At 71.9% G+C, this 57,671-nt stretch carries 45 protein-coding genes (2 of these 45 only partly in view); 24 read left to right on the forward strand and 21 right to left on the reverse strand.

The genetic code is table 11. From position 1 onward, the window contains the following. The 11 genes from RKD23_RS08605 to RKD23_RS08655 all read left to right on the forward strand — a co-directional run. Positions 1–966 carry the 3' portion of an MCE family protein gene (locus RKD23_RS08605; RefSeq protein WP_424853129.1) on the forward strand. The gene continues 267 nt to the left of window position 1, outside the view, so 966 of the gene's 1,233 nt are visible here — the last part of the coding sequence; its start codon lies beyond the left edge, outside the window; its stop codon occupies positions 964–966. Beyond that, positions 963–1,994: an MCE family protein gene (locus tag RKD23_RS08610; RefSeq protein ID WP_424853130.1), complete on the forward strand. Its 1,032-nt coding sequence runs from the start codon at positions 963–965 to the stop codon at positions 1,992–1,994. The genes RKD23_RS08605 and RKD23_RS08610 overlap by 4 nt, the downstream gene beginning before the upstream one ends. Beyond that, complete coding sequence (locus RKD23_RS08615; RefSeq protein ID WP_424853131.1) at positions 1,991–2,986, forward strand: MCE family protein; 996 nt, start codon at positions 1,991–1,993, stop codon at positions 2,984–2,986. The genes RKD23_RS08610 and RKD23_RS08615 overlap by 4 nt, the downstream gene beginning before the upstream one ends. A gap of 35 nt (positions 2,987–3,021) precedes the next feature. After that, positions 3,022–4,089: an MCE family protein gene (locus tag RKD23_RS08620; protein ID WP_424858198.1), complete on the forward strand. Its 1,068-nt coding sequence runs from the start codon at positions 3,022–3,024 to the stop codon at positions 4,087–4,089. Continuing rightward, complete coding sequence (locus RKD23_RS08625) at positions 4,086–5,357, forward strand: MCE family protein (protein WP_424853132.1); 1,272 nt, start codon at positions 4,086–4,088, stop codon at positions 5,355–5,357. The genes RKD23_RS08620 and RKD23_RS08625 overlap by 4 nt, the downstream gene beginning before the upstream one ends. Continuing rightward, a complete protein-coding gene (locus RKD23_RS08630) occupies positions 5,354–6,550 on the forward strand; it encodes an MCE family protein (protein WP_424853133.1) in 1,197 nt (398 codons plus the stop codon). The genes RKD23_RS08625 and RKD23_RS08630 overlap by 4 nt, the downstream gene beginning before the upstream one ends. Then, positions 6,523–7,029 carry a hypothetical protein gene (locus tag RKD23_RS08635; RefSeq protein ID WP_424853134.1) on the forward strand — a complete coding sequence of 169 codons (507 nt, stop codon included), beginning with the start codon at positions 6,523–6,525 and terminating at the stop codon, positions 7,027–7,029. The genes RKD23_RS08630 and RKD23_RS08635 overlap by 28 nt, the downstream gene beginning before the upstream one ends. A gap of 54 nt (positions 7,030–7,083) precedes the next feature. Then, positions 7,084–7,791, forward strand: a complete 708-nt coding sequence (locus tag RKD23_RS08640; RefSeq protein ID WP_424853135.1) for a hypothetical protein — start codon at positions 7,084–7,086, stop codon at positions 7,789–7,791. Positions 7,792–7,945: 154 nt separating this feature from the next. Continuing rightward, positions 7,946–8,785 (forward strand): TIM barrel protein, encoded by an 840-nt coding sequence (locus RKD23_RS08645; protein WP_424853136.1) that lies wholly within the window; start codon positions 7,946–7,948, stop codon positions 8,783–8,785. 31 nt (positions 8,786–8,816) lie between these two features. Further along, the gene (locus RKD23_RS08650) at positions 8,817–9,707 is read left to right on the forward strand and encodes a 2-hydroxy-3-oxopropionate reductase (protein WP_424853137.1); all 891 of its coding nucleotides are present in this window, start codon (positions 8,817–8,819) and stop codon (positions 9,705–9,707) included. Between the two features lie 169 nt (positions 9,708–9,876). Continuing rightward, positions 9,877–11,334: a catalase gene (locus RKD23_RS08655; RefSeq protein ID WP_424853138.1), complete on the forward strand. Its 1,458-nt coding sequence runs from the start codon at positions 9,877–9,879 to the stop codon at positions 11,332–11,334. A 722-nt stretch (positions 11,335–12,056) separates the two neighbouring features. Here the strand turns inward: RKD23_RS08655 and gcl are convergent. Next, on the reverse strand, positions 12,057–13,841 hold the full coding sequence (gene gcl, locus RKD23_RS08660; protein ID WP_424853139.1) for a glyoxylate carboligase: 1,785 nt from the start codon (positions 13,839–13,841) through the stop codon (positions 12,057–12,059). A 195-nt stretch (positions 13,842–14,036) separates the two neighbouring features. Between gcl and RKD23_RS08665 the strand changes: the two genes are divergently transcribed. Further along, positions 14,037–14,729: a hypothetical protein gene (locus RKD23_RS08665; protein WP_424853140.1), complete on the forward strand. Its 693-nt coding sequence runs from the start codon at positions 14,037–14,039 to the stop codon at positions 14,727–14,729. Between the two features lie 52 nt (positions 14,730–14,781). Here the strand turns inward: RKD23_RS08665 and RKD23_RS08670 are convergent, their stop codons facing one another. From RKD23_RS08670 to RKD23_RS08710, 9 genes are all read right to left on the reverse strand, one after another. Next, positions 14,782–15,906 carry a lytic polysaccharide monooxygenase gene (locus RKD23_RS08670; RefSeq protein WP_424853141.1) on the reverse strand — a complete coding sequence of 375 codons (1,125 nt, stop codon included), beginning with the start codon at positions 15,904–15,906 and terminating at the stop codon, positions 14,782–14,784. A gap of 62 nt (positions 15,907–15,968) precedes the next feature. Beyond that, on the reverse strand, positions 15,969–18,191 hold the full coding sequence (locus RKD23_RS08675; RefSeq protein WP_424853142.1) for a glycoside hydrolase family 6 protein: 2,223 nt from the start codon (positions 18,189–18,191) through the stop codon (positions 15,969–15,971). 99 nt (positions 18,192–18,290) lie between these two features. After that, a complete protein-coding gene (locus RKD23_RS08680) occupies positions 18,291–20,549 on the reverse strand; it encodes a glycoside hydrolase family 3 N-terminal domain-containing protein (protein WP_424853143.1) in 2,259 nt (752 codons plus the stop codon). 128 nt (positions 20,550–20,677) lie between these two features. After that, positions 20,678–21,808, reverse strand: coding sequence for a GH12 family glycosyl hydrolase domain-containing protein (locus tag RKD23_RS08685; RefSeq protein ID WP_424853144.1), 1,131 nt, complete (start codon positions 21,806–21,808; stop codon positions 20,678–20,680). Between the two features lie 285 nt (positions 21,809–22,093). Further along, positions 22,094–24,463 (reverse strand): glycoside hydrolase family 9 protein, encoded by a 2,370-nt coding sequence (locus tag RKD23_RS08690; RefSeq protein WP_424853145.1) that lies wholly within the window; start codon positions 24,461–24,463, stop codon positions 22,094–22,096. A gap of 198 nt (positions 24,464–24,661) precedes the next feature. Then, positions 24,662–25,135 carry an ester cyclase gene (locus RKD23_RS08695; RefSeq protein ID WP_424853146.1) on the reverse strand — a complete coding sequence of 158 codons (474 nt, stop codon included), beginning with the start codon at positions 25,133–25,135 and terminating at the stop codon, positions 24,662–24,664. A gap of 85 nt (positions 25,136–25,220) precedes the next feature. Next, a complete protein-coding gene (locus tag RKD23_RS08700; RefSeq protein ID WP_424853147.1) occupies positions 25,221–26,246 on the reverse strand; it encodes a LacI family DNA-binding transcriptional regulator in 1,026 nt (341 codons plus the stop codon). A 65-nt stretch (positions 26,247–26,311) separates the two neighbouring features. Further along, the gene (locus RKD23_RS08705) at positions 26,312–27,931 is read right to left on the reverse strand and encodes an AMP-binding protein (protein WP_424853148.1); all 1,620 of its coding nucleotides are present in this window, start codon (positions 27,929–27,931) and stop codon (positions 26,312–26,314) included. Then, positions 27,928–29,598 (reverse strand): AMP-binding protein, encoded by a 1,671-nt coding sequence (locus RKD23_RS08710; protein WP_424853149.1) that lies wholly within the window; start codon positions 29,596–29,598, stop codon positions 27,928–27,930. Before RKD23_RS08710 ends, RKD23_RS08705 begins: the two co-directional genes overlap by 4 nt. A 331-nt stretch (positions 29,599–29,929) precedes the next feature. Here RKD23_RS08710 and RKD23_RS08715 point away from each other — a divergent pair, with 331 nt between their 5' ends. From RKD23_RS08715 to RKD23_RS08725, 3 genes are all read left to right on the forward strand, one after another. Then, the gene (locus RKD23_RS08715; protein WP_424858199.1) at positions 29,930–30,787 is read left to right on the forward strand and encodes a helix-turn-helix transcriptional regulator; all 858 of its coding nucleotides are present in this window, start codon (positions 29,930–29,932) and stop codon (positions 30,785–30,787) included. 289 nt (positions 30,788–31,076) lie between these two features. Beyond that, a complete protein-coding gene (locus RKD23_RS08720) occupies positions 31,077–33,890 on the forward strand; it encodes an AAA family ATPase (protein ID WP_424853150.1) in 2,814 nt (937 codons plus the stop codon). Positions 33,891–34,078: 188 nt separating this feature from the next. Further along, on the forward strand, positions 34,079–34,870 hold the full coding sequence (locus RKD23_RS08725; RefSeq protein ID WP_424853151.1) for a S1 family peptidase: 792 nt from the start codon (positions 34,079–34,081) through the stop codon (positions 34,868–34,870). A gap of 93 nt (positions 34,871–34,963) precedes the next feature. On the opposite strand, the gene RKD23_RS08730 is transcribed toward RKD23_RS08725, so the two are convergent. Further along, positions 34,964–36,067, reverse strand: coding sequence for a winged helix DNA-binding domain-containing protein (locus RKD23_RS08730; RefSeq protein WP_424853152.1), 1,104 nt, complete (start codon positions 36,065–36,067; stop codon positions 34,964–34,966). Between the two features lie 86 nt (positions 36,068–36,153). Between RKD23_RS08730 and RKD23_RS08735 the strand changes: the two genes are divergently transcribed. Together RKD23_RS08735 and RKD23_RS08740 are read left to right on the forward strand one after the other, a co-directional pair. Next, the gene (locus RKD23_RS08735) at positions 36,154–37,296 is read left to right on the forward strand and encodes a magnesium and cobalt transport protein CorA (RefSeq protein ID WP_424853153.1); all 1,143 of its coding nucleotides are present in this window, start codon (positions 36,154–36,156) and stop codon (positions 37,294–37,296) included. 67 nt (positions 37,297–37,363) lie between these two features. After that, positions 37,364–38,251 carry an RNA polymerase sigma-70 factor gene (locus RKD23_RS08740; protein WP_424853154.1) on the forward strand — a complete coding sequence of 296 codons (888 nt, stop codon included), beginning with the start codon at positions 37,364–37,366 and terminating at the stop codon, positions 38,249–38,251. A 13-nt stretch (positions 38,252–38,264) separates the two neighbouring features. On the opposite strand, the gene RKD23_RS08745 is transcribed toward RKD23_RS08740, so the two are convergent. Together RKD23_RS08745 and RKD23_RS08750 are read right to left on the reverse strand one after the other, a co-directional pair. Then, a complete protein-coding gene (locus tag RKD23_RS08745; RefSeq protein ID WP_424853155.1) occupies positions 38,265–39,035 on the reverse strand; it encodes an SDR family oxidoreductase in 771 nt (256 codons plus the stop codon). A gap of 180 nt (positions 39,036–39,215) precedes the next feature. Continuing rightward, positions 39,216–40,067, reverse strand: a complete 852-nt coding sequence (locus tag RKD23_RS08750; protein WP_424853156.1) for a LysR family transcriptional regulator — start codon at positions 40,065–40,067, stop codon at positions 39,216–39,218. Positions 40,068–40,135: 68 nt separating this feature from the next. Here RKD23_RS08750 and RKD23_RS08755 point away from each other — a divergent pair, with 68 nt between their 5' ends. Genes RKD23_RS08755 through RKD23_RS08765 form a run of 3 tightly spaced genes read left to right on the forward strand, consistent with a single transcriptional unit; the run spans position 40,136 to position 42,384 of the window. Continuing rightward, the gene (locus RKD23_RS08755; RefSeq protein WP_424853157.1) at positions 40,136–41,065 is read left to right on the forward strand and encodes an EamA family transporter; all 930 of its coding nucleotides are present in this window, start codon (positions 40,136–40,138) and stop codon (positions 41,063–41,065) included. Between the two features lie 58 nt (positions 41,066–41,123). Further along, entirely contained in the window at positions 41,124–41,924 is an 801-nt protein-coding gene (locus RKD23_RS08760) for a polysaccharide deacetylase family protein (protein ID WP_424853158.1), read from the forward strand. Positions 41,925–41,943: 19 nt separating this feature from the next. Continuing rightward, entirely contained in the window at positions 41,944–42,384 is a 441-nt protein-coding gene (locus tag RKD23_RS08765) for an SRPBCC family protein (protein WP_424853159.1), read from the forward strand. A gap of 7 nt (positions 42,385–42,391) precedes the next feature. Here RKD23_RS08765 and RKD23_RS08770 read toward each other — a convergent pair whose 3' ends face one another. The 5 genes from RKD23_RS08770 to RKD23_RS08790 form a co-directional block, all read right to left on the reverse strand. Next, positions 42,392–43,543, reverse strand: coding sequence for an XdhC family protein (locus RKD23_RS08770; RefSeq protein WP_424853160.1), 1,152 nt, complete (start codon positions 43,541–43,543; stop codon positions 42,392–42,394). 77 nt (positions 43,544–43,620) lie between these two features. Further along, positions 43,621–45,087, reverse strand: a complete 1,467-nt coding sequence (locus tag RKD23_RS08775; protein ID WP_424853161.1) for an NCS2 family permease — start codon at positions 45,085–45,087, stop codon at positions 43,621–43,623. Between the two features lie 211 nt (positions 45,088–45,298). Then, complete coding sequence (locus tag RKD23_RS08780) at positions 45,299–47,686, reverse strand: xanthine dehydrogenase family protein molybdopterin-binding subunit (RefSeq protein WP_424853162.1); 2,388 nt, start codon at positions 47,684–47,686, stop codon at positions 45,299–45,301. A 2-nt stretch (positions 47,687–47,688) separates the two neighbouring features. Then, a complete protein-coding gene (locus RKD23_RS08785; protein WP_424853163.1) occupies positions 47,689–48,264 on the reverse strand; it encodes a (2Fe-2S)-binding protein in 576 nt (191 codons plus the stop codon). Then, a complete protein-coding gene (locus RKD23_RS08790) occupies positions 48,264–49,157 on the reverse strand; it encodes an FAD binding domain-containing protein (RefSeq protein ID WP_424853164.1) in 894 nt (297 codons plus the stop codon). Before RKD23_RS08790 ends, RKD23_RS08785 begins: the two co-directional genes overlap by 1 nt. Before the next feature lie 382 nt (positions 49,158–49,539). On the opposite strand from RKD23_RS08790, the gene RKD23_RS08795 reads away from it, so the two are divergent. Both RKD23_RS08795 and RKD23_RS08800 read left to right on the forward strand, forming a co-directional pair. Further along, positions 49,540–51,240, forward strand: a complete 1,701-nt coding sequence (locus RKD23_RS08795; RefSeq protein WP_424853165.1) for a PucR family transcriptional regulator — start codon at positions 49,540–49,542, stop codon at positions 51,238–51,240. Positions 51,241–51,366: 126 nt separating this feature from the next. Next, complete coding sequence (locus RKD23_RS08800; RefSeq protein ID WP_404032770.1) at positions 51,367–52,143, forward strand: hypothetical protein; 777 nt, start codon at positions 51,367–51,369, stop codon at positions 52,141–52,143. 137 nt (positions 52,144–52,280) lie between these two features. On the opposite strand, the gene RKD23_RS08805 is transcribed toward RKD23_RS08800, so the two are convergent. Then, positions 52,281–53,063: a GntR family transcriptional regulator gene (locus RKD23_RS08805; protein WP_424853166.1), complete on the reverse strand. Its 783-nt coding sequence runs from the start codon at positions 53,061–53,063 to the stop codon at positions 52,281–52,283. Between the two features lie 168 nt (positions 53,064–53,231). Here RKD23_RS08805 and RKD23_RS08810 point away from each other — a divergent pair, with 168 nt between their 5' ends. Then, positions 53,232–54,065, forward strand: coding sequence for a (2Fe-2S)-binding protein (locus tag RKD23_RS08810; protein ID WP_424853167.1), 834 nt, complete (start codon positions 53,232–53,234; stop codon positions 54,063–54,065). A gap of 253 nt (positions 54,066–54,318) precedes the next feature. Then, entirely contained in the window at positions 54,319–55,365 is a 1,047-nt protein-coding gene (locus RKD23_RS08815) for a DUF2637 domain-containing protein (protein WP_424853168.1), read from the forward strand. A 64-nt stretch (positions 55,366–55,429) separates the two neighbouring features. On the opposite strand, the gene RKD23_RS08820 is transcribed toward RKD23_RS08815, so the two are convergent. Together RKD23_RS08820 and RKD23_RS08825 are read right to left on the reverse strand one after the other, a co-directional pair. Next, positions 55,430–55,861, reverse strand: coding sequence for an ATP-binding protein (locus tag RKD23_RS08820; protein ID WP_424853169.1), 432 nt, complete (start codon positions 55,859–55,861; stop codon positions 55,430–55,432). Between the two features lie 130 nt (positions 55,862–55,991). Continuing rightward, positions 55,992–57,671, reverse strand: the 3' portion of a protein-coding gene (locus RKD23_RS08825; protein ID WP_424853170.1) for a pyruvate dehydrogenase. Its footprint extends 63 nt past the window's final position; only the last 1,680 of its 1,743 coding nucleotides appear in the window; the start codon falls outside the window, past its right edge; its stop codon occupies positions 55,992–55,994.

Below are 57,671 nucleotides of genomic sequence, written 5' to 3' on the forward strand. Positions count from 1 at the left end.
GTGCGGGCGCGGCTGCTGCCGAAGACGCTGTTCGGCGAGAAGTACGTCGACCTGGTGGTGCCGCCCGGTTCGTCGGCCCGGCCGATCCGCGCGGGCGATGTGATCGGCCAGGACCGCACCCGGGTCGGCATGGAGCTGCAGCGGCTGATGGACGACCTGCTGCCGCTGCTGCGCACGGTCCGGCCGGGTGAACTCAACGCCACGCTCTCGGCGTTCGCGACCGCGCTGGAGGGGCGCGGCGACCGCATCGGCGACAACCTCACGCGCGTGGAGGGCTATCTGCGGCGGATCAACCCCCATCTGCCGTCGCTGCGGGAGGACATCGCGCGGTTCGCGGACGTGGCCGAGCTGTACGGGGACGCGGCGCCGGATCTGCTGGCGATCCTGCGCAACACGGTCACGACCAGCACGACGGTCGTGGAGAAGCAGGACCAGTTGGCCGCGGCCCTGACCTCGACGACCGGGGTGGCCCGTACCGCTGAGGACTTCCTCGACACCCACGGGGACCGGCTGATCACGCTCGGCCGGGTCTCGCGGCCCACCCTTCAGCTCTTCGCCCGCTACTCGCCCGAGTACCCGTGCCTGCTGGAGGGCCTGGTGCGGCAGGACGCCGCGTCCCAGGAGGCGTTCCGGGGCGGGCGGATGCGGATCACCCTGGAAGTCGTACGGCAGCGGCCCGGCTATGTGCCGGGCGAGGAGCCGGTCTACGGCGAGCGGTCCGGGCCGGACTGCCGGGGCCTGCCGCATCCGCCGGTGCCGGGACCGCACCCCCATCTGAACGACGGTACGAAGGCAGGGATCTCCAGCAGTGCGCTTCCCCCAGGCGTGTCCGCCACCCGGTCGGAACAGCGGGCGGTCTCCTCGCTCGTGGCACCCGTCCTCGGTGTGCCGGCGGACGAGGTACCGGCCGTGGCGACCCTGCTGTTCGGGCCCCTGGCCCGTGGGACGGCGGTGAGTGTCGCATGAGGTCCTCGCAGAGTACGGCCGCGCCGCTGGTCAAGTTCGCGCTCTTCGCGGTGGTGACCCTGGCGGCGACCGCGCTGCTGGCCGCCACCATCGGCGGGTTCAGCCTGACGCCGAAGCACACCTATCACGCGGTGTTCAGCGATGTGACCGGCGTGGCGGAGGGCGACGACGTCCGGGTCGCCGGGGTGCGCGTCGGTGAGGTCGAGGGTGTCCGGGTCAAGGACCGGACGCTGGCCGAGGTCACCTTCACGGTGAGCGAGCGGCGGCCGCTGCTGACCAGCACCCGGGCGGTGATCCGGTACCGCAACCTGGTCGGGCAGCGGTACATCGCGCTGACCGAGGGCGCGGGCGACGGCACCCGGCTGGCGCCCGGCGCCACGATCCCGCTGTCCCGGACCCAGCCCGCGCTGGACCTGAACGCGCTGCTCAACGGCTTCAAGCCGCTGTTCGCCGCGCTGAGCCCCGAGGACGTCAACCAGCTGGCCACGGAGATCGTCAGGACGCTCCAGGGCGAGGGCGGCACCGTGCGCAGCCTGCTCACGCACACGGCCTCGCTCACCACGACGCTCGCCGGGCGGGACAAGCTGATCGGGTCGGTGATCGACAACCTCAACTCGGTGCTGGAGACGCTCGACAAGCGCGGCGGACGGTTCTCCGGCCTGCTCAAGGAGCTGCGCCGGCTGATCTCCGGGCTGTCGGCCGACCGCAAGCCGATCGGTGAGTCCCTGGTGAGCATCGGCGATCTGACCGAGGCCACGTCGGGGCTGCTGGCGGACGCCCGGCCGCCGCTGAAGGACGACATCGCGGAGCTGACCGAGCTGACGGGGACGCTCAACGCCAACGAGAAGACCGTGGAGGGTGTGCTGAAGCGGCTGCCGAACAAGCTGAACGAGCTGACGGGGACGGCGTCCTACGGCTCGTGGTTCAACTTCTACCTGTGCGACTTCGACGGCCGGATCGTGCTGCCGAGGACCGAGCGGGTGATCCGGCCGGAGCTGCATGTGGCGCGGGCGAGGTGTGCGGAATGAGGTTCGCACGGCTCAAGCCGTTCCGTGAGCGCAACCCCGTCGTCATCGGGGCGGCCGGGCTCACCACCCTCACCCTGCTGACCGTCGTCGCGTTCAACGCCGACAGCCTGCCGGTGATCGGCGGCGGCGAGACGTACAGCGCGGCCTTCGCGGAGGCCGGCGGGCTCAAGCCGGGCGACGAGGTGCGGATCGCCGGGGTGAAGGTCGGCAAGGTGGAGGAGGTCGACCTGGACGGCGACCACGTCAAGGTCACCTTCAAGATCAAGGGTGACCCGGACTTCGGCACCGCCACCGGCGCGTCGATCCGGGTGAAGACGATCCTCGGCGCGAAGTACCTGGCCCTGCACCCGAAGGGGCCGGGGCAGCTCGCACCGGGCAGCGAGATCCCGCTGCGGCGGACCGTACCGGCGTACGACGTGGTGCAGGCGTTCAGCGATCTGACCACCACCACGGAGGAGGTCGACACCGCACGCCTGGCCAAGGCCCTGGACACGATCTCGACCACCTTCGAGGACTCCCCCGCCGAGGTGCGCGCCTCGATCAAGGGCCTGTCGAAGATCTCCCGGACGGTCGCCCAGCGGGACGAGGAGCTGCGCGGGCTGCTGGATCACGCGAACGGCGTGACCGGTGTGCTCGCCGAACGGTCGGAGGACTTCAGCGGTCTGGTGAAGGACGGCAGTGACCTGTTCGCCGAGATCAGCAAGCGGCGCAAGGCCATTCACAAACTGCTGGTCACCTCGGCCGCGCTCGGCGTGCAGCTGTCCGGGCTCGTCGAGGACGACGAGAAGGAGATCGGGCCCGCGCTCAAGGGCCTGAACCAGGTGGTGGGGATGCTCGAACGCAATCAGTCGAGCCTGGACCGGAGCGTGAAGCTGCTCGCGCCGTACATCCGGGTCTTCACCAACACCCTCGGCAACGGCCGCTGGTTCGACAGCTACATCCAGAACATGGTGGCCGCCCCGGTGGTGCCGAGGACGGGAGGCGAGCGGTGAAACGGCTCTGGAGGCACGCCCGTTGGGCCGTCCCCGTGGTGGTCCTCGCGGTGCTGGCCGTGACGCTGTGGCCGCGTGAGGAGCCGGTGCGCGTCACGGCGTACTTCCCGCGCACGGTCGGCATCTACCCCGGCTCCGACGTCCGCGTCCTCGGCGTACGGATCGGTGAGGTGAAGGAGATCGAGCCCGAGGGGGCGCGGGTGCGGGTGGTGCTGGAGTACGACGCCGGCCGCAAGGTCCCCGCCGGCGCGCAGGCGGCGATCATCAACTCCTCGGTGGTCAGCGACCGTTATGTGCAGCTGCTGCCGGTTTACCGCAAGGGGCCGGTGCTGCGGGACGGCGCGGTGATCCCCGAGTCGCGCACGGCCGTGCCGGTGGAGCTGGACCGGGTCTTCGACAGTCTGCACACCACCTCCGAGGCGCTCGGCCCGAACGGCGCCGACAAGGACGGCTCCCTCGCCCGGCTCCTCGGCGTGAGCGCGGAGAACCTCGACGGTCAGGGCGAGAACATCCATCAGACGGTCGAGGACCTGTCGTCGGCGGTGACCACGCTGTCCGACGGCCGGGGCGACCTGTTCGGCACGGTCCGCAACCTCCAGGTGTTCACGGCGGCACTGGCGGCCGACGACAAGAGCGTGCGCTCCTTCGACACCACGCTCGCCGAGGTGGCGAAGCAACTCGCGGGCGAGCGCAAGGACCTGGCGGAGGCACTGAAGCATCTGGCGACCGCGCTGGGCGATGTGACCGGGTTCGTGAAGAAGAACAAGAAGTCCCTCACCGCGAACGTGAAGGGGCTCGGCAAAGTGACCGAGGTGCTGGTCACCCAGCGCAAGGCCCTGGAGGAGCTGCTGGAGGTCGCCCCGACCGGACTGTCGAACCTCCAGAACGCCTACAACCCGTCCTCCGGCACCCTCGACACCCGCAACAACCCCCAGCAGCCGCAGGACCCGGCCGCGCTGCTGTGCTCGATCCTGCGCACGACCGAGGGAAAGACCGCCGACTGCGCCGAGCTTCGAGAGCTGTTCGACTCCCTGCCCGAGGTGCCGAAGGCGTCCGGCTCGGTCGACCGCACCCTCGGCGGAATCCTGGAGGCCCGCACATGAGAAGAGTGCGCCACGGGCTCGCCTGGGCGGCGGCCGGCTCGCTGCTGCTGACCGGCTGCGAGTTCCACGGCTGGTACGACGTCCCGCTGCCCGGAGGCGCGGCCGCGGGCGGGGACGCGTACCGGATCACTGTCGAGTTCCGGGACGTCCTGGATCTGGTGCCGCAGTCCGCGGTGAAGGTGAACGACGTCACGGTCGGTGCGGTCGAGAAGGTCGAACTGGCCGGCTGGCGGGCCCGGGTGCGGCTGCGGATCGCCGGCTCGGTGAAGCTGCCCGGCAACGCGGTCGCCGAGCTGCGGCAGACCAGCATGCTCGGCGAGAAGTACGTGGCGCTGTCCGCCCCGGCCGGCACCCCGCCGGCCGGGCGGCTCGCCGACGGCGACCGCATCCCGCTCGCCCGCAGCGGCCGCAACCCGGAGATCGAGGAGGTGCTGTCCGCCCTGTCCGCGCTGCTCAACGGCGGCGGCGTGGCCCAGCTCAAGACGATCACCGTGGAGCTGAACAAGGCACTGGACGGCCGGGAGAACCGGCTGAAGTCGCTGCTGAAGGAGCTGAACACCTTCCTCGGCGGCCTCGACGACCAGCGCGAGGACATCGTGCGGGCCCTGAAGGGCATCGACCGGCTCGCGGGACGGCTGCGCAAGGAGAAGAAGACGATCGCCCGCGCGGTCGACACGCTGCCGCCCGCGCTGAAGGTGCTCGCCGACCAGCGCAAGGACCTCACCACGATGCTCACCGCGCTGGCGCAGCTCGGAAAGAAGGGCACCGAGGTCGTCGACGCCTCGCACGACGACACCGTCGCGAACCTCCGCGCTCTGCGGCCGATCCTGCAACGGCTGAACCAGGCGGGCGCGAACCTGCCCAACGCGCTGGAGCTGCTCACCACATACCCGTTCCCGCGCAACGCCGTGGACGCCGTCCGGGGCGACTACGTCAACCTGGAGATCACCGCCGACCTGGATCTGGCGAGCATCTACGGCAACCTCGACGAGGAGCCCCCCGAGGACACGCCCGAGCTGCCGAAGACGCCAGGGCTGCCGGAGGTGCCGGGCCTGCCCGAGGTGCCGGGGCTTCCCGAGGTGCCAGGTGTGCCCGGTGTGCCCGAGCCGGTGCCGAGCGCACCCGAACCGCCGGACGGCGAGGCCCCGTTGTGCCCGCCCGTGTGCACCGGCCTCGGCGTCGCCCACCGCACCCACGGCACCCGGCCGGACGGCGACGGCATCGACTACGCCCTCGCCGAGCTGCTCCTGAAGGGAATCCTGCCGTGATCACTCGTACGGTCAAGGCCCAGCTGCTGGCGTTCGCCACGGTCACCGCGGTGGGTGTGTCGTACGTCGGTGCCGAGTACACCGGCCTGGTGGACGGGCTGCTCGGCTCCGGCTACACCGTGCACGCCGACTTCGCCGACTCCGGCGGCATCTTCACCGGCGCCGAGGTCACCTATCGCGGGGTGCCCGTGGGCCGGGTGGGCGAGCTGCGGCTGAGCGGGGACGACGGGGTGTCGTTGGCGCTGGAGATCGACGACGGGGCGCCGCGCATCCCGGCGGACGCGCTGGCGGTGGTGGCGAACCGGTCGGCGGTGGGCGAGCAGTACGTCGACCTCCAGCCGCGCCGCTCGACGGGGCCGTATCTGCTGGACGGCAGCACGATCCCGCGCGGCCGCACCCGGGTGCCGCTGCCGACGACCGAGCTGGTGGTGAGCCTGGACCGGCTGGTGAACTCGGTCGACAAGGGCGATCTGCGGGTCACGGTCGCGGAGTTGGGCGACGCGTTCGCCGGGACCGGCCCCTCCTTGAGCCGGCTGGTCGACTCCGGGAACGAGCTCGTCGAAGCCGCCTCCGCGTCGCTGCCGGAGACGATTCGCCTGATCGAGGACTCGCGCACGGTCCTGAAGACCCAGTCCGACCAGGGCTCGGCGATCCGGTCCTTCGCCCGCGATCTGAAGCTGCTCACCGCGCAGGTGAAGAGCAGCGACGGGGATCTGCGCAAGCTGATCGGCAGCGCGCGCCCGGCGGCGTACGAGGTGAACTCGCTGCTGAAGTCCCTGGACCCGCATCTGTCGGTGCTGCTGGCGAATCTGATCAGCGGCGGCCAGGTCACGCTCGCCCGGCTGCCCGGGGTCGAACAGGCGCTGGTCACCTTCCCGGTGGTGGTCTCGGGCAGCTACACGGTCCTGCCCGGCGACGGCACGACCCACTTCGGCCTGGTCGTGAACGCCGACGACCCGCCGGCCTGCACCCAGGGCTACGGCACCCGGTGGCGCGACCCGGCCGACACCACCACCCGCCCCGCGAACACCGGGGCGCGCTGCACGCTGCCGCGCGGCAGTTCCAGCTCGGTGCGGGGCGCGCAGAACGCGCCCGGCGCCCAAGGGCCCGTCGAGATCGGCTCGGCGGGCGGCCAGCAGGCCGTGTTCGGAAAGGAGTCCTGGCAATGGCTGCTCGTCGGACCGATGGCGTGAAGAGACTGCTGCACCACCCCCTCACGCTGATCGTGGCGACCGTCCTCACGACCGCGTCGGCTCTCTGGCTGGGCTTTCGGGTGTACGAGCACCGGGAGGCCGAGCAGCGCCGCCAGGACATCCTCGCGGCCGCCCGGCAGTCGGCGCTCAACTTCACCTCGCTGGACTACCGGCACTACGACCGGGACAGCGCGCAGGTGCTCAAGGGCGCCACGGGCGACTTCAAGGAGCAGTTCGCCGGGCAGGCCGAGGAGCTGACGAAGCTCGTCGCGCAGAACAGGTCGGTGTCCGAGGGGCAGGTCCTGGAGGCGGGTGTCGTCCGATCCGACGAGGACTCCGCGCGGGTCCTGGTGGTCGCCGACAGCAAGGTCACCAATGTCGCCGTGCCCGAGGGCGAGGCCCGTACCTACCGCCTGCAGCTGGACCTGGTGCTGGAGGACGGCCGCTGGCTGACCTCCGCCGTGGAGTTCGTCGGCTGACCGTCCGTTCGGCCGACCATCGGTTTCGGCTGATCATCAGTAAGGAGAACGACCGTGGCACAAGCGACCCGGCGCACGCTCACGGCGGCGGCCCGCGCGGCCGCCAGGCGCGCGGAACGCGCGGAGACACGGGAGGTGCCGGCCTCGCCGCCGGAGCCGGGGGCGTCCGGCCGGACCGTGCTCATCGAGAAGCCGGACGGCTGGGACGACCCGCCCGAGCCGCGCCCGAAGGACGACGAACCCGCCCTGCCCGGCCCCCGGCGCGGCAGGCTCCGTACCGCTCTCCTCGGGGTGCTGCTGTCGGCCGCGCTGGTCGCGGTGGGCGTCCTCGCCTGGCAGGACCGCGAGGCGCGGACGACCGAGCGGGCCCGCGTCGAGGCGCTCGCGGCGGCACAGAAGGCGGCGCCTGTCGTACTTTCCTACGACCATCGCCACCTGGACCGCGACTTCGCGCGCGCCCGTGCGCTGTTGACGGGGAAGTTCCGCGAGGAGTACGGCCGGACGACGAAGACGGTTGTCGGGCCGACGGCGAGGAAGTACCGCGGCGTGGTGCGGGCGACGGTCGTGAGGCCGGCCGGGGGCGGCCTGCCTGCCGCGTCGGTGGTGTCGGCGTCGCCGGACCGGGCCGTCGTACTGCTCTTCGTCGACCAGGTCACCGAGAGCACCCAGGTCACCGGCTCCCGTGTCGACCTCAACCGGGTCCGGATGACCCTGGACCGCACCTACGACGGCTGGAAGGTGAGCGCCGTGGACGCGCTCTGACCTGCACGACCCTGAGCCCCCGCGCGGCCTCGCGCGGGGGCTCTTTGCGTTTTCGCCTCTTGACAGTCGTCCCCGACCACAGGCAATCTTCCGTTAAGCAGAAACGTACTTCCGCAATACGAAATTCCTAGCACGGAAGGGAGCGCGGCCCCCGATGGGATTCGCAGACCAGCGCTTCAACGTCAACCTGTCGATCCTCTTCACGGAACTCCCGCTCCTGGAGCGCCCCGCGGCCGCCGCCGCGGCCGGCTTCACCGCGGTCGAGCTGTGGTGGCCCTGGATCGACTCCCCGACCCCGGAGCAGTCCGAGCTCGACGCCCTGAAGAAGGCGATCGAGGACGCCGGCGTCCAGCTCACGGGCCTGAACTTCTACGCCGGTCAGCTCCCCGGCCCGGACCGCGGCGCCCTGTCGGTGCCCGGCGAGGAGTCGGAGCGGTTCCGCGCCAACATCGACGTGGCGGCCGCCTTCGCCCGGTCCCTGGGCTGCAAGGCGCTCAACGCCCTGTACGGCAACCGCGTCGAGGGCGTGGACGCGGCCGAGCAGGACGCGCTGGCCCTGGAGAACCTGGTCCGCGCGGCCCGCGCGGCCGACCGGGTCGGCGCGATCCTGCTGATCGAGACGCTGAACAAGCCCGAGTCGCCGCTGTACCCGCTGGTCAGCGCCCCGGCCGCGATCGAGGTCGTCGACAAGGTCAACGAGGCGACCGGACTCGGCAACGCCAAGTTCCTCATGGACCTGTACCACCTGTCCATGAACGGCGAGGACCTGCCGCAGGTGATCGAGAGTTACGCCGCCAAGACCGGCCACGTCCAGATCGCCGACAACCCCGGCCGCGGCGCCCCGGGCACCGGTTCCCTCCCGCTGGAGGAGCTGCTCGACCAGCTGAAGAAGGCCGGTTACGACGGCTGGGTCGGCCTCGAGTACAAGCCGGGCGACCGCCCGAGCGCCGAGGCCTTCGACTGGCTGCCGACCGAGGCCCGCGCGGCCCGCTGACCACCCTCGTTCTTCCCGAAAGGCCCCCATCATGAGCAACCTCCCCAAGATCGCATGGATCGGCCTCGGCATCATGGGCTCCCCCATGTCCGAGAACCTGATCAAGGCGGGTTACCAGGTCACCGGCTTCACCCTGGAGCAGGACAAGCTGGACCGTCTGTCCGCCGCCGGCGGTACGGCCGCGGGCTCGATCGCCGAGGCCGTCACGGACGCCGACGTGATCATCACGATGGTCCCCGCCTCCCCGCAGGTCGAGGCGATCTCCTACGGCCCCGAGGGCATCCTGGAGAACGCGAAGTCCGGCGCGCTGCTGATCGACATGTCCTCGATCACCCCGCAGACCTCGGTCGACCTGGCCGCCGCCGCCCGCGACAAGGGCATCCGCGTCCTGGACGCCCCGGTCTCCGGCGGCGAGGCCGGTGCCATCGAGGCCGTGCTGTCCATCATGGTCGGCGGCACGCAGGCCGACTTCGACGAGGCCAAGCCGCTCCTGGAGGCCCTCGGCAAGACCATCGTGCTGTGCGGTCCGCACGGCTCGGGCCAGACCGTGAAGGCCGCCAACCAGCTGATCGTCGCCGTGAACATCCAGGCGTGCGCCGAGGCCGTGGTCTTCCTGGAGAAGTCCGGCGTGGACCTCGCGGCCGCCCTGGACGTCCTCAACGGCGGCCTGGCGGGCTCGACCGTGCTGACGCGGAAGAAGGACAACTTCCTCAACCGCGACTTCAAGCCGGGCTTCCGCATCGACCTGCACCACAAGGACATGGGCATCGTCACCGACGCCGCCCGCAACGTCGGCGCGGCCCTGCCGGTCGGCGCGGTCGTGGCCCAGCTGGTCGCGTCGCTGCGCGCCCAGGGCGACGGCGGCCTGGACCACTCGGCCCTGCTGCGGGCCGTGGAGCGCCTCTCCGGCGCCCAGGTCTGACCCTTTGAGACTTCCGGGCCGCGGCGCCGCCGACACCTGTCCTGTCGCGCCCAGGCGGTGCCGCGGCCCGGAATTACGTTTCAACAAACTGTTGACGCTCAGATCCCCCACTTCTAGGCTCCACAAAGCGGAAACAGGTTTCCGCTGACACCCGCACGGAAGGTCCACGATGTCGAAGCGCGTGCTCACGACCGAGTCCGGCGCCCCGGTCGCCGACAACCAGAATTCCGCCTCCGCCGGCGTCGGCGGCCCGCTCCTGATCCAGGACCAGCAGCTCCTGGAGAAGCTCGCCCGGTTCAACCGTGAGCGCATCCCGGAGCGCGTGGTGCACGCCCGCGGTTCCGGCGCGTACGGCTACTTCGAGGTGACCGACGACGTCACCGGCTTCACCCACGCCGACTTCCTGAGCGAGATCGGCCGCCGCACCGAGGTCTTCCTGCGCTTCTCCACCGTCGCCGACTCGCTCGGCGGCGCGGACGCGGTGCGCGACCCGCGCGGCTTCGCCGTGAAGTTCTACACCCGTGAGGGCAACTACGACCTCGTCGGCAACAACACCCCGGTGTTCTTCATCAAGGACCCGATCAAGTTCCCCGACTTCATCCACTCGCAGAAGCGCGACCCGTTCACGGGCAAGCAGGAGCCGGACAACGTCTGGGACTTCTGGGCGCACGCCCCCGAGGCCACGCACCAGGTGACCTGGCTGATGGGCGACCGCGGCATCCCGGCGTCGTACCGCCACATGAACGGCTACGGCTCGCACACCTACCAGTGGACGAACGAGCAGGGCGAGGCCTTCTTCGTCAAGTACCACTTCAAGACCAACCAGGGCATCCGCTGCCTGAGCAGCGAGCAGGCCGCGGAGCTGGCGGGCAAGGACGCCAACTCCCACCAGACGGACCTGCTGCAGGCCATCGAGCGCGGTGTGAACCCGTCCTGGACGCTGTACGTGCAGCTCATGCCGGCGGCCGAGGCGGCCGACTACCGCTTCAACCCCTTCGACCTCACCAAGGTGTGGCCGCACAAGGACTACCCGCTGCAGCGCGTGGGCCGGCTGGTCCTCGACCGCAACCCGGACAACGTGTTCGCCGAGGTCGAGCAGGCCGCGTTCTCCCCGAACAACTTCGTGCCCGGCATCGGTCCGTCCCCGGACAAGATGCTCCAGGGCCGTCTGTTCGCCTACGCCGACGCGCAGCGCTACCGCCTGGGCGTCAACCACACCCTGCTCCCGGTGAACGCCCCCAAGGCGACCGAGGCGAACAACTACGGCCGCGACGGCTTCATGGCGCTCAACCCGCAGGGCCGCGGCGCCAAGAACTACGAGCCGAACTCCTACGACGGCCCGGCCGAGACCGGCCGCCCGCTGTCGGCCCCGCTCGCGGTGAACGGCCACACCGGCAACCACGTGGCGCCGCTGCACACCAAGGACGACGACTTCTTCCAGGCGGGCGAGCTGTACCGGCTCATGTCCGCGGAGGAGAAGTCCCGCCTGGTCGCGAACATCGCCGGCGGCCTCTCGCAGGTCTCCCGCGACGACGTGATCGAGAAGAACCTGGCTCACTTCCACGCCGCCGACCCCGAGTACGGCAAGCGCGTGGAGGAGGCGGTCCGCGCCCTGCGCGAGGACTGACCTCCACCGAGGCGGCCCGCGCCCGCCGATCGGCCCGGATGAGGGGTGGCCGATCGGCGGTGCGCGGGCAGGCCGAGGACCGCGGCGGTGTGCGAGCCAGTGCGGTGGTGAAGGTACGGGGCCCTCTTCTCGACCTGAGGGAAGAGGCTTCCGGAACCGTCGCGACCGTCGCGGTCCCTGCCAATGGACTCCGTCCGGCGGCGCGAATGTTCTGTCGCGCCCAGCCTCGTGCCGTCGGACGGTCACCAATTGAATACCTCACCGGGCTGAAGAGCGCCGGATGCGGACGGTCCCGCATCCGGCGCTCTTCGGTTTGCGCGGCCGAGGAGGTGCCACTTGCTGCCGCCTTCCGGGTGCGGGCCGTACGTGGCCGGCCGCTGCTGCCGCCTTCCGGGTGCGGGCCGTACGTGGCCGGCCGCGCAGTTCCCCGCGCCCCTGGGGGACGTCCTGCCGTCGTCCGGGCGCGGGTTGTGTCTGGTTGCTCGCGCAGTTCCCCGCGCCCCTGGCGGCGACGCCCTCAGCGGCGCGGGGAACTGCGCGACCAGTCCACCGCGGCCCGCAGTCGGACGACGGCAGGAAGGGGGCAGCTCCCAGGGGCGCGGGGAACTGCGCGAACGGCCACGACGTGCCCGCAGCCGGAGGACGGCAGGAGAGGGCAGATGCGGGCATGACGAAGGGGCCCGCACCGTACGGTGCGGGCCCCTCTGCGGGTGGCTGTGGACTCAGACCTTGAGGGTCTTCACGGCCGTGGGCGCGTGCCCCGGCTCCGTGGCCAGGTCCTCGAACTCGACCACGTTGCTGATGTCGTTCGTGCCGGACATGGAGATGTTGGTGACGCGCTCCAGGATGGCCTCGACGACGACCGGGACCTGGAACTCGGCGGCGAGCTTCTTGGCCTGCTCGAAGGCGGCGCCCAGCTCGGCCGGGTCCGTCACGCGGATCGCCTTGCAGCCGAGGCCCTCGGCGACCTTGACGTGGTCGACGCCGTAGACGCCCAGCTCGGGCGAGTTGATGTTCTCGAACTCCAGCTTGACCTGGAAGTCGATGTCGAACGCCCGCTGCGCCTGACGGATCAGACCGAGGTAGGAGTTGTTGACCAGGACATGGACGTACGGGATCTTGTGCTGCGCGCCGACGGCCAGTTCCTCGATCATGAACTGGAAGTCGTAGTCGCCGGACAGGGCGACGACCTGCGCCTCGGGGTCGGCCTTCGCCACGCCCAGGGCCGCGGGGATGGTCCAGCCGAGCGGGCCGGCCTGGCCGCAGTTGATCCAGTGGCGCGGCCGGTAGACGTGCAGCATCTGCGCGCCGGCGATCTGGGAGAGGCCGATCGTGGTGACGTAGCGCGTCTCGGGGCCGAAGGCCTTGTTCATCTCCTCGTAGACACGCTGCGGCTTGATCGGGATGTTGTCGAAGTGCGTACGGCGCAGGAGGGTGGCCTTCTTCTCCTGGGCGGACGCGGCCCAGTCGCCGCGGTCGGGCAGCTTGCCGGCCGCCTTCAGCTCGCGGGCGACCTCCACGAACAGCTCCAGCGCGGCCTTCGCGTCGGAGGCGATGCCGTAGTCCGGGGCGAAGATCTTGCCGATCTGGGTGGGCTCGATGTCGACGTGGACGAACTTCCGCCCGGCCGTGTAGACGTCCAGCTTGCCGGTGTGGCGGTTGGCCCAGCGGTTGCCGATGCCGAGGACGAAGTCGGACTCCAGGAAGGTCGCGTTGCCGTAGCGGTGCGAGGTCTGCAGGCCGACCATGCCGGCGTTCAGCTCGTGGTCGTCGGCGATGGCGCCCCAGCCCATCAGGGTCGGGACGACCGGAGTGCCCGTCAGCTCGGCGAATTCGACGAGGAGTTCACTGGCGTCGGCGCTGATGACACCGCCGCCCGCGACGATCAGGGGGCGCTCGGACGCGTTCAGCATCCCGATCGCCTTCTCGATCTGCGCGCGGGTCGCGGCCGGCTTGTAGACCGGCAGCGGCTCGTAGGTGTCGATGTCGAACTCGATCTCGGTGAGCTGGACGTCGATCGGCAGGTCGATGAGGACCGGGCCGGGACGGCCGGAGCGCATCAGGTGGAAGGCCTGCTGGAACACGCCGGGGACCTGAGCGGCCTCCAGGACGGTGACGGCCATCTTGGTCACCGGCTTGGCGATGGAGGCGATGTCGACGGCCTGGAAGTCCTCCTTGTGGATCACCGCGGTCGGCGCCTGGCCGGTGATGCACAGGATCGGGATCGAGTCACCGATGGCGGAGTACAGACCGGTGATCATGTCGGTGCCGGCCGGGCCGGACGTACCGATGCACACACCGATGTTGCCCGGGTGGGTACGGGTGAAGCCCTCGGCCATGTGCGAGGCACCCTCGACGTGCCGGGCGAGGGTGTGGTTGACGCCCCCGGAGGCTTTCAGCGCCGCGTAGAACGGGTTGATCGCCGCGCCCGGGACACCGAACGCGTTGGTGACGCCCTCGCGCTTGAGGATCTCGACTGCCGCGCGGGCAGCGGTCATACGAGCCATGGAGTACTCCTGCTTCGGCTGTCGGATGGGCTCGACCGTCGCGCCCCGCGGTGAGACCTTTCCGCGTTGTTCACTTCCCGCAAGTTTCCGTATTGCGGAAATGAGTTTCTACTATCTGGAAGCAATGTATTTGGAGTGGTGAAGCCCGTCAAGGGACGGACAAAGCGCGGACAACAGGGGGCGGGCAGGAGGACCATGGGGGCCATGTCCGAGGGCGTCCCGGTGCGCTGTCCCGCCTGCCGTCGCGAGCATCTCTACGCGGCGCCGTCCTACCCGTGCGCCTGCGGAGCCCCGGTCGTCCCGCCGGTCGACCGGTACGCGCAGGCCGTCCCGGTCACCCACCGCGCCTGGGACGAGGAGTGGCTCACCCTGCGCTGCGGAGCCTGCGGGCGCGGCACACCCTGGCCGCGGCCCGAGCTGGGCTGTCCCTGCGGGACGGTCCTGCGGGTCCCCGTGGCGGTGGAGCCCGTGAAGACGGCCCCGGCCCTGACCCCTCCCCCGGCCCGCCCCGCCTTCCAGCCGGTCACCATCCGCACCGCGCGCGACGCGGTCACCGCGGCCGCCCTGTATCTGCGCTGGCTCGGCTACCGGGACATACGCCGCGCCGACCAGCGCCCGCCGTCCGGCATCGGCCTCGCGGCGCGCGGCATCCTCGCCCAGGTCGACCCGACCGTGCGCCCGGCCTCGCTGCGGGACGTCGAGTGTCTGTGGCTCACCGCGATGACGGAGTCCGCGGAGTGTGTCTACTTCTCCCTCGCCGGTTACGCCGACGAGGCCCGAGTGGGCGCCGACACGCTGGGCGTGCCTCTGTTCGTCCTCGACCTGACCGGCACCCCGCAGCCGGTCAACGACCACGCCGACGCGCTCTCGGCCCTCCCCCGCACATGAGGGCGCCGGCCCCCGCGAAGGAGCGGGAGCCGGCGCCGGTGGACGGGCGGTGTTACGGGGTGACGCAGCCGATCGAGCCGACCGGGACGTTGTTGCCGGTCGAGGTGGCGGTGAAGCCGAACGTGACACTGCCGTCCGGCGCGATGGTGCGGTTGTAGTCGACGTTCCTGACCGTGACCGTGCCGTCGGTGCCGGTGCTGAGCGAGCCGTTCCAGACGCTGCTGATCCGGGTGCCGGTGCCCGGCTGCCAGCGCACCGCCCAGCCGTCCCGCGGTGCCGTGCCGTGGTTCATGACCTCGACCGAACCCTGGAAGCCGCCGTTCCAGGCGTTCGTCACCGAGTAGACGACCATGCACCCGGTGTGCGGGTCCGTGGGAGTCGGCGTCGGGGTCGGGGTGGGTGTGGGCGTCGGAGTCGGCGTGGGCGTCGGGGTCGGGGTCGGGGTCGGTGTGCCACCCGAGTCGCGGATGCCGGTCACCTCGCCGTTGCCGCCGTCGAAGACGATGTCGGAGCAGGAGAAGAAGTTCTCCTGGCTGTCCGAGCGCACCCACTGGATGAACATCATCGCGTTCCCCGAGCGGCCAGAGGGCAGCTTCAGGTCCCAGTAGTAGTGGCCGCCCTCGGTCCCCACCGAGCCGGACTGCGGCGGGTTGGTGACCGTCTGGATCAGCTCCAGGTCGCCCCAGCCCAGCGGGGAGGTCGGCGAGTAGCCGGGCTTGGAGACGTACACCCGGAAGCTGCCCGGGTGCGCGGCCCAGTTGCTGTGCTTGATCTGGATCGTCGCCCCGGAGGTCAGGTGCGTACGGGGCCAGTCGGCGCGGGCCGCGTTGTAGCCGGTGAAGTTGTAGGGCGAGCGGTCGCCCGCGCTGCACAGCTTGCCGTCAGGTACGTACCCGGCGCCGCGGCCGCCCGCGTTGGAGTCGAGCACGGCGAACCAGTTGTACAGCGAGGTCGCGCCGCTCTCGGCGAGGGCCGCCTTGCACGCCGGGTTGGTCGGGTCGAGGGCGCCGTTGCTGGTCTTGGCGTCCAGATAGCAGAGGTAGGTCCGCGATCCGGGCGTCATCGTCACGCCGTGCGCCTCGGCGCTGCCCTGGCCGATCAGGGCCAGGCCAAGACCGCTGAGCAGGGTGGCGAGCACCGCCAGTAAGGACAGTGATCGTCGTTTGGGTCGAGCCATGGGTCTCTCTCCTGTGGGGTCGGGGTCCTTCTCCCTCGGGGTCCTTCTCCTTCGGGTCCGTCTCAGGCGGGCGGCGCGCCCCAGGCGAGCTCGGCGCCGCGGTAGGCGGGGATGCGCGGGGCGTCGGCGTAGGCGGTGGCCGTCGTACGGCTGTAGTCGCCGGTCTCGTCGAACGCGGACCAGTCGGACTTGCTCATCCGCAGCTGGATGTCGCCGGTGTCGCGGCCTGCCGCCAGGGTGCCGCTCGCGAAGCCGACCTCCAGATAGGCGTCGGCGCCCGCGACCGGGGTGCTCAGCGGGACCACCCGCAGCTTGAGGCCGGAGCAGCCGACGACCGCCCAGTCGCACCAGACGCTGACGGTGGACGAGCCGCCGTCACGGGTGAAGTAGTAGCGGGCCGTGACCTGGCTCAGGTCCAGCGACGCGCTGCCGGTGTTGGCGATCCGCAGACTGGGCCGGATGGCGTTGTCCGTGGCGGAGCTGTCGTTGTTCCTGTACGTCACCTTCAGGCCGCCGACCGGGTCGGGAGTGCCGCCGCCCGCCTCGGTGGTCACGCTCAGCGCGGCCGAGGCCGGGGAGAGGTTCCCGGCGGCGTCACGGGCGCGCACGGTGTAGGCGTACGCCGTGGCGGCGCTCAGCCCGGTGTCGGTGTAGGTGGTCGCGGTGACGGGCGCGGCCGTGACGCGGGTGCCGTCGCGGTAGACGTCGTACCCGGTCACGCCCACGTCGTCGGTGGCCGCCGTCCAGGACAGGGAGACACTGCTCGCGGTCCTCGCGGTGGCGGTCAGGCCGGCCGGCGCGGTCGGCGCGGTGGTGTCACCGGGGTCGCCCGGGCCGCCGCCGTCGACGGGCACGGGCGGGTAGGCGTTGCGCACCAGCATCGCGAACTGGTCGTGGAACCAGTGTCCGGCCAGCGGGGCGCCCGGCAGCGCGCCGGTCTTGTTGCCGCCCGCGTTGGGCGCCGAGTACGTCGGGTCGCACATGCGGTCCAGGCGCTTGCCCTCGTCGTTCGGGATCTCCTCACTCGCCCCGTCCGACTCCCCCGGCGGCTTCACCCACAAAAACGCGTCGAGGTGCGAGTCGGGATGGCCGGAGGGCGCGGACTGCGGGGGCTGTCCGATGCCGGCACCGCTCACGTTGCACCACAGACCGCGGTGGGTACGGCGGTCCGTCTTGGACTCGGTGACATAGGTGTCCAGGGCGGTGCCGGTGCTCTCGGCGGCCGGCCGGGCGGAGCCGCCCCAGCCGTTGCGGGAGGTGTCGACCACCATGCCCGTCGAGGCGGGCCAGCCCGCCGTGACCAGCGCCCGGTGCACGTTCTTGGTGAAGTCCGACTCGTCGAAGTTGGGGTTCCACTCGTAGAACTTCGCCGACTTGAGCATGGTGCCGCCGACCGTCTTGTTCGGGTCGGGCAGGAACGGCTCTTCCAGCGGCGTGTAGTTGGCGACGTTGGTGACCAGGCCGTCGACGCTGGTCAGCCCGGCCCGGGTGCCCTTGGCGACGTCCGTGTACAACTGCACCGTCTGCGCGAGGTTGTTGTCCCAGCCGAGCCAGCCCGAGTGGGCGAAGTCCAGGTACGTGTAGACGTTCGGGACGGCGTGCAGCTGGTCCAGGGCGTACCGGATGGCCTGGACGTAGATGCCGCTGCTCTTGGCCTGGGCGCACTCCGGGTCGGAGGTGTTGGTCACCAGGTTGGGCAGGCTGTCGGGCTCTATGACGGTCGTGATGCGGATGTCCTGGTACTTGGGGTTCTTCAGGACGGCCGCGATCGCGTCGATGTACTCGGTCTTGTAGCGCTGCAACCCCGCTTCGGTGAGCGGGAGTTCGCCGTTGGAGGCGAGCGCGGCGCAGTCGCGGCCCGGCAGGTCGTACACCACGAACGTGGCGGTGATCGGCTGCCCGGGCTTCTTCTGCGCCAGCGCCAGGTCGAGGTGGTCGGCGAGGCTCTTGCGGCCGTCGTTGACCGTGCCGCCGTGGATGGCGGCGATCCGGTCGAGCCAGACGGCGGTCGGATAGCTCTTGACCGTCTCCATCCGCGCCCGGAGGGTGGCGTCGGAGGTCTGGGCGACGGAGGTCTGGACGCGCTCGGCGTAGTCGGGGTTGACGTACGCGGTGGCTCCGGCGAACGGGTTGTCGACATGGGCCTCGGCGGCGGACGCCTGCGGCGCGGTCAGCTGCGCCGCCGCCCCCAGCAACAGGGTGGTCAGCGCGGTGGCCAGCGCCGCCGACCGCCTGCCGTGCGGCCGGGGCGGGCGGGCGCCCGCGCGTCTGGTCCGGTCGGACATGTGCTCTCCTCGGATACGGGGGTGCGGGATGCGGGTGCCGGTGGTGGGGCACCCGCGACGACAACCGGGGGACGAGCGTGGGTCGTGCGTGGGGGTCTCTCAGGCCGGGGTGCAGCGCGGGGCGGGGGTGCCCGCGGTGCCGCTCGCGGTGTAGCCGAACGAGGTGGTGGCGGAGGCGGCCAGGGAGCCGTTGGAGGCGGTGTTGCGGACGGTGACATGGCCGTCGGTGACGGTGTGGGTGCCGTTCCAGAGGCTGGTGACGGACGTGCCGCCCAGGTCCCAGTCCACGCTCCAGCCGGTGATCGGGCCGGTCCCGCTGTTCTTGACGGTGACCTCGGCCTGGTGGCCACCCGGCCAGGAGTTGACCAGCTTGTACGTGGCCGTGCAGGCCTTCGCGGGCGAGGGCTCGGGGTCGGGGTCGGGGTCGGGGTCCGGGCCCGGGTCGCTGTCGTAGGTCAGGCCGTACCCGTAGCGGAAGAGCGGGGTCTTGCCGTCGGCGTCGTTGACCGGCTGCTGGGAGGCGTCGCGCATCCAGGTCATGGGCAGCCTGCCGAACGGGGAGAAGTCGCCGAACAGCACGTCGGCCACTCCGGCACCCTCGGTGCCGGGCAGCCAGGCCGCCAGCAGCGCCTTCCAGTCGGGCAGTTGGGCGGCGATGTCCAGCGGCCGGCCGGAGACCAGCACCACCACGACGGGCACGCCGCTCGCCTTCAGCCGGGCCAGGGTCTGCAGGTCCTCCTGGTCCAGGCCCATGCTGCCGGGGCGGTCGCCGCGCATCTCGGCGTAGGGGGTCTCCCCGACGACGGCCACGGCCGCGCCGTAGCTGCCGTCGATGCCGTTGCCGTAGCGGTCGTACGTGACCCGGGAGGGGTCGGCGACGGCGGCACGGATGCCCTGCAGGACGGTGGTGCCCTCGGTGACGGCGCCGCTGCGGCCCTGCCAGCCGACGGTCCAGCCGCCGCTCTGGTTGCCGATGTCGTCGGCGGACTTGCCCGCGACGAACAGCTTGCCGTTCTTCGGCAGCGGCAGGATGCCGCCGTCGTTCTTCAGCAGCACCTGCGAGGCCCGCACCGCCTGCCGGGCGAGGGTGCGATGGGCGGCCGAGCCGACCGTGGAGGTGTACGAGCGGTCGGTCAAGGGCCGCTCGAACAGGCCGAGTTGGAACTTCTTGGTGAGGATGCGGCGGTTGGCGTCGTCGATCCGGGCGAGCGGGACCCGGCCCGCGGAGACCTCGCCGCGCAGCAGCGTGAGGAACTTCTTGTAGTCGTGCGGGACCATCACCATGTCGACGCCCGCGTTGACGGCCGTCGCGATCTCGGCGCCGGTGAAGCCGGTCTGCCCGTCGAGCTGGTCGACGGCGGCCCAGTCGGACACGACGAACCCGGTGAAGCCCAGCTCACCCTTGAGCACGTCGGTGACCAGGTACCTGTTGGCGTGCGAGCGCACTCCGTTCCAACTGCTGTACGACAGCATCACCGAGCCCACGCCCCGCCGTACCGCCTCCTTGAAGGGCGGCAGGTGGACCGCGCGCAGCTCGGCCTCGGAGATCTGGGTGTTGCCCTGGTCGACGCCGCCGGTGGTGCCGCCGTCGCCGAGGTAGTGCTTGGCGGTGGTGAGCACGGAGGCCGGGTCGGCGCCCAGGGTGTCGCCCTGCATGCCGGTGATGAACGAGGTCATGGCGCTGGGCAGTTCGGGGGTCTCGCCGAACGACTCGTACGTACGCCCCCAGCGGTCGTTGCGGGCCACGCACAGACAGGGCGCGAACGACCAGTCGATGCCGGTGCCCGCCACCTCCTCGGCGACCGCCCGCCCGACGCGCTGCACCAGAGCGGGGTCGCGGGTGGCACCGAGGCCGATGTTGTGCGGGAAGAGCGTGGCGCCGCGGACCGCGTTGTGGCCGTGCACCGCGTCGATGCCGTAGATCATCGGGATGCCGAGCGGGGTGGTCAGGGCGGTGCGCTGGAGCGTGTCGTAGGTGTCGGCCCAGGTCTGGGCGTTGTTGGGGCTGACCGTGGAGTCGCCGCCGGAGAGCACCGAGCCGATGCGGTAGGCGGCGAGGTCGGACTGCGGGACCAGCGCGTCCTTCTCGACCTGGGTCATCTGCCCCAGCTTGTCGTCGAGCGTCATCCGGCCCAGCAGGTCCTCGACCCGCTGCGGCACCGGCAACGCCGGGTCCTGGTACGGCAGTACGGCGGCGGAAACCGCGGCGGGCGCGGGCGGCGCGGCCGCGGTCAGCCCCGTCACGGCGAGGGCCCCGGCGCACAGGGCGGCGAGGAGCGCGGGACGGCGTACGGAACGCGAGGGCCGCGAGGAGCGGGAGGAGGGGGAAGGAAGAAGGAGAGCGGGGCGCGAGCTCATGGCGGGCCTTTCCGGGTGCGGGCCGGAGGGGCGGGGCACGTGCGGGCCAAAGGTGCGGGGCTGGAACGCTCCGGGGTCCGCCCTGGTCGGCGCAGGGCGGAGCCCGGAGCGGGTCGGTGTGCCGCCGGTCAGACGACCGAGCAGGCGGTGCCGTTCAGCGTGAAGGCGCTCGGCTCGGCGAAGGTGCCGCTGTAGGTGCCCTGGAAGCCGAAGCTCTGGGTGCCGCCGGCCGGGATGCGCGCGTTGTAGGCGACGGGGGCCGCGGTGACGGCGCCCGACGAACCGGTCAGGGTCGCGTTCCAGGAGCTGGTGATCCGCTGCCCGGACGGCAGGGTGAAGCCGAGGCGCCAGCCGTCGATCGGCGCCGAACCGGTGTTCTTCACCGTCAGGTTGGCGGTGAAGCCGCCCTGCCAGACATTGGTGTCGTACGCCACCTGGCAGGCGCCCGCCGGGTCGCCCGGGTCACCGGGGTCGGTGCCGCCGGTGTTCACGGTCGAGGAGAAGGAGTTCACCGCGAGCCCGGCACCGTTCTGCCACGGCTCGAATCCGGCCTGAACACTCGTCAGATACCAGTTGTTCTGGGCCATTCCACGGGCGACGGTCGCGTCGACGAAGTCCATGACGTCGAAGCTCCAGCTCGCGAGCGCCGACGGGGCGACGAAGGAGATCACGTCGTTGGAGCCGTTGCTGCCGGTCCACACCTCCCAGGTGCGGCCGCCGACGGTGGCGGTGGCGACCCGCGAGCCGATCGGCTGGATCGAGCCGACTCGGTTGAACCAGATCATGATCTCGGTCCGGTTGACGCCGTCGGTACGGGGCGTCGGGTCCAGCCAGATGTCGTACGACGCATTGAACACGGCGTCGGAGACGAAGCCGTACGAGATGCTGCTGGGCGCGCTGGAGATGGTGCTCACCTGGGCGGGCAGCTTGGTCCCGGGCGAACAGTTCGTGTAGTGGCAGCCGTTGAAGACCGACGGGTAGGACTTCGGCGCCCCGTTGGTCGGCACCGAGCCGTCGGCCTGGGTGACCCGGAAGCCGGTGTCGGTGGCGGTGACACACTGGGTGGCGCTGGTGCCCCAGCGGTTGTTCTGGACGACGTAGCGGCCCTGGATCACGGTCGATCCGTACGTCTCACAGATCAGCGTGTCGGCCTGGGCCGGGGCGCCGGCGGTGACCAGCGCGGCGACGGTGGCGAGGGCGGTGAGCAGCGCGCCGAACAGGGCGCGCACGGTGCGGAGGCGGTGCGGTGACGATCGCATGCGGGGGCCTCTCTGGCGGGGGGTTCGACAGGGCCGTGCTGCGGGGGCGGGTAGGCGGGAGCGATGCGGGAGCGCTCCCATCTCCCCACTGATGGGAGCGCTCCCATCCCACCGGTTTCGGTGGCGACTGTAGGAGTCGCCCCGTGTCCCTGACAACCCTGCGGGCACGATTCCGTCGAACGGATTTCGAAGTCGCAGGTCAGTCGGGATGATCGGGAGGGCCCCTCAACTGGTCCCGCCAGTAGGGAAGTTGGGAGCGCTCCCGAATGCGGGGCGTTCGGCGGGTCAGCCGGTGCAGGCGCGGCCGTTCAGGGTGAAGGCCGCCGGGGTCCCGGCCGGGGTGCCGCTCGCCTGGAGGCCGAAGGTCGCCGTGGCGCCCGCCGGGAGGGCCGCGTTGTAGCCCGCGTCGGAGGCCGTGACCTCGGCTCCTGACTGGGTGACCGTGGCGTTCCAGGCGTTGGTGACCTTCTCGCCGCCCTTGAAGGAGAAGGCGAGCCGCCACCCGTTCACGGCCGTCGTGCCGGTGTTGCGGACCCGGACCTCGGCGGTGAACCCGCCGTTCCAGGAGGACCCGACGGCGTAGGCGACCGCGCAGCCGTCGGCGGGGGTGGGAGTCGGGGTCGGGGTGGGGGTAGGTGTCGGAGTGGGTGTGGGCGTGGGCGTGGGTGTCGGCGTCGGGTCCGGGGTCGGGGTGCTGCCGTCGGGCAGGGCGCCCCACTGCCGGGCCGCGCCCTCCAGCAGGACGATGTTCGGGGCGTCCACCGGGGTGCTGCCCGGGGTGGTGGCGATGCGCTGGTACGACCAGTCGTCGCCCGGGTTCCAGGCGCCTGCCGAACTGATCCGGAACTGCACCTCCTTGCGGTATGCCGACTGCCCCGCCGGGGCGATGTCGGTGGCCGAGCAGTCGACGGTGACGTAGTAGACGTCCCCCGCGTGACGCGTCGGGCCGGAGACCGGGCCGCACTGGTTGTAGTTGGTGCTGACGCTGATCTGCTGGGGCTGGACGCCGGGTTCGAGCGTGAAGTAGTAGCGCAGGGAGCTGTCGGTGAGCGTGCGGGCGGGCCAGGCCGACTTGTTGATCACGTAGGCCTTGATCTCGGTGAAGTTGGTGCCGGAGGCGTTCACCGAGGCCTGCACGGACATCTCGGGTCCGTCGGGGGTCTCCGCGCGGGGGAAGTCGGCCTGGGGTGCTCCGCCGTACTCGGCGTACAGGCGGGCGAGGGCGCCGGTGAAGGCCGCGTTGTAGTCGGTGGCGACCTCGTTGTTGACGTAGTTCTGGCGGTCGTCGGTGTAGGCGTCGTCGGCCGCGCTCGGGCCGCCGACGAGGGCGCCGTAGAGGGTGTGGCGGCTGTCGGCGGGGCTGGTGATCTGGTCGGTCCAGGAGCCGTGGGCCGTGCGGTGGTGGGGCTTGGTCGGCGGGTTGCTGCCGAAGCCGACGACATAGCTGGACCTGCGGGGGTTGTCGCCGAGCGCGTAGTCGATCTGGCGGACGGCGAAGTCGTGGTAGCGGGCCTTGCGGGTGGGGTCGCCGGTCAGCCAGTCCGCGTACACGAGCGCGGCGAAGGCGGTGTTGGCGGCGTAGCGCAGAGAGCCCCAGCTGTCGAGGACGGCCTGGCCGCCGGGCGAGTAGCGGACCCGGGCGCCGTTCACGCCGACGGTCCACCAGTCGAGCCAGCGGTTGGCGTCGTCGATGTACTTCTGCTTCCCGGTGAGTTGGGCGAGCAGGACGTAGGAGCCGTAGGAGGTGTCGTCCCAGGACAGGGTCCAGCGGTAGGAGCGGGTGGTGGACTGGGGCTCGGTGGAGAGGTTGTCGTAGTAGCTCTCCGCCTTGGTGAGGTAGGCCGGGTCGCCGGTGGCCTTGTACAGCCAGATCGCGCCCCAGACCAGCTCGTCGCGGTAGCCGCTCCAGGAGTTGTAGTAGCCCTGGGCGTCGCTGATGCAGTCGCTGTACTTGCCGCGGTAGGTGTCGGCGAAGGTGTACAGCTGCTTGGCGTGGGTGAGGAGCTTGTCGGCGTAGGCGGCGTCGCTGTCGGCGAACACCATGGAGGAGGCCGCCATCGCCGCGGCGGTCTGGCCGGCCAGGTCCGAGCCGGGGCAGGAGGCGTCGATCTTGTAGGCGGGGCGCTCCATCGGCATCACCTCGGCGGGGCCCCACCAGGCGTGGTCCTTGCCGCCGTTGCCGACCTGCCCGTACAGCACGTTGGGGGCGGGGTGAGCCTTGACGAAGTAGTCGTTGACGAACCGGAGGTTGTTCTTCAGGTGCGTCCACTGTCCGGCGCTGGTGTACGCGGCGCGTTCCTCCAGGCCGCCCCAGGCCAGCACGGACGCCGAATACGCCATCGGCAGGCCGAACTTGACGTGGTCGCCGGCGTCGTACCAGCCGCCAGTGAGGTCGAGGCCGACGTCCTTGCCGTCGTTCAGCGCGGAGTCGCCGCGCCAGCCGGCCCGGTTCCAGTCCGGGAGCTTCCCGGACTGCTGGGCCTCGTAGAAGAAGAGGGACTTCTGCAGTGCCTCGCCGTAGTCGAAGGCGGGCGCCGCGACGGACTGCCCCGCCGAGGCGAGCGGCAGCAGCAGTCCGGCGGTGAGGGTCGCCGCGAGGACGGCGGGCCCCGACCGGGACCGCCCTCCGAGGTGGTTGAGAAGGTGCGGGCGCAACGGATCGTCCTTTCCGTACAGGTGCGTTGTGCGGGGAGGAGGGATCGGTTCATGCCTTGCTCGGAGCGCTCCCGACTGAGACGTGGGAGCGCTCCCATACGCGGCCATGAAGCCAGCAGCGGCCCACGGTGTCAAGGTGTCAAGGTGTCAAGAGAAAGGGAGGCCCCCTGGGGGACACGTGTCCAGGGGGCCCGGAGTTCAGGCGGAGGCGGAGGCCGGGGCCGGAGAAGGGGACGGGTCCGGGACCATGCCGAGCTGGCGGAGTTGGGTGAGCACGTCGACGACGCCCCAGATCTCGGCGATGCGGGCGTCCTCGGTGAAGCGGACGACGAAGATCTCGCTGTACTCGACCTTCCTGCCGGTCGGCGGGGCGCCGCGGTACTCGCCCAGGTGTGTGCCGGTGACCGTGTTGCGGAAGACCAGCTTGTCGCCCTCGGCGATCACGTCCTCGACGGTCACCCGCACGTCCGGGAACGCCCGCAGCAGCACGGCCCACACCTGCAGAAGCGCCTGCGCGCCGGTCATGCCCATCGGCACGGGCGCGTGGAACACGACGTCCGGGGCGACGACTTCGTCGACGGTCCTGGCGATGACCTCCAGGTCGCCGCCGTTCACGGCGTCGTGGAAGCGTGCGAACGTCGCCTTGTTGGTCTCCACCTGGTGCGCCGGCATGGGTTCCTCCTCGGGATCGGCCTTCCGAACGGCCACACCCCTCCAGACGTCACGGCCCGCCGTTCTGTGACACCCGGGCGTGGGCTCACGCCGAGTCGCGCAGCACCAGCCGGGTCCGCAGGATGACATGCCGCCAGGCGACCTCCGGCTGCTCCATCTCCTCAAGGAGCAGGCGCACCATCGTCCGGCCGATCTCCTCCAGGGGCTGGCGGACGGTGGTCAGGCGGGGTTCGGTGTGCTCGGCGAGCAGGAAGTCGTCGAAGCCGATGACGGCGACGTCGTCGGGGACGCGGCGGCCCGAGGCGTGCAGCACGGCCAGCGCTCCGGCGGCCATGGTGTCCGAGGCGGCGAAGACGGCGTCCACCTGCGGGTGGCGCTCCAGGACTTCGGTCATCGCCCGGCGGCCGCTCGCCTCGGTGAAGTCGCCCTCGACGACCCAGGAGTCCTCGTCGGGCATCCCGGCGTCGGCGAGGGCCTGCCGGTAGCCGCGCAGCCGGCACTGGGCGACGTACATGTCGAGCGGTCCGGCGATGGCCGCGATCGACCGCCGGCCGCCGCGCAGCAGATGGCCGACGGCCTCGCGGGCGCCGCCCACGTTGTCGGCGTCGACGTAGGTGATCTGCTCGTCGCCGGAGCGGCGGCCCAGCAGCACGGTGGGGATTCCGGCGTCCGCGAGGTGGTCGGGGAGCCGGTCCTCGGCGCGTACGGACATCAGCAGCACACCGTCCACGCGACCGCCGCGGGCGTACTCGACGAACCGCTGCCGCTCGGCGTCCGTGCGGACCAGCGTGAGCAGCAGTTGCACGGAGGTGTCGGTCAGGGCGTCGCCGACGGACCGTACGGTCTCGGAGAAGAACGGCTCGCCGAACTGCCGCCAGTCCCGCTCCGTGATGACCAGCGCCACGGCGTCCGCCCGCCGCCCGGCCAGCGAACGCGCCGCCAGGTTGGGCACATAGCCGAGCTCGGCGATGGCCTGCTGCACGGCGCGACGCGTCGAGTCCTTGACGCCCGCCTCGTTGTTGACGACACGGGAGACCGTGCCTCGCCCGACACCGGCGAGGGCGGCCACTTCCTCCAGCGTGGGTGTCGTACCGGGCCGTTGTCTGACCATGCTCACCCCCCAAGGGCGTCCGATCTTACGGGCCTTGGCCCCGCGTGATCGAACGCCCCGGGCGATTACCGGACGCCGAAGCGCTCCCGCAGTTCGACCTTGCGTACCTTTCCGGACACCGTCATCGGGAAGGTGTCGAGGATCTGGAGGCGGCTGGGGATCTTGTAGTGGGCCAGCCGGCCTTCGCAGAAGGTGCGTAGCTCGTCCAGCGTGAGGGGGTCCGCCGGGTCCCGGGGGATGACGCAGGCCAGGACCTCCTCGCCGTAGCGCTCGTGCGGTACGCCGACGACCTGGACGTCGGCGATCTTGGGATGGGCGTAGAGGAACTCCTCGATCTCACGCGGGTAGATGTTCTCGCCCCCGCGGATGATCATGTCCTTGATGCGGCCGACGATCTCGAGGTAGCCGTCCTCGCGCATCACCGCGAGGTCGCCGGTGTGCATCCAGCGGCCGGCGTCCACGGCCTCGGCGGTCTTGTCGGGCTGTTCCCAGTAGCCGAGCATCACGCTGTAGCCGCGGGTGCACAACTCCCCTGCTGTGCCGCGGGGTTGGGTCACGCCCGTCGCCGGGTCGACGACCTTCACCTCGATGTGCGGCAGGACGCGGCCGACCGTGCCCGTGCGGTGTTCCAGGTCGTCGTCGCGCCGGGTCTGGGTGGAGACGGGCGAGGTCTCGGTCATGCCGTAACAGATGGACACCTCGGCCATGTTCATCTCGGCGACCACGCGCTTCATGACCTCCACCGGGCAGGGCGAGCCCGCCATGATCCCGGTGCGCAGGGAGGAGAGGTCGTACGAGGCGAAGTCGGGCAGGTTCAGCTCGGCGATGAACATGGTCGGGACGCCGTACAGGGACGTGCAGCGCTCCTGCTCGACCGCGCGCAAGGTGGCGGCCGGTTCGAAGGAGGGGGCGGGGATGACGATGCAGGCGCCGTGCGAGGTGGCGGCCAGATTGCCCATCACCATGCCGAAGCAGTGGTAGAAGGGCACAGGGACGCACACCCGGTCCTGCTCGCTGTAGGCGATCGACTCGCCCACGAAGTAGCCGTTGTTGAGGATGTTGTGGTGGGAGAGGGTGGCGCCCTTGGGGAAGCCGGTCGTGCCGGACGTGTACTGGATGTTGATGGGGTCGTCGCAGGAAAGCTCCGGGAACGGCGCCGGGGTGCCGCGCGTGAGCAGGTCGTCCCAGCTCGGGTCGCCGATGAAGACGGTCTCCCGCAACTGCGGGCAGTTTCCGCGCACTTCGCCGACCATCGCGCGGTAGTCGCTCGTCTTGTGGCTGAGGGACGCGAAGAGCAGCGAGATGCCCGCCTGCTTCAGGACGTACTCGACCTCGTGGGTGCGGTAGGCCGGGTTGATGTTCACCATGATCGCGCCGATGCGGGCGGTGGCGTACTGGACGAGGACCCACTCGGGGCAGTTGACCGCCCAGATCCCCACCCGGTCGCCCTTGGTGACGCCGCTCGCCATCAACGAGTACGCCAACTGGTCGACGTCCGCGACGAATTCGGCGTAGGTCCAGCGCCGCCCCGAGGGCACGTCGACGAGTGCCTCCCGGTCGGGCCAGGCGGCGACCGCGCGGTCCAGGTCGGCGCCGATGGTGTCGCCGAGCAGCGGGGTGTCGCCGACGCCGTGTGCGTACGAGATCGCCGGCGTCGCTGAAGCCGAAGCAGTCGACGGGTTCACCGGAAGTCCTCCTCGCGGTACTCCGCGTCCGACCCGGCCGCGGTGGCCTGGCGCAGCTCGACGCGGCGGATCTTGCCGGAGACGGTCTTGGGCAGGGGCGCGAACTCCAGGCGGCGGATGCGCTTGTAGGGGGCGAGGGCGTCGCGGGAGTGCTCGAACAGCACCTTCGCGGTGTCGGCGCCCGGCTCCCAGCCCTCCGCCAGGACGACGTACGCCTTCGGCACCGCCAGGCGCAGCTCGTCCGGGGCGGGCACGACGGCGGCCTCGGCGACGGCCGGGTGCTCCAGGAGGGCGCTCTCCAGCTCGAAGGGGGAGATCTTGTAGTCGGAGGCCTTGAAGACGTCGTCGCTGCGGCCGATGTAGGTGAGGTAGCCGTCCTCGTCGCGGGAGGCGACGTCCCCGGTGCGGTAGTAGCCGTCCGCCATGGCCTCGGCGGTGCGCTCGGGGTCGCCGTGGTAGCCGGTCATCAGGCCGACCGGGCGGGCGGACAGGTCGAGCGCGATCTCGCCCTCGGCGGCGCCGGGCGCGCCGGTGACGGGGTCGAGCAGTTCGACGCGGAAGCCGGGGCTGGGGCGGCCCATCGAGCCGGTCTTCAGGGGCTGGCCGGGGCTGTTGGAGACCTGGACCGCGGTCTCGGTCTGGCCGAAGCCGTCCCGGATGGTGACGCCCCAGGCGCGCCGGACCTGCTCGATGACCTCGGGGTTGAGCGGCTCGCCCGCGGCGACGGCCTCGCGGGGCGGGGTGGCGAGCTGGCCGAGGTCGGCCTGGATGAGCATGCGCCACACGGTCGGCGGCGCGCAGAAGGTGGTGACGCCCGCACGGTCCATCTCGGCCATCAGGCGGGCCGCGTCGAAGCGCGTGTAGTTGAAGAGGAAGACGGTCGCCTCGGCGTTCCAGGGCGCGAAGAGGTTGGACCAGGCGTGCTTGGCCCAGCCGGGCGAGGAGATGTTCAGATGCACATCGCCGGGCTTCAGGCCAATCCAGTACATGGTCGCGAGGTGGCCGACCGGGTACGAGGTGTGGGTGTGCTCGACCAGCTTGGGGCGGGCCGTCGTACCCGAGGTGAAGTACAGCATCAGGGTGTCGTCGGCGCGGGTGGGGCCGTCGGGGGTGAAGTCGGCGGGGGCGGCGTAGGCCTCCTCGTAGGCGTGCCACTCCCCTCCGGTGCCGCCGGTCGCGATGCGGGTGTAGCCGCCGGGGACCTCGGCGAACTTCTCCGCGTCCTCGGCGCGCGCGATCACGTGCCGGACCTGTCCGCGCTCGACGCGGTCGCGCAGGTCCGCGGGGCCGAGCAGCGGGGTGGCGGGGATCACGACGGCGCGCAGCTTCATCGCGGCGAGGGCGGTCTCCCACAGCTCGGCCTGGTTGCCGAGCATGACCAGGATGCGGTCGCCGGCCCGCACTCCGAGGCCGCGCAGCCAGTTCGCGACGCGGTCGGAGCGGTCGGAGAGCTCCGCGAAGGACAGCAGGGTCTCGGTGCCGTCCTCCTCGACGATGTGCAGGGCCGTGCGGTCGTTGCCCTGCGCGATCCGGTCGAACCAGTCCAGGGCCCAGTTGAACTCCTCGGGGCGCGGCCACGCGAAGCCCTCGTACGCGGTGACGTAGTCCTCGCGGTGCTCCAGCAGGAAATCGCGTGCCCCGCGGAAGTCCTCGGTGGCCGTCGTCATCTGTCCTCCTCTGTGCCGGACCATTGCCGGGCGGCTCCCGGTCATCGTGTAATCCGTGATGCAGGTCTCACTACCCCCGAACGGGGGTGTGCGCCGCGAGGTTGCGGCCGGCCCCCCTGCGATCGGGACGCGGGGGGGCGGCAGCGGGCCTTCGGGACGCGTACGGACGGGCGAGAGGAAGCGGGCGGACTCGGCCGGCGGGAGCGGCCGGCAGGCGGAGCGGCATGGGCAAGCGGGTACGGCATATGGCGGGGCGGCCGGACCTGCGGCGGGAAAGGCGAGCGGGTGTGTGGGCCATGGCAGGCACGAGCGAGTGGTGGCGGCGGACGCGATGACGAGCGGGGTGGCGGGTACGGATCTGCACGCCGCGCTGGTGCGGCTGCGGCGGGTGACGGGGCTGCCCGTGGCGTTCGGCGGGCTGGTGGAGCCGTGCCGGCCGCAGCTGCGGATCAGCGAGCTGAGCGGCACGGCGACGCCTGCGCTGCGTTCGCTGGCGGTGACCTCGGGCAACGGCCTGGGCGGGAAGGCGGTGGCGCTGTCGCGGCCGTGCGCGGTGACGGACTACTCCTCCTCGCGGCAGATCAGCCACGAGTACGACGTGCCGGTCGCCACGGAGGGCCTGCGCTCGGTGCTCGCGGTGCCCGTCGTCGTACGGCGCCGGGTGCGCGGGGTCCTCTACGGCGCCCTGCGCACGGCCCAGCCGCTGGGCGACCGCACCCTGCACGCGGCGGTGGAGGCGGCCCGGGACGTGGAGCAGTCGCTGGTGGCGGCGGAGGAGGCGAGGAGTCTGCTCGCCTCGGCACCCGCTCCTGCCTCCGGCACCCGCACCGAGGCCACGGCGACCCGGGAGCGGATGCGGGAGGCGCACACGGCGCTGCGGGCGCTGGCCCCGCGGATCACGGACCCGGAGCTGCGGGAGGAGCTGCTGAGGGCGTGCGGGCTGCTGGCGCCGGACGGCCCCGACGGTCCGGACGGTCCGGCGGCTCCGGGCGCGGTGGATCTCGCGCCGCGGGAGGTCGATGTGCTGACCTGGGTCGCCGCGGGTGCCACCAACGCGGCGGCGGCCGACCGGCTGGGGCTGCGCCCCGAGACGGTCAAGAGCTATCTGCGCTCGGCGATGCGCAAGCTGGGCGCGCGCACACGCGGCGAGGCCGTGGCGGCTGCGCGCCGGGCGGGAGTGCTGCCGTAGCCGGAACGCCGGGCGGGGGTACTTGGGTAGCCGGAACGCCGGACGCGGGTGCTGCCGCCGTAGCCGGAACGCCGGGCGCGGGTGCTGCTGCCGTAGCCGGAACGCCGGGCGGGAGTGCTGCTGCCGTAGCCGGCGGCGGCAGAGCCGACATGACGGCCATCCATTCATATACCGGCGCCCCGAATTTCCGTATGCTCCCAAGTTGTTATTTCCCTCACCACCTCGTCACTCCGGATTTCAATGAGTCGTTGCCTAGAATTTGGCACGGCCACGACACACGGAGGGAGCGGTGACCGTGCGACGGGACTTCCAGGAGCCTGCCCGATGCCGCCCCGACCTGGTCATCGGCAGGGAGGAGCTGTTCGGCGCGGCGCGCGAGCAGCTCGCCCGGGGCGGCAGCGTGCTGCTGCAGGGGCCCGCCGGAATAGGAAAGTCGACCGTGCTGCGGGCATTGGCCGCGGAATACGGCCGCACCGCACGGACCGTGTTGCGCTGCTCGGCCACCGAGTCCGAATCGCATCTGCCCTTCCTGGCCCTCGCCGACCTGCTCGGCCTGGTGCTGCACGAGGTGTCCGACAAGCTGCCCGCCGCCCAGCGCACCGCCCTGGAGTCGGCGCTGACCGGCCGCGGCGAGTCCAGCCTCCAGCGCGACGGCCTCGCCCTGCGGCTGGCCGTGCTGTCGGTGCTGCGGGCGCTGGCCGCCGAGGGCCCGGTCCTGGTCGTGGCCGACGACCTGCAGTGGCTGGACTCCGCGAGCGCCGAGCTGCTCGGCTTCGCCGCCCGCCGCCTCGGCGACTTCCCGGTGCAGATCCTGTGCGCCGTACGCACCGAGGGGCCGGAGTACGACCGTCAGCTGCGGGCCACCCCGCCGGAGACGCTGGCGCTGCGGCTCGGCCCGCTCACCCGCGCGCAGGTGTCGGCACTGCTCGACCAGGGCGGCTACGAGCTGCCCCGCTCCACCGTCCGGGACATCCACCGCACCAGCGGCGGCAACCCGCTGTTCGCCCTGGAGCTGGGCCGCGCCCTCGCCGAGAGCGCCACACCGCCCCGCCCGGGCGAGCCGCTGCCGGTGCCGACCTCGCTGCGGGCGCTCGTGCTGAGCCGTCTGGAGATGCTGTCGGAGGACGCCCGCGACACCCTGCTGGTGGCCAGTGCGGGTGCCCGTCCCACGCTGGCCCTGCTGCACGCGGCCGGCCGGCAGAACGCCGAGGCGGAGACCGCCCAGGCTGCGGCGCTCGGGCTGCTGGCCACCGAGCCGGAGGGTCCCGCCGTACGGTTCGCTCATCCGCTGATCTCGGCCGCCCTGTACGCGGAGGCGCCCGCGCAGTCGCGGCGGGCCGCGCATGCCGCCCTGTCCACGGCGGCCTTCGACCCGATCGAGCGGGCCCGGCATCTGGCGCTGGCCACCACCGGCACCGACCCGGAGGTCGCGGCGCGGCTCGGGGAGGCCGCCGCGCTGGCCCGGGACCGCGGGGCGCCGTCGGTGGCGGCCTCGCTCGGGCTGCTCGCCGCCCGGCACACCCCGGCCGGCATGGTGCCGAGCCCCGACACCCGCCGGCTCCAGGCCGCCGAGGACGCGCTGACCGCCGGTGAGGTGGACCTGGCCCGGGACATCGCCCGGGACGTGCTGACCCGGGCCACCGCCTCCGGCGACCGGGTGCGGGCCTGGATGGTGGTGATCGAGGCCGCGGGTCAGGCCCTCGGCGACGTCGACGCCGTCTTCCCGCAGGCCCTCGCGGACGCGGGCGACGACCCGCGGCTGCTGGCGCAGGTCCACTACCAGCTGGCCTGGCGCGGGCTGATGGTCCTCGGTGACTTCGCCGAGGCCCGGCAGGAGGCCGAACGCGCCGCCGAGCTGGCCGCCCGGGGCGGTGACCGGCGCACCGAGCTGCTCGCCCTGTCCTTCCAAGCGACCGCCGAGACCCTGATGGGCCACCCGAACGCCCCGCAGACGATCAAGCGCGCCCTGCGGGAGCCGCAGGACCCGCAGGTGGCGTGTCATCACAACGGGGCGGGCGCGGCCCGCTTCCGCTGGCTGATCATGAGCGACCAGCTCTCCGAGGCCCGGGCCACCGTCACCGCGCTGCTGCGCGAGGCACGCCGGCGCGGCAACGTGGAGAGCGAGGTGCACTTCATGCGCTCGCTCGCGGAGACCGAACTGCGCTCCGGGCACTGCGGCCGCGCCCTGGACCTGGCCCGCGAGAGCCTGCGGCTGGCCCGGGACTGCGGGATCGGCGAGAGCGCCTCCACGATGTTCACCTCCCTCGCCGAAGCGTCGGGCGGGGACGTGGAGCAGGCCCTGGAGCTCGCCCGGGAGGCGGTGACGCACGCCGAGGAGGACGGCGACCCGGTGTATCTGTCGCTGGCCCTGGGCTCGCTGGGACATGCCCAGTTCGTGGCCCAGGACGCGGCCGGAGCGGTCGGTTCGCTGCGCCGGGTGCGGCAGCTGGAGGAGAGCCTGGGCGTGACCGACCCGGCCCGTGGCCGCTGGCAGGGCAATCTGGCCGAGGCGCTGGTGCTCGTCGGCGAGACCGCCGAGGCCCAGGAGGTGATCGACGTCACCCGCGAGCAGGCGCTGCGGCTCGGCCGGGAGAGCGTGCTCGCCGTGCTGGACCGGGCGGAGGCGCTGGTGCGGGCCGCGCGCGGCGAACGAGAGGCGGCCGTCGCGCAGCTGACGTCCGTCCAGGACCGGCTCGCCAAGCTGGGCTACGGCCTGGAGGAGGCGCGGGCGGCCTTCGCGCTGGCCCGGCTGCGCACCGGGCGGCCCGGTCCGACGTCGTACGACGAGGCGGAGCGGCTGTTCCGCAGGTGCCGGGCGCTGCCCTGGCTGAAGCAGGTGGAGGCGGCCGCGACGGCGACCCCGGCGGAGCCGGCCGCGACGGCGCCCGCGCCCGCCGAGGTCGACGCGCTGGAGGGGCTCGCCTCGATGGAGCGTCAGGTCGCGGCGCTGGTGATGGAGGGCGCGACCAACCGGGAGATAGCCGGCCGGCTGTTCATCAGCGTCAAGACGGTCGAGGCGACCCTGACCCGGGTCTACCGCAAGCTCGGTATCCGGTCACGGGTGGACATCGTCCGGCTGGCCGCGGGCCGCCACGCCAAGTGAGCCCCGCGCACGACCGAGGGTTTTCCCTGCCCCAACTCCCCTAGGGGGTTCCCTCATTGGGAGGGGGCAGGGCCCGCCTCTAGCGTAAAGGCGTGCCGCTCGCCGGGCACACGGAGGCCGATCCCGAGGCCGCCGTGCATCACCCCCCACCCCGCGCGACCCCCCACCGGCAATCCTTGAGGAGACTCATGTTCGGGTTCACCCGTGCAAGACGATCCGCCGTAGCCCTCGCGGCCGGCACCGCTGCCGCCGCCACCGCCCTCACCTGCGCCCCCACCGCCTCCGCCGCCCCCAACCCGATCGTGGGCGGCACCACGACCACCACCTCCGCCTATCCGTTCGTCATGCAGATCACGGACGCCTACCAGAACCAGTTCTGCGGCGGCACGCTGGTCTCCCCCACCAAGGTCGTCACCGCCGCGCACTGCATGGTGGGCGAGACCACCGGTTCGGTCCGCGTGGTGGGCGGACGCACCTACCTCAACGGCACCAACGGCACGGTCGCCCGGGTCAGCAGGATCTGGGTCCACCCGAACTACACCGACGCCACCAACGGCGAGGACGTGGCGGTCCTGACGCTGTCGACGTCGATGCCGTACACCACCGCCAAGTACGTCACCTCTTCGCAGACGGGCGTGTACGCGGCCGGCACCACCGCCCGGGTGCTCGGCTGGGGCACGACCTCGGAGAGCGGCAGCTCCTCCAACCAGCTGCGGACCGCGACCGTCCCGGTCGTGTCCGACAGCAGTTGCGGCAGCTCCTACGGCTCCGACTACGTCGCGAGCGAGATGGTCTGCGCCGGATACACCTCCGGCGGCGTGGACACCTGCCAGGGCGACAGCGGCGGTCCCCTGCTCATCGGGGGCGTCCTGGCAGGGATCACTTCCTGGGGCGAGGGCTGCGCGAGGGCCGGCTACCCGGGTGTCTACACCCGGCTGACGACCTTCTCCAGCCTCGTGACCGCACAGGTCAACTCGTGAACCCAGAAGACTCCTGAGTATCCCTCAGGTGAGTAACCAGGGGGCGTTGCGGGCCTCCACGAGCGGCCCGCAACGCCCTCTATCCATGTCCGGTCACCGGATGACGGTCCCGAACCTGATGTCGTACGACGTCCCCTCGTGCAGTGTGTCGAGCATGCGCCGCCCCTCCTGCTCGACCTCGGCGCGCCGGGCCCTGGTGAGGGTGGTGAAGGGCTGGATCACGAGGGTGTCGTCGAGGAGCTTCCACACGCCCGCGAGGAAGCCGTCGACGAGGAGCGTGCAGTGGACCGTGTTCCCCTGCCAGGTGCTGCCCCAGTGCTCGGGCGGCACCACCCGGGTGCGGTCGGCGTGGGAGAGCAGCAGGTTGTCGAACTCGGGCAGGAAGCGCGGCGGGGCCGGGGTGTCCGGGTCGGGGCGCGGGGCGTCGGGGAGGTCGAAGAGTTCGACGCCGTTGTCGTCTTGGAAGGTGAGGAGTTGCGGCCGGAGCCGTTCGAAGGCGGGCCGCAGCCGGGTCAGCCCCGCCCACGTCTGCATGTCCTTGACGGAGGCGGGCCCGAAAGCGGCGAGGTAGCGCAGGACGACGTCGTCGATGGCGGCGGCCGGTCCGGCGGGGCGGCCGAGCCAGTGCTCGGCGGTGGTGAGCGAGACCTGCCCGCTGCGGCCCCACAGTCCGCGCGGGGTGACCTGGACGAGCGGGAGGCTGCAGCGGGCTGCGACCCCGAGGGCCTGCGGGTCGGCGTCCGGCCACTCGGCGAGCAGATGCTCGCGCAGCTGTTTCATGGTCCGCGGCTCGGCCTCGACGAACTCACGGGCGAGCGCGGCGAGCCGGTCCAGGTCGACGCCGGTGAGCCCCTTGCGGAACACGCCGATCTCCCGGTCCCGGGCGGGCTGCACGAGCGGACGCAGGGCGAGCGCGTCGGCGGCGGTGTGCGTGTGGATCGTCGAGCGCATGGTCACCATGCGGACGACGGCGCGCTCGGCCATCAGCTCCGAGAGCCGCTCGGGCACGAAGCCGTCGAGGCGGGCGGCGAGCGCGTAGTACGGCGGCCTGACGTTCTGCGCCTGCAACCCGATCAGATGCTCCACCGCTGCCGCGGCCTGCAGCGGCGCGCGGCGCAGCAGCAACTGCCGGTCCAGGGTCGCGCGGTTCAGCGCGCGGATGCCGAGCAGGGGGGCCGGGGACGTCGTCTTCGTCATGCGGGGAACGCTATCGAGGCTTGCGGACGACTTCTGTCCTCGACGGTATTCTCGCGGTGATCCGCAGCCCGACCGGAGAGGCACCGATGGCAGAGCGACGCCCACGTCCCGCCGCCAAGGGCCCCGGCAGGTACGTCCGGGGCCGTACACCGCTCGCTGCGAAGGGACCCGCGCCGGAGCCGCAGGCCGCGGCGGAGCCCGCCGAGATCGGCAGCGTGGTGGAGGCGGCGCTGTACCGCGACGGGGTCCGGGTCTCCTCCCCCGGCACGCTGGCCGAGGCCTTCCGCGAGCTGCGCGAGCAGCCCGAGGGCATGGCCTGGATCGGCCTGGCCCGTCCGACCGAGCCCGAACTGCTGTCCCTCGCCGCGGAGTTCGACCTCCACCCGCTGGCGGTGGAGGACGCGCTGGAGGCCCATCAGCGGCCGAAACTGGAGCGCTACGGCGAGACGCTCTTCGTCGTCCTGCGCGCCACCCGCTATCTCGACGCCCCCGAGGAGATCGACTTCGCCGAGCTGCACGTCTTCGTGGGCCCCGACTTCGTGATCACGGTCCGGCACGGGGCGGCCCCCGACCTGTCGGCGGTCCGCAGCCGCATGGAGGCGTCACCGGAGCTGCTGCGGCTGGGCCCGGAGGCCGTGCTGTACGCCATCCTGGACGCGGTCGTCGACGGCTACGCGCCGGTCGTCGCCGGGGTCCAGAACGACATCGACGAGATCGAGACGGAGGTCTTCCGCGGCGACCCGGAGGTCTCCCGCCGCATCTACGAACTCTCGCGCGAGATGGTCGAGTTCCAGCGCGCCACCCGCCCCCTGGTCGGCATGCTGCACGGCCTGATGGCCGGCTTCTCCAAGTACGGCACGGACGACGAACTCCAGCGCTATCTCCGCGACGTCGCCGACCACGTCACGCACACCAGCGAACGCGTCGACGGCTTCCGCCAGGCCCTGACCGAGATCCTCACGGTCAACGCGACCCTGGTCACCCAGCAACAGAACGCGGAGATGCGGGCGTTGGCGGAGGCCGGCTTCGAGCAGAACGAGGAACTCAAGAAGATCTCCGCCTGGGCCGCCATCCTCTTCGCCCCCACCCTGGTCGGCACGATCTACGGCATGAACTTCGACCACATGCCGGAGCTGCACTGGATCGCGGGCTACCCGTTCGCGGTCCTGCTGATGGCGGTGGTGTGCGTGAGCCTGTACGTGATCTTCAAGCGGCGCGACTGGCTCTAGACGGTCCGCCGACCGCCCGGTGTGTTCTCTGTTGCGGCCCCGCACCGGGCGCTGCGAGCATGGCCCGGTGATCGACACGGAGCGCGTGACCGACCTCGGCGACGACCCTTTCACGGAGCACCGGCGGCTGCTGTTCGGCACCGCGTACCGGATGCTCGGCAGTGTCGCCGACGCCGAGGACGTCCTCCAGGATGCGTGGCTCGCCTGGCAGGGCACGGACCGGGCCGGTGTGCACCACCCTCGCGCGTATCTGGTGCGCACGGTCACCAACCTCGCCCTCAACCGGCTGACCTCCGCCCGCGCCACCCGCGAGGCCTACGTCGGGCCCTGGCTGCCGGAGCCGCTGCTGACATCGCCGGACGTCGCCGAGGACGCCGAGCTGGCCGACACCGTGTCGACCGCGCTGCTGGTGGTGCTGGAGACGCTGACCCCGGTGGAGCGGGCCGTGTTCGTGCTGCGTGAGGCGTTCGCCTTCTCGCACGCCGAGATCGCGGAGATCCTGGAGCGGCCCGAGCCGACCGTACGGCAGATCGCCCGCCGGGCCCGGCAGCACGTGGACGCCCGGCGCCCCCGCTACGACGCCGACGCCGTACGGCACCACCAGATCACCGCGCGGTTCCGGGCGGCCTGCGCCGGCGGCGACCTGAACGCCGTGCTGGAGCTGCTCGCCCCGGATGTCGTCGCCTGGTCCGACGGCGGCGGCAAGGTCACCGCCGCCCGCCGCCCCCTGTACGGCACGGATCATGTCGCGCGCTGGCTGCTCGGCGCGCTGGCCAAGCCGGTGTCCGCCGGGGTCACGCTGGAGCCGGCCGTCGTCAACGCCGAACCCGGGCTGCTCGTCGTCCTGAACGGCCGGACCGTCGGCACCGTCTCCCTCGGCGTGACGGACGGTCTGATCCGGCACCTGCGCTTCCAGTTCAACCCGGACAAGCTGAGCGGCGTACAGCAGCCTTAGGGCCTGCCAGGGATCACCAGACGAGGCCGCCGTCCACGCGGATGTTCTGGCCGGTGACCCAGCCGCCGTCGGGGCCGACCAGGAAGGCGACCGTCCCGGCGATGTCGGCGGTGCTGCCGAGGGCGCCCAGGGGGGTCTGCCGGGCGACCTCCGCGCGGATCTCGTCCGTGGTGGCCGAGCGCAGCATGCCCTTGTCGCCGCTGTCGGTCGGGCCCGGCGAGACGACGTTGACGGTGATGCCCTGTCCGCCCAGCTCGCGGGTGGCGATCCAGGTGAACTGTTCGAGGGCGGCCTTGCTGGCGGCGTACACGGCCTCCTGGAGGCGCGGCCAGCGGGTGGTGACCGTGGAGACGTTGACGATCCGTCCGCCGCCGGTCATCCGGCTCGCGGCGTGCTGGATGGCGAAGAACGGCGCCTTGGCGTTGACGGCCATCTGCCGGTCGAAGTCCGCCTCGGCGGTCTCCCCGATCGGCGTGCGGGTGAACGTGCCGGCGTTGTTGACAAGGATGTCGAGCCGGGCGTCGAAATGCTTGTCCGCGGCGAGGAACAGCCGCTCGATCTGGTCCAGGTCGGTCAGTTCGATCCGCTCGGCCCACACGGTCCCGCCCTCGGCGGTGACTTCGGCTAAGGTCTCCCGCGCGGCCGCCTCGTCGCGGCCGTAGCTGAACATCACCGCCGCGCCGTCGGCGGCCAGCCGCCGCACGATCGCCCGGCCGATCCCCCGGGACCCACCGGTCACGATCGCGCTCTTGCCGGCCAGTGGTTTCGTCCGCTCAGTGGTCATCGCTTGCCGTTCCTCTCGGGGTTCTCGGCGCCGGAAATGCCGATTAGGACATGCCCGGAAGGTGGCGACAAGGACGGTCCGACTACTTTGTGAAGTCACCCTGGACGGCGATCAAGGGGCCGGGCAAACAACCGGAAAACAAGAGGAAACGGCCCGGCCGACACCCTCCGTCGCTCGTGATCAGGCCCGGTACAGCTCGGTGAGCAGGGCGATGGCCGCCCGGGTCGCGGGATGCGGTTCGTCGCGCCACCAGGCGAGACGGACGGCGACCGGGGCGGCGTCGCGGACCGGGCGGTAGACCACGCCCGGGCGCCGGTACTGGTGCGCGGTGGACTCGGCGGTCATGCCGACGCGGCGGCCGCCTGCGATGACGGTGAGCCAGTCGTCCACGTCATGGATGTCCTCGGTCGCCGGGCGGGACTCCGGCGGCCACAGCTCGGGCGTGGTCGTGCCCGTACGGCGGTCGACGAGGAGGGTGCGGCCGCTGAGGTCGGCGAGCCGGACCGAGCGGCGCCGGGCCAGCGGGTCGTCGGCGGCCAGGGCGCACAGCCGGCGCTCCAGGCCGACGATCGCGCTGTCGAAGCGGCGGTCGTCCACCGGGCGGCGCACCACCGCGAGGTCGCTGCTGCCCTCGGCGAGTCCGGCGGTGGCGGAGTTGACCCGGACCAGCTGGAGTTCCGTCGCCGGGTGCGCGGCGCCCCAGCGGCGCTGGAAGGCGAGGGTGTGGCGGCCGAGCGCGGCCCAGGCGTACCCGACCCGCAGCCGCTGCGAGCCCTCGGCCGCCTCCCGGACCAGGTCGTCCACCTCGGCCAGGACCCGCCGGGCATGGGCCAGGACGCGCGATCCCGTGCCGGTGGGCGTCACCGAGCGGGAGGTGCGCCGCAGCAGCCGGGCGCCGAGGGCGTCCTCCAGCGCGGCGAGGGTGCGGGAGACGGCCGCCTGCGAGACGCCGAGGGCGTGGGCGGCGTCGGTGAAGGTGCCTTCGTCGGCGATCGCGACGAGGCAGCGCAGATGACGCAGCTCCACATCCATGACGCCAGCGTATAGATCGGCCGGTCCTTGCATTTTGCGCATCCCTGGGCGGGGCGCACGCTCTGAGCATGTCAACGGCCCCCGAACGCCCCGCGGCTGCGACCGCGGCGGCAGCCACCTCCGCATCCGCCGCGGACCCGACAGCCCCGTCCGTCGCCCCGGCACCCCGCGTGCGCCTCCTCGGTGTCGCCACCATGCTCGGCAGCGGCCTGTCCAACCAGACCGGTGCCGCGCTCGGTGCGCTGGCGTTCCCGGTCATCGGGCCCGTCGGTGTGGTGGCGGTGCGGCAGTACGTCGCCGCGGCCGTGCTGTCGGCCGTCGCGCGGCCGGGGCTGCGCTCGCTGACCGGCCGGCAGTGGCGGCCCGTGCTGCTGCTCGCGCTGGTCTTCGGGACGATGAACCTGTCGCTGTACACCGCCGTGGACCGGGTCGGTCTGGGGCTCGCGGTGACGCTGGAGTTCGTCGGGCCGCTCACCCTGGCGCTGGCCGGGGCGCGCCGTCGCCTGGACGCCTGCTGTGCGCTCGTCGCCGCGGCGGGGGTCGTCACGCTGATGCGGCCCCGGCCGTCGGCCGACTTCCTCGGCATGGGCCTGGGCCTGCTGGCGGCCGCGTGCTGGGCGTCGTACATCCTGCTGAACCGGACGATCGGGGAGCGCATACCGGGTGCCCGGGGTGCGGCGGCCGCGGCCGTGGTGTCGGCGGGGCTGTTCCTGCCGGTCGGGGTGGCCGTCGCGGTCGTGCGTCCGCCGACCGTGGGGGCGCTCGGGTACGCCGTGGCGGCGGGGGTGCTGTCGTCGGCGGTGCCGTATCTCGCGGATCTGGTCACGCTGCGGCGGGTGCCGGCCCAGGCCTTCGGGCTGTTCATGAGCGTCAATCCGGTGCTCGCCGCACTGGTCGGGCTGGTCGTCCTCGGACAGCGGCTCGGGGTGGCCGAATGGGCGGGCATCGGCGCAGTGGTGGGGGCCAACGCGGCCAGCGTGGCGATCCGGAAGAAGTGAGAAAGCCCAGGCAGGACCGCTATACACTGCCTATATACACGCCGTGTATAGTCCCCGCATGCCTTCTCTGACCAAGAAGCTTCCGACCCGGAAGACGACGAAAACGGGGGCCGGGTTCCGTGCCGCCGCCCTCGGTGCGGTGGCCGCCTGTGTGACGCTCGCGCTGACAGGCTGCACCCGCCTGGAGACCACCGCGCCGAGTTCCGTGCGCGCGGAGGCCGCCGCCGGTGCGCCCGCGCGGTTCGGGACCGTGGACTGCCGCAAGGCCAAGTGCATCGCGCTGACCTTCGACGCCGGGCCCAGCGAGAACTCCCCGCGGCTGCTGGACATCCTGAAGCGTGAGCGGGTCCCGGCGACCTTCTTCCTGCTGGGCAAGCGGCACATCGACACCTATCCCGAGCTGGTGCGCCGGATGGCCGACGAGGGGCACGAGATAGCCAGCCACACCTGGGACCACAAGATCCTCACCGACCTGCGGCCCGACGAGATACGCGAGGAGCTCCGGCGCCCCAACGAGGAGATACGGCGCCTCACCGGGCGCACCCCCACCCTGATGCGCCCGCCGCAGGGCCGCACCGACGACACCGTCCACGAGATCTGCCGCGAGCTCGGCATGTCGGAGGTCCTGTGGAGCGTGACGGCCAAGGACTACAAGACGAAGGACCCGGCACTCATCCGGCAGCGCGTCCTGGACCAGGCCTCCCGGGACGGCATCATCCTGCTGCACGACCTCTACGACGGGACCGTGCCGGCCGTGCCCGGCATCATCAAGGCGCTCAAGGAGCGCGGCTACGTCTTCGTGACGGTCCCCCAACTCCTGGCCCCTGGGAAGGCGGAGCCGGGCAAGGTGTACCGCTGAGGGTCCCTAGGATCGTGGCGTGGTCCTCTTCCAGCTGCAGCGTACGGTCCCGCTCCCCCTCGACGAGGCGTGGCGGCGGATCACCGACTGGCCCCGGCACGGCGACGTGGTGCCGCTGACCCGCGTCACCGTGACGCCGGGCCCGCCCACCCGGGAGGGCACGCTCGTCGTGGCCCGCTCCGGCCTCGGACCGCTCGCCTTCGACGACCGTATGGAGGTCACCGTGTGGCGGCCTCCTGTGGACGGCTCGCCGGGGCGGTGCCGGCTGGAGAAGCGCGGCCGGGTGGTGCTGGGCCGGGCAGAGCTGGAGGTGCTGCCGGAGCCCGGCGGGCGCACGCGCGTGGTGTGGCGGGAGGAGCTGGGTGTGCGGTTTCTGCCGGGGGTCTTCGACCCGCTGCTGGGGGCGGCGGCGCGGGCGGTGTTCGGCCGCGCGATGAACGCGCTGCTCCGCAAGCCCTGATCGGGCGTCAGGCCACCGATCCGATGGTCCCCGTCGGCGCCGAGGCCCCGTCGTGGTGGATCGGCGTGTGCGCCCCGGTCAGCGAGGCCCCGCTGCCGCCGCGCCGGGCCGCGACGATCTCCGCGCCGATGGACAGGGCGGTCTCCTCGGGCGTACGGGCGCCCAGGTCGAGGCCGATCGGGGAGCGCAGGCGGGCCAGTTCGAGCTCGGTGACGCCGACCTCGCGCAGCCGCTCGTTGCGGTCGAGGTGGGTGCGGCGCGAGCCCATGGCGCCGACGTACGCCGCCGGCAGCCGCAGCGCGAGCTTCAGCAGGGGCACGTCGAACTTGGCGTCGTGGGTGAGGACGCACAGGACGGTCCGGCCGTCGACCTGTGTGCTCTCCAGGTACCTGTGGGGCCACTCGACGACGATCTCGTCGGCCTCGGGGAAGCGGGCGCGGGTGGCGAAGACGGGCCGGGCGTCGCACACCGTGACGTGGTAGCCGAGGAACTTGCCGACGCGGACCAGCGCGGCGGCGAAGTCGATCGCGCCGAAGACGATCATGCGGGGGGCGGGGACACTGGACTCGATCAGCAGCGTGAGCGGTGCTCCGCAGCGAGAGCCCTGCTCTCCGATCTCCAGGGTGCCGGTGCGACCGGCGTCGAGGAAGGCGCCCGCCTCGGCCGCGACCGTGCGGTCCAGTTCGGGATGGCCGCCGAAGCCGCCGTCCCAGGAGCCGTCGGGACGGACCAGCAGGGCCCGGCCCGTGAGGTCCGTGGGCCCGGACACGATCCGCGCCACCGCCGCCGCCTCCCCTCGGGCGGCGGCGGTGAGCGCGGCCGCGACCACCGGCCGGACGGCGTCCCTCGTCCGGACCGGGGTGACCAGGATGTCGATGACGCCGCCGCAGGTCAGACCCACGGCGAAGGCGTCGTCGTCGCTGTAGCCGAAGCGCTCCAGGACGGACTCGCCGTCCTGGAGGGCCTGGCGGCACAGCTCGTACACCGCGCCCTCCACACAACCGCCGGACACCGAGCCGATCACCGTGCCGCCGGCGTCCACCGCGAGGGCGGCACCGGGCCGGCGGGGGGCGCTTCCACCGACGGCCACCACGGTGGCGACGGCGAAGTCACGGCCCTGCTCGACCCACCGGTTCAGCTCCTCGGCGATGTCCAGCATGTCGGTCTCCTAAACAGCGGTGGTGCGAAGGGCGCGGGAGCCGTCCGGGCGAGTGGGGCGCTCGGACCGCCCTGCTGCTAGTGGACGCCCAGCCAGCCCTCGATCGGGTTCAGGGCGAAGTACACCAGGAAGATCGCGGTCAGGCCCCACATGAATGCGCCGATCTCGCGGGCCTTGCCCTGGGCGATCTTGATGGCGACGTAGGCGATGACGCCGGCGGCCACACCCGTGGTGATGGTGTAGGTGAAGGGCATCAGCACGACCGTCAGGAACACCGGGATCGCGGTGGCCCGGTCGGACCAGTCCACGTGCCGGGCGTTCATCATCATCATCGCGCCGATGACCACCAGGGCCGCGGCCGCGACCTCGCCGGGCACGATCGCGGTGAGCGGGGTGAAGAACAGACAGGCCGCGAAGAACAGGCCGGTGACGACCGACGCGAGGCCCGTGCGGGCGCCCTCGCCGACACCGGTGGCCGACTCGACGAAGACGGTCTGGCCGGAGGCGCCGGAGACGCCGCCGATCGCGCCGCCCGCGCCGTCGATGAACAGCGCCTTGGACAGGCCCGGCATCCGGCCCTGCTCGTCGGCGAGCTTGGCCTCGGTGCCGACGCCGATGATGGTGGCCATCGCGTCGAAGAAGCCGGCCAGCACCAGGGTGAAGACGATCATGCCGACGGTCATCGCGCCGACCTCGCCCCAGCCGCCGAACTCGACGTCGCCGAAGATCGAGAAGTCGGGCATCGACACCGCGCTGCCGTGCAGTTCGGGTGCCCCGGACGCCCACTGCTTGGGGTCGACGACGCCGGCGGCGTTGAGGATCACGGCGATCAGCGTGCCGCCGACGATGCCGATGAGGATGGCGCCGGGGACGCCTCTCGCCTGGAGCATGAAGATGGCGAGCAGGGTGGCCGCGAACAGCAGCACCGGCCAGCCGGCGAGTTCACCGGCCGGGCCGAGCACCACCGGGCCGCCGCCGGGCGCGGGGTTCTCGTGCACGAAGCCGGCCTTCACCAGGCCGATCAGGGCGACGAACAGGCCGATGCCCATGGTGATCGCGTGCTTGAGGGCGAGCGGGATCGCGTTCATGATCATCTCGCGCAGGCCGGTGACGACCAGCAGCATGATGACCACGCCGTACATCACGCACATGCCCATGGCCTGCGGCCAGGTCATCGCGGGCGCGACCTGCGAGGCGAGGACTCCGGAGACGGAGAGGCCCGCGGCCAGGGCCAGAGGCACCTTGCCGACGAAGCCCATCAGCAGCGTGGTCAGCGCCGCCGCGAACGCGGTCGCGGTGATCAGCGCCTTCTGGCTGAGGATGTCCCCCGAGGCGTCCTCGCCGGACAGGATCAGGGGGTTGAGCAGCAGGATGTACGCCATCGCCATGAAGGTGGTGACGCCGCCGCGCACTTCACGCGCGATGGTGGACTGACGCTTGGATATGTGGAAGTACCGGTCGAGCCAAGAGCGTCCGGCAGGGAGGCGGGTACCAGCACCCGCGTCCTCCGCGACGGTCTTCGGCTCCAGTGACTGCTGGGTCATGTGGGCCTACTCCCAAGGTTCAAAGGGGCACCCGGACAACCGCCCTTGCGGCAGCGGGATTTGGGAAGGTGCTTCGGCCGCACGACCCGGGGGACGGCCCGAGGCGAACGATTCCAGTCTGTTTTCCGGGGTGCCGCGAGCGGTGCGGCTCCGGAGTACTCCGGGCGGCGCGGGAGCCTGTGACGTTCCGTGCGCCGCCCGGAGGGCCTGATCACGCGGTGCCGGTCAGATGCTCCGGACGTACCGGCGTGCGGTTGAGCTCCAGCCCCGTCGCGTCGCGGATGGCCGCGAGAACGGCCGGCGTCGAGGACAGGGTGGGTGCCTCACCGACGCCGCGCAGCCCGTACGGGGCGTGGTCGTCGGCGAGTTCGAGCACGTCGACCGGGATGGTCGGCGTGTCGAGGATGGTGGGGATCAGGTAGTCCGTGAAGGAGGGGTTCCTGACCTTCGCCGTCTTCGGGTCGACGATGATCTCCTCCATCACCGCGACTCCCAGGCCCTGGGTGGTGCCGCCCTGGATCTGGCCGAGGACGGACAGCGGGTTGAGGGCCTTGCCGACGTCCTGGGCGCAGGCCAGCTCGATGACCTTGACCAGGCCGAGCTCGGTGTCCACCTCGACGACCGCGCGGTGTGCGGCGAAGGAGTACTGGACGTGGCCGTTGCCCTGGCCGGTGCGCAGGTCGAAGGCCTCGGTCGGCCGGTGCCGCCACTCCGCCTCGACCTCCACGGCCTCGCCTTCGAGTACGTCGACCAGGTCGGCGAGGACCTCGCCGCCGTCGGTGACGACCTTGCCGCCCTCCAGGAGGAGTTCGGCCGTCGCCCATGCGGGGTGGTAGGAGCCGAACTTGCGGCGGCCGATCTCCAGGACCTTCTCGCGGACCAGCTCGCAGGAGTTCTTCACGGCGCCGCCGGTGACGTACGTCTGACGGGACGCGGACGTCGAACCGGCCGAGCCGACCTGGGTGTCGGCGGGGTGGATGGTCACCTGGGCGACGCCCAGCTCCGTGCGGGCGATCTGGGCGTGGACGGTGACGCCGCCCTGGCCGACCTCCGCCATCGCGGTGTGCACGGTGGCCACGGGCTCGCCGCCCACGACCTCCATGCGCACCTTGGCGGTGGAGTAGTCGTCGAAGCCCTCGGAGAAGCCGACGTTCTTGATGCCGACCGCGTAGCCGACGCCCCGCACGACACCCTCGCCGTGCGTGGTGTTGGACAGACCGCCCGGCAGCTGCCGTACGTCCGCGCCCTCGCTGGACTCCCACTGACGCTCGGGCGGCAGCGGCATCGCCTTGACGCGGCGCAGCAGTTCGGCGACCGGGGCGGGCGAGTCGACCGGCTGGCCGGTCGGCATGAGGGTGCCCTGCTCCATGGCGTTGAGCTGCCGGAACTCCACCGGGTCCATGCCCAGCTTCTTCGCGAGCTTGTCCATCTGGGCCTCGTAGGCGAAGCACGCCTGGACCGCGCCGAAGCCGCGCATCGCGCCGCAGGGCGGGTTGTTGGTGTAGAGGGCGATGGCCTCGATGTCGACGTCGTCGACGACGTACGGGCCGACCGACAGGGACGAGGCGTTGCCGACGACGGCCGGGGAGGCGGAGGCGTAGGCGCCGCCGTCCAGGACGATCCGGCACTTCATGTGGGTGAGCTTGCCGTCCTTGGTGGCGCCGTGCTCGTAGTGGAGCTTCGCCGGGTGGCGGTGCACATGCCCGAAGAAGGACTCGAAGCGGTTGTAGACGATCTTCACCGGCTTGCCGGTGCGCAGCGCGAGCAGGCAGGCGTGGATCTGCATCGACAGGTCCTCGCGGCCGCCGAACGCGCCGCCGACGCCGGACAGCGTCATCCGCACCTTCTTCTCGGGCAGGCCGAGGACGGGCGCGATCTGGCGCAGGTCGGAGTGCAGCCACTGGGTGGCGATGTAGAGGTGGACGCCGCCGTCCTCCTCGGGCACGGCGAGGCCGGACTCGGGGCCGAGGAAGGCCTGGTCCTGCATGCCGAAGGTGTACTCGCCCTCGACGATCACATCGGCGCGTTTCCGGGCCGCCGCCACGTCGCCGCGGACGATCGGCTGGCGGTGCACGATGTTCGGGTGCGGGACGTGACCGGCGTGGTGGTCGTCGCGGTTCTCGTGGATCAGGATCGCGTCGGGCGCGGTTGCGGAGGCCTCGTCGGTGATGACGGGCAGCTCGCGGTACTCGACGTGGATCTTCGCGGCGGCGCGGCGGGCCGTCTCCGGGTGGTCGGCGGCGACGATCGCGACCGGCTCGCCGTGGTGGCGTACCTTGCCGTGCGCGAGGACCGGGGTGTCCCGGATCTCCAGGCCGTAGTTCTTCACGTCGGTGGGCAGGTCGTCGTACGTCATGACGGCGTACACGCCGGGCGTCGCGAGGGCCTCGCTCGTGTCGATGGACACGATCTCGGCGTGGGCGACGGTGGAGCGCAGGATCTGGCCCCAGAGCATGTCCTCGTGCCACATGTCGGACGAGTACGCGAACTCGCCGGTGACCTTGAGGGTGCCGTCGGGGCGGAGCGTGGACTCGCCGACGCCGCCCTTGGTCTGCGACCCCTGGGTGATCTTGGTGGGGGTTCCGCTGGGGGAAGCCATGGTCAGACCGCCTCTCCCTGCCGGGCGGCCGCGAGGCGGACCGCGTCCATGATCTTCTCGTAGCCCGTGCAGCGGCACAGGTTGCCCGACAGGGCCTCGCGGATGTCCGCGTCGGTCGGGTTGGGGTTGCGCTCCAGCATCTCGTCGGCGGCGACGAGCAGGCCGGGGGTGCAGAAGCCGCACTGGACGGCGCCGGCGTCGATGAACGCCTGCTGGATCGGGGAGAGCTCCTCGCCCTCGCCGGTCTGCGAGTCGGAGGCGGGCCTGGCCTCCCACTGCTCGGCCTCGTCGAGGGAGGTGCCGCAGGTGCCCGTACCGCAGGAGCGCTGCTTGGCGTAGTCCGCCAGGCCCTCGACGGTGACGACCTCGCGGCCCTCGACCTGGCCTGCCGCGACCAGGCAGGAGCAGACCGGCACGCCGTCGAGGCGGACCGTGCAGGAGCCGCACTCGCCCTGCTCACAGGCGTTCTTCGAGCCGGGCAGGCCGAGGCGCTCGCGCAGGACGTACAGCAGGGACTCGCCCTCCCAGACGTCGTCGGCCTGCTGCCGGCGACCGTTGACGGTGAAGTTGACGCGCATCACGCAGCTCCCTCCGAGGCGCGGCGGGTGCCGCGGTACGACTCCCAGGTCCAGGTGAGCGTCCGGCGGGCCATGACGCCGACCGCGTGGCGGCGGTAGCTCGCGGTGCCCCGGACGTCGTCGATCGGGTTGCAGGCGCCGGAGCACAGCTGGGCGAACTGCTTGGCGACCGACGGGGTGATGATCTTTCCGCTGTCCCAGAAGCCGCCCTCTTCGAGCGCCGCGTTCAGGAACTCCTCGGCGGCCTTCGCCCGGACGGGGGTCGGGGCGGCGGAGCCGATGCCGGTGCGCACGGTGCGCGTGGAGGGGTGCAGGGCGAGACCGAAGGCGCACACGGCGATGACCATGGCGTTGCGGGTGCCGACCTTGGAGAACTGCTGGGGGCCGTCGGCCTTCTTGATGTGGACGGCGCGGATCAGCTCGTCAGGCTGGAGTGCGTTGCGCTTGACGCCGGTGTAGAACGCGTCGATCGGGATGAGCCGGGTGCCGCGGGCGGCGGACTCCACCTCGACCTCGGCGCCGGCCGCCAGCAGGGCGGGGTGCGCGTCACCGGCCGGGGAGGCCGTACCGAGGTTGCCGCCGACACCACCGCGGTTGCGGATCTGCGGGGAGGCCACCGTGTGCGAGGCGAGCGCGAGGCCCGGCAGCTCGGCACGGAGGTTCTCCATGATGCCGGTGTACGGGACGGAGGCCCCCAGGCGGACGCTCTCCTCACCGACCTCCCACTCGGAGAGGTCGCCGATGCGGCCCAGGTCCAGGAGGTACTCGGGCCGCCGGTGGTCGAAGTTGATCTCGACCATCACGTCGGTGCCACCAGCGATCGGCACAGCCGTGGGGTGCGCTGCCTTGGCGGCGAGCGCCTCCTCCCAGCTGGCGGGGCGAAGGAAGTCCATGACCGGCTCTCTTCTTCGTTGCGGTGCTCGGTGGTGCGGATTGAGCCAATCCGTGTGTGGCGGTCCCGGCTCGTTCATCTCCTGTTAACGCGAAGTGGAGCCAGTACACAGCGCGGTACTCCGGTGGGGTCAGTCACCGAAACCATGAAGGAGTTGGCTGGCCAGGGTGGTCATCTTGTAGATTCGTATGAACGGGGGTCATCAGTAACCTCCCGGTTCTCCTGTGGAAACGTGAGACACAGCCCGCGTGACCTGGGACACGGCCCGGACCGACGGTCCGGCGACGGCCAGGGGCGGAATGTCCGCCCGCCGGCCGGGCCTCTCCGGTCCGGCCCATCAAGATTCATCGTAGTTTTCGAGACAAAGAACGGCGGCGACGAGAATGCGGCTGCGCGCACTGCTGGACACCGACGCGCTGGGCCTCAGGCTGCTCGGCGGCGAGGACGAGCTGGACCGCACCGTGCGCGGGGTGATGACGACCGACCTGCGGGACCCCAGCCGCTATCTGTCGGGGGGCGAGCTGGTCCTGACGGGACTGGCCTGGCGCCGGGACGCCGCCGACTCCGAGCCGTTCGTACGGATCCTGTCGCAGGCCGGTGTGGCCGCGCTGGCGGCCGGTGAGGCCGAGCTGGGGGACATCCCGGACGACCTGGTCGCCGCCTGCGCACGGCACCGGCTGCCGCTGTTCGCGGTGCACGAGTCGGTGGCGTTCGCGACGATCACCGAGCATGTCGTGCGCCAGGTCAGCGGCGAGCGCGCCGGGGACCTGGCGGCGGTCGTGGACCGGCACCGGCGGATGATGACCTCGGGCCCGGCGGGCGGCGGCCCGGACGTGGTCCTGGACCTGCTGGGCTCGGACCTCGATCTGCGCGCCTGGGTGCTGTCCCCGGCCGGCCGGCTGATCGCCGGCCCGAAGGTCGCGGGCCCGGCGCTGCCGGTGGAGGTGTGCGCAAAGCTGGCGGGCGAGCACCTGGCGGCCGTACGCACCGGGCGGCGCGGTCCGCACCGGGTGCTGGTCGGCTCGACGACGTACAGCCTGTTCCCGATCCGCAGCTGGGGGCACCGCGGGCCGGCGGCCGGGGCCGCGCGGGCGCCGCAGGGCACGCGGGACGTGCGCGAGAGCGTGCTGTCGGACTGGCTGCTGGCCGTCGAGGCCGATGCCGGGGACTGGCCGGAGGAACGGCTGGACCTGGTGCACGGGGTGACGCAGCTGATCGCGGTCGAGCGCGACCGCAGGGACGCCTCCCGCACGGTCCGCCGCCGGCTCGCGCAGGAGGTGCTGGAGCTGGTGCAGACGGGCGCGGCACCCGCCGAGGTCGCGGCCCGGCTCAGGGTCGCGGCGCCGGTGCTGCTGCCCGGACTCGGCGCGGCCCCGCACTGGCAGGTGGTCGTCGCCCGGGTGGAGTGGGCGGACAGCCGGCTGGAGGGCGGCCCCGTCGCCCAGTCGCTGCTGGAGGAGATCCTGGTCGACCCGCAGAGCACCGGCCCGGAGCCCTCCGACCGGATCGCCGTCGCGCACAGCGGTGACGAGGCGATCGCGCTGGTGCCGCTCCCGGCGGTCGGCGGCGAGCACGACGGCTCCGACACCGGCATCGTCGCCGACACCCTGCTCACGGCCGTACGGGAGCCACTGGCGGCCGGCCTGGACGGCGACGGGCGGGTCACGCTGGGCGTGAGCGCGGCCGTGCACTCGGCGGAGGGGCTGCGCGGCGCGCTGGAGGAGGCGCGGCACGCGCGGCGTGTGGCGGCGGCCCGGCCGGGCCTGGTGTGCGCGGCCGGCCACCAGGAGCTGGCCTCGCACGTGCTGCTGCTGCCGTTCGTCCCCGACGACGTCCGCAGGGCCTTCACCGCACGGCTGCTGGACCCGCTGCGCGACTACGACCAGCGGCACCGCGCCGAGCTGATCCCCACCCTGGAGGCGTTCCTGGAGTGCGACGGCTCCTGGACCCGCTGTGCCTCCCGGCTCCACCTGCACGTCAACACGCTGCGCTACCGCGTCGGCCGGATCGAGCAGTTGACGAGCCGTGACCTGTCCAGGCTCGAGGACAAGCTGGACTTCTTCCTGGCGCTGCGGATGAGCTGAACCGGAAGGGGGCGCGGCTCCCACGACTTTGTGAAATCCTTCACCCACCCTCTTGGCCGGGCCCCGCGATTCGTGCTGAGATGCGGCCACCACTCATAGCTCGACGGCGCGCTCGGGGAGGGCAATGTGGCGTATACCGCCATGTCTGGTAACGGAACGACCGCTGGTGACGATCCACTCCAGACCGCGGTATGGCGGCTGCGCTCGCGGGCCTGCTGGGCCGACGCGGCGGCCCTGCTGAGGCCGGCCTCCGCGGCGAACGCGCTGCAGCGGGCCGCGCTGCTGGTGGAGCGGTGTCTGTACACCGAACAGGGCTGGGAGGACGCCGAGGACGCGCTGCGGGTCGCCGAGGCCCTCGCGGACAGCGACGAGGAGCGGGGCGCGGCCGCTTGTGAACGCGGGTACTTGGCCTACGCCGCCACGCTGCTCGGGGTGCGCGACCGGGCCGACGAGGCACGCGCCGCGCTCGGCCGGGCGGCCGCGCTGATCCCGCCGGACACCGCGGACCGGGCCCTGCTGGACTTCCGGCGCGGGCTGATCGCGCAGAACCTCAGCGGCTCACCGCAGGCGGCGCGTGCCGCGTTCCGCCGGGCCCACGCGGGCGCCACCGAGCACGCGGACGCCCTGCTGCTGTCCTTCACCTGGCGCCACCTCGCCGGACTGGCCCTGCGCGACGGCGAGTTGGCCGAGGCCCGGCACGGCTTCACCGAATCGCTGCGGCTGCGCGAGGAGTTGGGCTACCTGGTCGGCACGGCCCCGGCGCTGGCGTCCCTCGCCGACGCGGAGACCGAACCGGAGGCATCCCGGCTGCGCGAGGAGGCACGTCGGCTGTTCCGGCTCCTGGGGGGCGTACCGACGTGGCTGGCACGGCAGTTGGCGGTACCTCCGGCGGCGACGGCGTAGGGGGCGCTTGCGCGCCCGTAAGGGGCGCGGGGCTGTATCGATATGCGGCTCCGCCGCGTGGGCGCGACCAGCCCCCGACAACCCGCAGACGCGTACGGCGGAAAGCGACCGTGTGAGATGGCGCCCCGCTGCCCCTCCTACGCCCCGAAGTGCTCGCGCACCAGCACCCGCACCCGCTCCACATCCCGAAGGGCCAGCGCGTCCAGCAGCGCCGCGTGCTGGGCCGCGTCCGCCATGAGTTCCGTACGGATGTGGCGGCCGCTCGACAGGGGCCACTGGGCGCGGCGGTGGAGGTCGTCGGCGATGCGGACGAGCTGCTCGTTCCCGGAGAGGGACAGCACGGCCCGGTGGAAGGCGCGGTCGGCCTCGGCATAGGTCGCCCGGCAGCCGGAGGACGCGGCGCGGACGGTGGTCTCGGCGAGGGGGCGCAACTCGGCCCAGCGCTCGGGCGCGACCGTGGCGGCGAGCCGCAGCAGGACCGGCACCTCCAGCAGGGAGCGGACCTCGGCCAGTTCGGCCAGCTCGCGGGCGTCGCGCAGGACGACCCGGAAGCCGCGGTTGGGGACGACCTCGACCGCGCCTTCCTGGGCGAGCTGCTGCATCGCCTCGCGCACGGGCGTGGCGGAGACGCCGAAGCGCTCGCCGAGCGCGGGGGCGGAGTACACGGTGCCGGGGGTCAGCTCGCCGGTGACCAGCGCGGTGCGCAGGGCGTCGAGGATCTGCCCGCGCACGGAGGAGCGCTGCACGACGGACCGGGGGTGCGGGACGGGCGCCTCGGCGGGCGGGTGCTCTCCCCTGGCCGCGAAGCCGGTGGAGCCGGCCGTGTCCGTGCCGCGCTGCTGCTCCGGCACCCGAGCGGCGCCGGCGTCCTGCTCCGGTATGCCCGTTCCGACGGCGGAGCCCTGCGCGCCCTGCTTCACGGGTCCTCCTCCGGGCTTGTCGGCACTTGGGGTCATTACGGCCGGTTGTTACTCGGCCGTCAAGCACCATAGGCGCAGAGCCCGGCAGTTCAAACTCCGAACCAAGCGAGGTAAGGTAAGCCTTACCTACCTACCGCCTGTCCCCCGTCGCGAATCCGGTGGTCCCGCATGCCCGTCCCCGCCTCCCCCCTCGTGGACGCCCACGCCCGCCTCACCGCGGCGTACCCCGGCCTGACGATCACCGAGGTCACCCCCGATCACCCCCTCCCGCAGGGCGACGGCTGGGTCACCGCCGCCTCGCTCGCGGCGGACGCGGCAGCCCTGGAGGCCTTCCTGGCCTGGGACGACACCCAGATCCTGCGGGACTACGGACAGCGCGGCCGCCCGGACGTCGTGGCGAGCTTCGCACTGCACCGCTACGCCTGGCCGGCCTGCCTGCTGTTCACCGTGCCGTGGTTCCTGCACCGCCGGGTGCCCCGCCACCGAGTGACGGACGTCTCGTACGACCGCACGGCCGGCCGCATGACCGTCCGCACGGCCTCCTTCGCCTGTCTGCCGGGCGACCCGGCCGCCGCGCTGCCCGGCGCGCGCGTGGTGGACGGTGAGGAGGCGCTGCGCGCCGAGGTGCGCGCGGCGGTGGCCGAGCACCTGGAGCCGCTCCTCGCGGCCTTCGGCCCGCGCATGCGGCGGCGCGGCCGCGCGCTGTGGGGCATGGTCACCGACGAGGTGGTCGAGGGCCTCTGGTACGTCGCCCAGGTCCTGGGCGAGGAGGAGCGGGCCCGGCGCGAGCTGGAGCTGCTGCTGCCGGGCGCGACCGCGCCGTACGCCGGCTCGGCGGCCTTCCGCGAGCTCCCCGGACCCGACGGCGCGCCCCTGCGCACCCGGGACCGGATCAGCTGCTGCCTCTTCTACACCCTGCGCCCCGACGACACCTGCGCCACCTGCCCGCGCACCTGCGACGCCGACCGGATCACCCGGCTCACGGCGCCCGCCGCGGCCTGACACGCCGGCCGCTTGATCACGGGCACTTCACGATTTCCCCACCAGCCGCAGGAAGTTCCCGCGGAACCACCCGTACGAGTAGTCTTGCTCGAACTCAACTACCGGACCTCACTCGGCAGTTCGAGCAGAACGCCGTCCTGGGCATCCCCTTGCACTTCGTTGGCGGCCTCTTGCCCCGAAACCCCCTGAGGACCGGCGGGTTTGGGCCACTATGGCGGGCGTTACGCCCTATCCCAATGCAAGGGACCCCTAGATGAGACTGACCGACATATCGCTGAACTGGCTGCTTCCGGGCGCCGTACTGCTCCTGGGCATGCTGGCGGCGGTGGCGGTGCTCGCGCGCGGCAAGCGCTCCTCGGGGAAGGACTCTGGCGCGGAGGACTCGTGGGAGCGCAGCGAGGAGCGCCGCAGGCGCAAGGAGGCCATATACGGCACGGTCTCCTATGTGCTGCTGTTCTGCTGTGCCGCGGTGGCCGCCGCGCTGTCCTTCCACGGCCTGGTCGGCTTCGGCGAACAGAACCTCGGCCTTTCGAACGGCTGGCAGTACCTGGTCCCGTTCGGCCTGGACGGGGCGGCCATGTTCTGCTCCGTGCTCGCCGTGCGTGAGGCCAGCCACGGAGACGCCGCGCTGGGATCGCGGATACTCGTGTGGACGTTCGCCTTCGCCGCGGCCTGGTTCAACTGGGTGCACGCGCCGCGCGGCGTGAACCACGCGGGCGCGCCGCACTTCTTCGCGGGCATGTCCCTGTCGGCGGCCGTGCTCTTCGACCGCGCCCTGAAGCAGACCCGCCGGGCCGCCCTGCGCGAGCAGGGCCTGGTGCCCAGGCCGCTGCCGCAGATCCGCATCGTCCGCTGGCTGCGGGCCCCGCGCGAGACGTACAGGGCCTGGTCGCTGATGCTGCTGGAGAACGTGCGCAGCCTCGACGAGGCGGTCGAGGAGGTACGCGACGACATGCGGCAGAAGGAGGAGAACCGGCTCCGCCGCCGCGAGCAGCAGCGGGTCGAGCGGGCACAGCTGAAGGCCATCAGCCGGGGCCACCGCGGTCCGTTCCCCGGCCGGGGCATGAGCCGGCAGGCGGAGCTGCCGGCCGTGGAGCAGGGCTCCGAACGTGTCTCCGCGGAGCCTGCCATATCGACGCCGGAGCAACTGCCGGTACGCTCGCGGCCCTCCCTGCAGCCCGTCCGCCGCAGCGGTGACCCGGTCACCGTCGACCTCACCGCCGAGGACGACACCATGGCGCTGCCGCGCCTGGACGACCTGGAGCGCAAGCTGAAGGACCTGGAGAAGCAGTACGGCTGATCCCAGGGCACACCTGGACAGGGGCACGGCTCGTCGGAGCCGTGCCCCTGGCGTGTTCCGTGGCTCAAGCGGGGTCCGCGGCCAGTTCGAACCAGACGGACTTGCCCACCCCGTGCGCCCTGACGCCCCACGCGTCGGCGAGGGCCTGGACGAGAAGCAGGCCCCGGCCGTGCGTACCGTCGTCGGCGGACGGTACCCGCGGCCGGGGCCGTCGGCCCGTGAAGTCCCGTACCTCCACGCGCAGTCCGCGCGGCGAGACGGTGGCGGTCAGGACCGCTTCGCGGTCGGTGTGCACGAGCGCGTTGGTGACGAGCTCGGTGGTCAGCAGTTCGGCGACGTCCGATCGTCCCTGCCTCCCCCAGTGCCGTAACAGTTCCCGCAGCTCTCTGCGCGCCTCGGGCACCGCCCGAAGATCCGCGCGTCCCAGTCTGCGGCTGAGCTGTGCCGAAGGTGCCCCCGCGGTCGCGTGAGCACCCCCTCGTACCTGCCTTCTCATGACCCCCGCCTGCGCGCCGATGCCGGTTCCCCCTGCTCGAACACGTTCACGGGATCCATGCCCCGTCGGCACCGGGACAGTCATGCAGAATGCGCCACCCCCGTATGTTCGGCCATGGTTTCGGAGGTCGTCATGGGCGCGGAACGTTACGGAGGTTGGAGCGGGCCATCTGGAGCATCCGGCCCACACCGCCGTCCAGCACGATCTTCGACGCCGACAGGGCGAAGCCGGTGACCATCTCGGCGCTGATCTTCGGCGGGATGGACAGGGCGTTGGGGTCGGTCACCACGTCCACGAGCGCCGGCCCCTTGTGCTTGAAGGCGTCCTTGAGCGCGCCCGCGAGCTGCTTGGGCTTCTCCACGCGCACGCCGTAGGCGCCGCAGGCGCGGGCGACCGCCGCGAAGTCGGGGTTCTTGTTCGTCGTGCCGTACGACGGCAGGCCCGCCACCAGCATCTCCAACTCGACCATGCCGAGGGAGGAGTTGTTGAACAGCACCACCTTCACCGGCAGGTCGTAGCTCACGAGGGTGAGGAAGTCGCCCATCAGCATGGAGAACCCGCCGTCCCCGGACATCGACACGACCTGCCGGCCGCGGTCGGTGAACTGGGCGCCGATCGCCATCGGCAGCGCGTTCGCCATCGAGCCGTGGGAGAACGAGCCGATGATCCGGCGCCGCCCGTTGGGCGAGACGTACCGCGCGGCCCAGACGTTGCACATCCCGGTGTCGACGGTGAACACCGCGTCGTCATCGGCGAGTTCGTCGAGCACAGAGGCCACGTACTCGGGGTGGATCGGCACATGCTTCTCCACCTTGCGGGTGTAGGCCTTGACGACGCCCTCCAGCGCGTCGGCGTGCTTCTTCAGCATCCGGTCCAGGAAGCGCCGGTTCTGCTTCTCCTTCACCCGCGGGGTGACACAGCGCAGAGTCTCCTTCACGTCCCCCCACACGGCGAGGTCCAGCTTGGAGCGCCGGCCGAGGCGTTCGGGGCGTACGTCGACCTGGGCGATGGTCACGTCGTCGGGCAGGAAGGCGTTGTACGGGAAGTCGGTGCCCAGCAGGAGCAGCAGGTCGCACTCGTGGGTGGCCTCGTAGGCGGCGCCGTAGCCGAGCAGGCCGCTCATGCCGACATCGAACGGGTTGTCGTATTGGATGAACTCCTTGCCCCGCAGGGCATGTCCGACCGGCGACTTGATCTTCTGCGCGAACTCCATCACCTCGGCGTGGGCGCCCGCGGTGCCGCTGCCGCAGAACAGGGTGACCTTCTCGGCGCGGTCGATGAGGTCGACCAGCCGGTCGATCTCGGTGTCGCCGGGGCGCACGGTGGGCCGGGCGGTGACCAGGGCGGTCTCGGCGGCCTTGTCCGGGGCGGGCTGGTCGGCGATGTCGCCGGGGAGGGAGACGACGCTGACGCCGCCGCGGCCGATGGCGTGCTGGATGGCGGTCTGGAGCAGGCGCGGCATCTGGCCCGGGTTGGAGATCAGCTCGCTGTAGTGACTGCACTCGCGGAACAGCTGGTCGGGGTGGGTCTCCTGGAAGTAGCCGAGGCCGATCTCGCCGGAGGGGATCTGCGAGGCGAGGGCGAGCACCGGGGCCATGGAGCGGTGGGCGTCGTACAGGCCGTTGATGAGGTGCAGGTTGCCGGGCCCGCAGGAGCCCGCGCAGGCGGTGAGCCTGCCGGTGATCTGCGCCTCGGCGCCGGCCGCGAAGGCGGCGGTCTCCTCGTGGCGTACGTGCACCCAGTCGATGGCGGCGTTGCGGCGGACCGCGTCGACGACGGGGTTCAGGCTGTCGCCCACGACGCCGTAGAG

This window comes from Streptomyces sp. SAI-170 (assembly GCF_049739565.1).
GTDB lineage: Bacteria > Actinomycetota > Actinomycetes > Streptomycetales > Streptomycetaceae > Streptomyces.

Coding starts and splice junctions, on each gene's coding strand:
- RKD23_RS08610 (WP_424853130.1), top strand. CDS start 963: ATGAGGTCCTCGCAGAGTACGGCCGCGCCGCTGGTCAAGTTCGCGCTC.
- RKD23_RS08615 (WP_424853131.1), top strand. CDS start 1,991: ATGAGGTTCGCACGGCTCAAGCCGTTCCGTGAGCGCAACCCCGTCGTC.
- RKD23_RS08625 (WP_424853132.1), top strand. CDS start 4,086: ATGAGAAGAGTGCGCCACGGGCTCGCCTGGGCGGCGGCCGGCTCGCTG.
- RKD23_RS08635 (WP_424853134.1), top strand. CDS start 6,523: ATGGCTGCTCGTCGGACCGATGGCGTGAAGAGACTGCTGCACCACCCC.
- RKD23_RS08645 (WP_424853136.1), top strand. CDS start 7,946: ATGGGATTCGCAGACCAGCGCTTCAACGTCAACCTGTCGATCCTCTTC.
- RKD23_RS08650 (WP_424853137.1), top strand. CDS start 8,817: ATGAGCAACCTCCCCAAGATCGCATGGATCGGCCTCGGCATCATGGGC.
- RKD23_RS08655 (WP_424853138.1), top strand. CDS start 9,877: ATGTCGAAGCGCGTGCTCACGACCGAGTCCGGCGCCCCGGTCGCCGAC.
- gcl (WP_424853139.1), bottom strand. CDS start 13,841: ATGGCTCGTATGACCGCTGCCCGCGCGGCAGTCGAGATCCTCAAGCGC.
- RKD23_RS08665 (WP_424853140.1), top strand. CDS start 14,037: ATGGGGGCCATGTCCGAGGGCGTCCCGGTGCGCTGTCCCGCCTGCCGT.
- RKD23_RS08670 (WP_424853141.1), bottom strand. CDS start 15,906: ATGGCTCGACCCAAACGACGATCACTGTCCTTACTGGCGGTGCTCGCC.
- RKD23_RS08675 (WP_424853142.1), bottom strand. CDS start 18,191: ATGTCCGACCGGACCAGACGCGCGGGCGCCCGCCCGCCCCGGCCGCAC.
- RKD23_RS08680 (WP_424853143.1), bottom strand. CDS start 20,549: ATGAGCTCGCGCCCCGCTCTCCTTCTTCCTTCCCCCTCCTCCCGCTCC.
- RKD23_RS08685 (WP_424853144.1), bottom strand. CDS start 21,808: ATGCGATCGTCACCGCACCGCCTCCGCACCGTGCGCGCCCTGTTCGGC.
- RKD23_RS08695 (WP_424853146.1), bottom strand. CDS start 25,135: ATGCCGGCGCACCAGGTGGAGACCAACAAGGCGACGTTCGCACGCTTC.
- RKD23_RS08700 (WP_424853147.1), bottom strand. CDS start 26,246: ATGGTCAGACAACGGCCCGGTACGACACCCACGCTGGAGGAAGTGGCC.
- RKD23_RS08710 (WP_424853149.1), bottom strand. CDS start 29,598: ATGACGACGGCCACCGAGGACTTCCGCGGGGCACGCGATTTCCTGCTG.
- RKD23_RS08715 (WP_424858199.1), top strand. CDS start 29,930: ATGACGAGCGGGGTGGCGGGTACGGATCTGCACGCCGCGCTGGTGCGG.
- RKD23_RS08725 (WP_424853151.1), top strand. CDS start 34,079: ATGTTCGGGTTCACCCGTGCAAGACGATCCGCCGTAGCCCTCGCGGCC.
- RKD23_RS08730 (WP_424853152.1), bottom strand. CDS start 36,067: ATGACGAAGACGACGTCCCCGGCCCCCCTGCTCGGCATCCGCGCGCTG.
- RKD23_RS08735 (WP_424853153.1), top strand. CDS start 36,154: ATGGCAGAGCGACGCCCACGTCCCGCCGCCAAGGGCCCCGGCAGGTAC.
- RKD23_RS08745 (WP_424853155.1), bottom strand. CDS start 39,035: ATGACCACTGAGCGGACGAAACCACTGGCCGGCAAGAGCGCGATCGTG.
- RKD23_RS08750 (WP_424853156.1), bottom strand. CDS start 40,067: ATGGATGTGGAGCTGCGTCATCTGCGCTGCCTCGTCGCGATCGCCGAC.
- RKD23_RS08755 (WP_424853157.1), top strand. CDS start 40,136: ATGTCAACGGCCCCCGAACGCCCCGCGGCTGCGACCGCGGCGGCAGCC.
- RKD23_RS08760 (WP_424853158.1), top strand. CDS start 41,124: ATGCCTTCTCTGACCAAGAAGCTTCCGACCCGGAAGACGACGAAAACG.
- RKD23_RS08770 (WP_424853160.1), bottom strand. CDS start 43,543: ATGCTGGACATCGCCGAGGAGCTGAACCGGTGGGTCGAGCAGGGCCGT.
- RKD23_RS08775 (WP_424853161.1), bottom strand. CDS start 45,087: ATGACCCAGCAGTCACTGGAGCCGAAGACCGTCGCGGAGGACGCGGGT.
- RKD23_RS08780 (WP_424853162.1), bottom strand. CDS start 47,686: ATGGCTTCCCCCAGCGGAACCCCCACCAAGATCACCCAGGGGTCGCAG.
- RKD23_RS08785 (WP_424853163.1), bottom strand. CDS start 48,264: ATGCGCGTCAACTTCACCGTCAACGGTCGCCGGCAGCAGGCCGACGAC.
- RKD23_RS08790 (WP_424853164.1), bottom strand. CDS start 49,157: ATGGACTTCCTTCGCCCCGCCAGCTGGGAGGAGGCGCTCGCCGCCAAG.
- RKD23_RS08795 (WP_424853165.1), top strand. CDS start 49,540: ATGCGGCTGCGCGCACTGCTGGACACCGACGCGCTGGGCCTCAGGCTG.
- RKD23_RS08810 (WP_424853167.1), top strand. CDS start 53,232: ATGCCCGTCCCCGCCTCCCCCCTCGTGGACGCCCACGCCCGCCTCACC.
- RKD23_RS08815 (WP_424853168.1), top strand. CDS start 54,319: ATGAGACTGACCGACATATCGCTGAACTGGCTGCTTCCGGGCGCCGTA.
- RKD23_RS08820 (WP_424853169.1), bottom strand. CDS start 55,861: ATGAGAAGGCAGGTACGAGGGGGTGCTCACGCGACCGCGGGGGCACCT.